Raw genomic sequence first — 57,671 nt, forward strand, 5'->3', positions numbered from 1 at the left:
AGCCCGATGCCTCGCGCCCCCGCTCGCGTGAAGTCTATGTGGTGGGCAAAGGCCTGAAAGCCAGGCGCTAAGATGGCCATTTCATGAGCGCGCCTGAAAGGCCATCGGTTGGCTACGTTAACCCGAAAGAAACCCCGTCGCCCGGCGACTCGCCTTCACCCGCAATGCCCAAAGCCCTGCTGTGCCCGCTTTGCCAGGCTGAAAATCACTGCGCCTATGCAGCAAATCCTGCCGCTCGCCACTGCTGGTGCCAAACACAGCACTTTCCCAAAGCGCTCATCGCCAGGGCCGGCCGCGGCCGATGCATTTGCGCCAAGTGCGCGCGGGCTTTCAGCGCCGGCTAAACCGGGCCACCTCCGAAACAAAAAGTGCTCAACCGAAATAGGGTTTACGTGATAGACAGGCAGCCTAGCCTCGCTGCAGGTCGCAGCAAAATTAAGTTAAATATTAACTTAAAATAAAACCCAAAGCCTTTTTGCGCCATTTCAGTGCGCCGCCAAAAAAAGCCTGATTTTGGTGCACCACTTTCTCACACCCGCTTATCGGCCTACCCGATGGTTCCGAACGCGCCTCTCTGCACACACACTTTTTTACCAAAAATGATCCATAAAAATAATTTTTATTGCGCAGAAAAATATTTTCACATTGATTTTTAAAGTTGGCACAAGGCCTGCAATACCTTTTGCGTAGTCAGGCAATACGCCGAATGCATCAGTTTATTTTGGGGACTTAACAGAGGTAATGGCCATGAGTTTTATGACACGCGTTTCATCAATCACTTCAATCACCTGTGTCACTTTGGCACTGGGTGTATTTAGCAGCGCAAGTTTCGCAAGCAACTGCGACAGCGTCACGCAACCTGCTGCGCCCAGCATTCCTGCCGCCACCGAGCGCAGCGCAGAAAGCATGCTGGCCACGCAAGAAAGCGTTAAAAGCTACGTGAGCGCCACGCGCGATTACCTGAAATGTGTTCGCTCTACGCGCACACACAATGCACTGGTAGATCAGGTGTACGCAATTGCCGACGAATACAACGCGGCACTGCAAGAATTTAAAGCGAGTACTCGCTAAGTTTTTTGCCGCAAGGCACTTGTTTCACATGCTCTAAACCGAGTTTCATTGCTCTCCTGCCGTCGATATTGACGGAACGGCGCATCAATAGCAGAGCGCTTACTGGGCTCTGCTATTGAACGCCGACTTTTCGTTTGCACCTGCCTTCTTAACACCACGCCCACTTTTAATTTGCAAACCTGCCGGTTATTTTTGGCCTCAATGAAGCCTGGAATGCTCATGCTCGTGGGTAGAATAGTCCTGCAACCAATGCAAATGCGCATCGAGTGCCGTCAAATTATTTTGGATGTCTTGCGCCAAGCCGCAGGTTGTTGGCTGCTTGAGCGCGCTCAGTAAAAAGCGCCGGCAAAACCAAAAGGCTGCTACCGCGGCCATCATTGGCTCTGCATTGTGCGCAATTTTTTTATGGCGCGGGCCAAGTGGAGACGCCACCAAATGCAGCCATTGCAAAACCACTGCAACTAACTGCGCGGGCCCAAAACCGCTTAACAACCCCTGTTCACTGTCTGCGAGCCTGAGCCTTGCAATATCAAACGCACAAGCATACGCAGCAGCCGCCCGCTCGTATTCCCCCTTAAGCCTTGATGCCTGCGCCAATTGCATAGCGCGCCGCCAATAGGCCATGGCCAACTCCGGTGAACGCGCAAGCATTGCCCGATGATGGCCACACAAGCCCCGTATATTCCAATGATTCATCATTTCCGCCGGTAAATTTTCAAGCCATACCTTAAGCGCAATTAATTATCATTTACATTTAACCGGAAGGCAAGCTTGCACATTCAGGAGGTAAAGATGCACAGGGCAAACATAGCTGCACCCGGCTGGGGCCAAGGCACCGCTGCAGAAACCCTGGTGGTGGAAATAGATGCCCGCGCGCTGCAGCAACTCATGGCCGAGGGGCGCCTGGGGGCCGCAGATTTTCGCTGCGCACACAGGGCAGATAAGGCCCGGGTAAAGCGCTGGTGCCTGGAGCACGCCCGCGCCCAACTGATGCCCCAGCCCTGCGCGCCTTGGCACAAGCCTCACGGGCCCATTTAAGCCCTTCGCGCCCAACACGCCCTGCGGCTAAAACAACGGCGCCAGCAGGCCGGGCGTGGGCTGTTGCCGCGCGCGGCAGGGGAATTTATCGGTTCTACCCTCAGCAGGCCATTTAACCCTTGGAATAAAGGGCGCTACACTGTGCCTTTCGCCACGTTTTACGTCTACTTCTGCAAAGGCAGGCCATCGGCCGCCAGAGGTAGTCCACGGGCCTAAGGCCCACCTTTATCAGGAGAGAATGATGTCCCGCAAGGTTACTGTAGCCGCCACTCAAATGGCCTGTTCTTGGGATCGCGATGCCAACATCGCCAACGGCGAGCGCCTGGTGCGCGACGCACACGCCAAAGGCGCGCAAATTATTTTATTGCAGGAATTATTTGAAACGCCCTACTTTTGCCAGAAGCCCAATGCCGACTACACCCAGTTGGCCACGCCGCTGTCTGAAAATCCCGCCATTGCGCACTTTCAAAAAATCGCCAAAGAGCTGGCCGTGGTATTGCCTATTAGCTACTTCGAGCGCGCCGGCCGCGCCCGCTACAACTCCATTGTGGTGATTGATGCCGACGGTGAAACTCTTGGTAACTACCGTAAAAGCCACATTCCCGATGGCCCGGGCTACCACGAAAAGTACTATTTCAACCCCGGCGATACTGGCTTTAAAGTGTGGGATACCCGCTATGCCCGCATTGGCATCGGCATTTGCTGGGATCAGTGGTTCCCCGAGTGCGCGCGCTCCATGGCATTGATGGGCGCCGAAGTGCTGTTTTACCCCACCGCCATCGGCAGTGAACCCCACGACCCGAACATCACCTCGCGCGATCACTGGCAGCGGGTACAGCAAGGCCATGCCGGTGCCAACCTGATGCCACTGGTTGCCTCAAACCGTATTGGCCGTGAAGACCAGGAGGATTACCACATCACCTTCTACGGCTCCTCGTTCATTGCCAACCAGTTTGGCGAAAAAGTCCAAGAGGCCGATGAAACCGGCGAAGCGGTTTTGGTGGCAAGCTTTGATCTGGATGAGCTGGAGAAAATCCGCACTGCCTGGGGCGTATTCCGCGATCGCCGCCCGAACCTCTACACCCCCATCGCCACCCTGGACGGTGAGCTGCCCTCATGAGTACACCTTCTGCAAGCGGGTTTTTCATGCCCGCCGAATGGGCGCCACAAAAGCAGGTGTGGATGATGTGGCCCGAGCGCACAGACAACTGGCGCCTGGGCGCCAAACCGGCCCAGGCCGCCTTTGCGCGCGTAATGCGCGCCATTGCGCGCTTTCAACCACTCACCGTGGGCGCCTCACAGGCCCAGTTTGAAAATGCCAGCGAGCAATTGGCCAACGAGCCCAACATTCGCGTGGTGGAGATTTCCAACGACGACGCCTGGGTGCGCGATACCGGCCCCACCTTTGTCATTAACGGCAAGGGCGATGTGCAGGGTATCGACTGGTGCTTTAACGCCTGGGGCGGGCTTGATGGCGGGCTCTATTTCCCCTGGCATAAAGACGACCAGGTGGCGCGCAAAATTTGCCAGCTGGAGCAAGTTGCGCGCTATCGCACGGAGAATTTTGTACTCGAAGGCGGCTCGATTCACGTAGACGGCGAAGGCACCCTGCTCACCACCGAGGAGTGCCTGCTGAACGCCAATCGCAACCCGCACCTTGCGCGCGAGCAAATAGAAGCCACCCTTGCCGATACCCTGGGCATCCGCAAGGTAATCTGGTTACCCGATGGGCTCTATAACGATGAAACCGACGGCCACGTAGACAACTTCTGCTGCTTCACCAAACCCGGTGAAGTGCTTTTGTGCTGGACAGACGACGAGTCAGACCCAAACTACGCCCGTGTGCGCAGAGCGCTTGCGGTACTCGAGGCCTCAACCGATGCCAAGGGCCGGCCGTTCAATATCATTAAAATGCCCATTCCCGGGCCGATCTTTGCCACCGAACAAGAGTGCCAGGGCATCGACAGCGTGGCCGGCACCCAGCCGCGCGACCCCTCCATTCGGCTGGCCGGATCTTACGTGAATTTTCTGATTATTAATGGCGCCATTATTGCCCCAAGCTTTGACGACCCGCACGATGCCACAGCCAAGGCCATTTTGGCCGAGGCTTTTCCGGGGCGCGAAGTGGTGATGGTACCGGGGCGTGAAATTTTGCTGGGCGGTGGCAACATTCACTGCATTACCCAGCAACAACCGGCCTAACGCAAAGCCCCCAAGGTGCGTGGCGCGCCTTGGGGGCTTTGTGCAATTTTCTATAAGCCTAATGCTCGCCTGCTAAGTGTGAAAGGCATCCACCTTGCCACGCAATTCCTGCACAGCGCCAGAGAGATTATTGGCAATATCTGCAAGCTCACCTATGTCGCGCTCAGACAGCGACGCCGCCGATGCCAACTGTTCCACCTCTTGCAGTACTTCATCCACCTTTACGCTTACCGAGTGAATATTTGAATGCCCCTGGGCACTGCGCTGGCCGGTAAGCTGCGCCACCTCTTGCATTACATCGCACGCACCCACTATCACATCGCTGGCCTCGCGCGAGGTAATGCTCAAAGCTTCAAGGGAGCTTTTTTGCTGATCCACTTTTTTACCGGCGTTATCAATGGCGCTGGTAATGGCGGAAATGATTTCATTAATTTCTGTCAGGCTGTTTTGGGTAGATTGGGAAAGCCCTCGCACCTCATCGGCCACCACAGAAAAGCCACGCCCGTGCTCACCCGCGCGCGCCGCCTCAATGGCGGCGTTTAAAGCCAGCAGGTTGGTTTGATCGGCAATGCCGTTAATCACAGCCAACACGTCTTTGATTTTTAATGCGTTAGCCGAGAGAGTGGCAAAGTTTTCAGTAATTTCGTTACTGGCTTTTACGTGTTCATCCACCATCTCGGCCATGGCAGCAATGTTCGAGCGCGAGGCCTGCAATTGCTCGTTGGCGCCAATCACCTAGGTGTTGGTTTGCTCTGCGCGCTGGCTGATACTTTGGGTGAGTTCGTGCATTTCGTGCATGTGGGCGCGCGCGCGCCCCACAATAGCCACCTCGTCGCGAATGCGCTGGCCCATGGTTTGGCCGGTGGCCGACAGGTGCTTGGCAGCCGCTTCATTGGCACCGGCCACGCGCTTGATGTCGCTCATGGCCAACTGTATTTGCTCGCGGAAGGTATCGATGGTTTGCACTATCTCGCCCATCTCGGCATTGAGCGAGGTGTTCACATCGCAGGTAACCGTGAGATCTTTTCTGGCGAAATGCTGAAAGTAATCCCCCACCTGCTGCAGGGCATCTACCCCCCAGCGCTTTTCATCCACATCGTGAATCACCAGCACCACCACCAACAGCCCTTGAATCACAAGGCTTGCGGTATTGTCGGTAAAAAACAGCGCATTCACAGATAACAACGCAATGCCCACCCAGTGCACCAGGCGCATGCGCAAAAATAATGACGTCATAGATTCCTCAGAATAAACACAGCGATGCTTTCAGGCTAGCACAGGCTTACAGGCCCACAAGGAAATACGCGTCAAGGCTGGATAGGTAAAAACCACACAAAAAAAGGGGATAAAGCGCGCCAACGGCGCGCTTGGAAAGGCGGGATTAGCGGCTGGCCACTTCTTCGGTGGTAATGCGCTGATTGCCGTAGAACTTGGGTGTGAGGTAACCCACCACCTTGGTGGCTTCTACTTCATGGGCGAAAGACAAGAGGTCTTTTTCATTGCACTGGTAAAAAGTATGTGCACGGGAGCGCTCGATGGGCGTCAAACCGTGATGCAGGGCGCGGCGCAACTGGCTGGGCTGATCGCGCACAATGGATTTACACACGCTGCTGGCTTCGTTGTCGGCAACAATGTACACCTTGCCGTCGCGTTCAATTTTGGTATCTGCGGTGGCGAACATGGCGCTGGCGCTTAAAGCCACACCGGCAATAAGGGCAACGCCGGTACTTACGCTAAGATGCTTGATTGTGTTCATGGTAAAGCTCCTGTGACTCTGTATTTTTTTGGGTATCTGTTTTCGCTTGCCGGTCACCAGTTGTGGCGACTTGGCAACCAGTATTGAAAAACTGATGGCAAAAAAACAGGGCGTTTCGGCAAACAGCAGCGTTTCACCGGCCAAAGCGAATCCGGCGATAAACCGATGCACAAAAGCGATTAACGGTGCGATGAATAGCGGGTTTTTACGTTAGAAAAATTGCAATTTCTAATTTGAGCCTGCGCGCTTTTTCTCAATAGGCGCGAAAATCAACCCATATATTACAAAGGTTGGTTGATAACTTTTTTAACCTCCGAAATGCACGCATATACCCGCTAAACTCACCTTGCACAGCAGCCATTCACACAGCAGCGCGTTTCAGGATTTGGGCACATTGCCCGCGGGTGATCGGCACTGAGCATTGGTTCACTGCAACAAGCCGCACGCACTTGCCATACTCCACCTCACAGGCGGCGCACAAGCTCAAGGTTCGTATAAGCTATTGGCCTATGGTCAATCAAAAGGGCACAGTTAATCACCTGCTTATTGCGCTATCTAACAAAATAACCCTCAATTTACGCCACTGCATAGGATGCCCTTATGGCCGCCCAGGAAATACAGATGCAATACCAGGTTGACTGCCCACCCGAGGCGCTGTTTGACCTGCTGACAGATCACGAGCGCTTTGGCCGCCTTATTGGCCAACGCATTGAACGAGTGGTTGAGGGGGCGCCGCACCGCAACGGGCTGGGCGCCGTGCGCAGGATATACCTGCTGCCGTTTTGGCACTTTGATGAAACCGTGACCGCCTATGAGCGCCCCACCCGCATGAGCTATCGCGTCAGCCGCGGCAGCCCTATCAAGAACCATGAAGGCCAACTGACTCTAAACGCCACAAGCACGGGTACAGCGCTTTGCTACCGCATCACCTTTGATGCACGCCTGCCCGGCACCGGCTGGCTGCTCGCGATGCTCATTAAGGCACCGCTGGCGCGGGCACTGGCAAGGCTGCAGCGCAAAGGGCTGCCCGACGCCCATTGAGCGATTAGCGGGCTTGCTCGTCTATAAAAGCATCGGCCCGCGCGGGCCAATAATAACAATGGCAACAACAAGGATTCCCCATGGCCGTATTCAACGTAAAACCCCTGCTGGCCCCGGCGCTGGCACTGGCGGCACTGGCCGCCTGCAGTGGCGACAAAGCCCCCGAACAGGCAACGGCAAGCGCCCCCGCCCCTCTTAGCGCGGGTATCGATCGCGCCAACGGCGACCCGTCCGTGCGCGCCCAAGACGATTTTTACCGCCACGTGAACGGCAACTGGCTGGCCACAACGGAAATTCCGGCAGATAAATCCAACTACGGCTCCTTCGGCATTCTCGCAGACGCCGCCGAAGCGCAATTGCGCACCATTATTGAAGACGCCGCAGCCGCCAAAGCAAAACCCGGCAGCGAAACCCAAAAGGTGGGCGACTTCTTCAAAAGCTACATGGATACAGCAACCCTTGAAGCCCGGGGCCTGACCCCTATTGAGCCCACGCTTGCAGAAATTGACGCGCTAGAGAGCAAAGACGCCCTCATGACCTGGTTCGGCCAGGCCAGCCGCGCCGGTATCAAGACCCCCATCGCGCCCTTTATTAACCAAGATAAGCGCGAGGCCACCCGCTACGCGGTGTACACCTATCAGTCTGGCCTGGGCCTGCCCGATCGCGACTACTACTTCAAAGACGATGAAAAGCACCAAAAAATTCGCGCAGCCTACCTGGCGCACATCAACAAGATGCTGGCATTGGCGGGTATTGAAGCCTCGGCTGAGGCCATCTACGCCATAGAAGCGGCACTCGCCGAAGGCCACTGGGCCCGTGTGGATAACCGCGACCCGGTGAAAACCTACAACAAAATGCCCCTGGGCGAGCTGAACACCTTGGCTTCAGCAGTGAACTGGGCCAACTGGACCAAAGCCCTGGGCATTGATGGCCAGGCCGACATCATTGTGTATCAGCCCTCCTACCTCACAACTTTCGGCGAAACCCTGGCCGCCAAACCGCTGGACGACTGGAAAGCCTACGCCAAGTGGCGCGTGCTCTCTGGTGCTGCGCCTTTATTGAGCAAAGCCTTTGACGATGCCAACTTCGCCTTTTACAGCAAAACCCTGCGCGGCGTTGAAGCCCAGCAAGAGCGCTGGAAGCGTGCCGTGCAGTTTACCGACGATGTAATCGGCGAGGCTGTGGGCAAAATCTACGTGGAAAAACACTTCCCCAAAGAAGCCAAAGCGCGCATGGAGCAGCTGGTGCAAAACCTGCTGGTTGCCTTCGGCCACGGCATCGACGGCCTGGAGTGGATGACGCCCGAAACCAAAGTGGCCGCGCACGAGAAGCTGTCTAAGTTCACCTACAAAATTGGCTACCCGGATAAGTGGCGCGACTACAGCGCACTGGAAATTCGCCCAGACGACCTCTTGGGCAACGCCAAGCGTGCAGCCCTTTACGAGTACGACCGCAACCTGGCCAAACTCGGCAGCCCCATCGATAAAACCGAATGGCACATGACACCGCAAACTGTGAACGCCTACTACAACCCCGTGGCCAACGAGATTGTATTCCCGGCCGCCATTTTGCAGCCGCCGTTTTTCAACATGGCCGCCGATGACGCAGTGAACTACGGCGGTATTGGCGCGGTGATCGGCCACGAGATCGGCCACGGCTTCGACGACTCCGGCTCCCAGTACGATGGCGACGGCAACCTGCGCAACTGGTGGACAGACACAGACCGCGCCGAGTTTGAAAAGCGCACCCATGCGCTGGTTGAACAATACAACGCCTTCGAGCCACTGCCCGGCCAGTTCATCAACGGCAAGTTCACCCTGGGTGAAAACATTGGCGACCTGGGCGGCATGACCATCGCCCACAAGGCCTACCAATTATCGCTTAAGGGCAAACCCGCCCCGGTAATAGACGGCCTGCACGGCGACCAGCGCTTTTTCATGGGCTGGGGCCAGGTGTGGGCGCGCAAGTACCGCGATGAGGAGCTTTCACAACGCCTGATCACCGACCCGCACGCGCCCAGCGAATTTCGCGTAAATGGCATTGTGCGCAACATGCCGGAGTTTTATCAGGCCTTTGATGTAAAGCCCGAAGACGGCCTGTACCTTGCGCCCGAGCAGCGTGTGAAAATCTGGTAATCACAACCATTGGGCGACTGCCGGGTCACCCGTGACCCGGCAGTGCTGCGATATTTCTTGCTGTTTTTTCAAAAAGGAAGCGCGCTTCCTTTTTTTTATGCACGCGATTTATGGTTATACTGGGTAGACGCGCAGGCGCACCCATTGCCGCCAAACCCATTTAAAAGTTATACAACATTTTTTGAGCTTCCCATGACACACAAAAAACACACCGCCTACTCGCTGGCAGAAGAGCTAGCCAACAGCATCAGCCACGGCGTGGGCGCGGCGCTCAGTGTTGTTGCCCTCACATTGATGGTGGTTGTTTCTGCCGCCTCCGGCGATGGCTGGAAGCTGGCCAGCGCCATTGTGTATGGCTCAACACTCATCTTGTTGTTTTTGGCCTCTACCCTCTACCACGCCATTGCCAATGCCCGGGCCAAACACGTGTTCAGGCTTTTGGATCACTGCGCCATTTATCTGTTGATTGCCGGCACCTATACGCCCTTTCTGCTGATTAACCTGCGCGGCGCCTGGGGCTGGACGCTGTTTGCCGTAATCTGGAGTTTGGCGCTGTTTGGCATCTTCTTTAAGGTGTATTTTCAGCACAAATACCCGAAGCTTTCGCTGTTTACCTACATCATGATGGGCTGGCTGATTATTGTGGCCATTTCTGAAATGCTCGCCAAAGTGCCCTCGGGCGCCATGTGGCTACTGCTGGCCGGCGGCCTGGTATACACCGTGGGCGCCGTGTTTTACAGTTGGGATCGCATACCCTATAACCACGCCATTTGGCATTTGTTTGTTTTAGGCGGTAGCACCTGTCACTTTCTGGCTGTGTATATCTATGTGATATAGCCCGCCGAGGTCCCATGGAACAACAACCCCCGCACACGGATGCCCACCGGCCACTGAGTGCACCCGAACAGCGCGAAATCTTGCACCTGCTCGCCCGGCAGAGCCTGCGCGTGCCCATCGCCAAAATACCCTCGGTGCTACTGATTCTGGCCATGGCCTGGAGCTACACCTCCCACAGCCTGCTTATTGGCTGGGCGCTGGTGATGATGCTCATCATGGCCGTGCGCGGTTGGCAGTTGCACACCATAGATACCCGCTTTGATGCCCACCCCCACAAGGGCATTCAACTGGGTATTTGGCTCAGCCTGGTTAACGGTGTGGGCATGGGTGTCTCTGTGCTCATATTCCCGGAGCTGCCCGAAGTCGAGCGCGCCATGCACACCCTGATTATGTTGGGGCTCACCACTGGCGCCATTGCCACCACCGCGGGCCATTTGGGGCTCTTTTTGGCCTATGCCCTGCCGGTAATGGTGCCCTTGATTGTGATGTGGAGCGTGGCCGGCGGCACCCAGGCCAGCCCCTGGATCGGCCCCACCCTGGGCGTGCTGATCGGTTTCTTCCTGCTGATGATGATTTCGCTGGCGCGCGATACCGCAAGGCTCTACCGCGAATCCTTCCGCATTCGCTCAGAGCAGGCCGATACCAACGAGCAATTGCAACAGGCGTTATCCCAGGCGGAGGCCGCAAGCCACGCCAAAACCCGTTTTCTGGCCAGTGCCAGCCACGACTTGCGCCAACCCATACACACCTTAAGCCTGTTCTCTGCGGCGCTATCGCGCCGTGAGCTGGATGCCAAAAGCCAGCAGATTGCCCACCACATGGAGGGCGCCATTGAAGCGCTGGCCGCCCAGCTGGATGCCCTGCTTGATATCTCCAAGCTCGATGCAGGCATAGTGGCCATGAAACCCAAGCCCACCCAGCTAGACACCCTGCTGGCGCGCCTGTACGAAGAACACTTGCATAACGCCCGGCAGAAAAACCTGCATCTGGGCATTTCGGCACTGCAAAAGGTCACCCTCAACCTAGACCCGGTGCTGCTCGACCGCATAATGCGCAACCTCATTGGCAACGCCATCAAATACACAGACCAAGGCGGCGTAGACATTGAGATGCGCACCACCAGCGATCAGGTAGTACTGAGCGTCACAGACAGCGGCCGCGGCATTCCTGCGGGCGAGCAAAGGCGCATTTTTGAAGAGTTCTACCAGCTCGATAACCCGGAGCGCGACCGCACCAAGGGCTTGGGCCTGGGGCTTGCCATTGTGAGCAGGCTTGCAAAACTCATGCAGATCGAGATCAGCATGCAGTCTGCGCCCGGCCAGGGCACCCGCTTCAGCCTCACCCTGCAGCGCGATGCCCAACCACAACAAAGCCCGAAGCCCACCCGCAAGCCGTAGACGTGCCCTGGCAGTCGCTCACGGTGCTGGTAGTAGACGACGACCCTTCAGTGCGGCTGGCCATGGGCGCACTGCTGCAGGAGCTGGGCTGTACTGTATTAAGTGCAGACAGCACCGACCGCGCCCTGCAAGTGACCCAAAATCAAAACCCGGATTTGCTGCTTTCCGATGTGCGCCTGCGCGGCACCGACAACGGCATAGATGTAGTAGCCGCCCTGCGCCAGCGCTTCCCAGGCCTGCCGGCGTTGCTGGTGAGCGGCGAAACAGCGCCTGAAGTGCTCTCCAAACTGGAGCGAACGTACCTGAACCTGATTCACAAACCCGTGAGCCTAAACAGCCTTAAAAACGCCATTGGCGAACTTATAACAAAAGAAAAAACAACGGCTTAGCGAATTTTTTAAGCGCCAAAGGGCACGGGTGGGCAGCGGCTGTGGCCCGCGCCTATTGTGCCCTTAGGCGCCAGATTCGTTGTGAACAGGCTGCAGCCACCTGCGCCAGACTCTGGCCTCGCTCCCAGCACCCCACTAGAATCAGTATTGGCTGCGCCCTAGAACGCGCTCGCATTACCTGAAGGATTACGCATTATGTTGAAGCACCTTTACCTTGCCCTGTTGGTGGTTGCCAGCCCCCAGCTAATGGCCAACCCGGTAGCCGAGCTGGGCGCGCGCTACGCCCCTAGCACCCTGCAGGCCAACACCAATCACCAGGCTCTGCCCAGCGGGCACTTCTTTTTGCAGGGCGAATTTGGCGCCACAACGGCAACACCCGCGGCCATTGCCGGTGCGGGCCTCGCGCGCAATGAACACCTGGCTGCAGCCCGGCAGTTTTTTAGCGAAAACCCAGAGTTCTTTGCCGCCGATGCCGAGGCAATGCAACTGCACAAGCAGCGCGAAGATCGCTTTGGCAACCACCACCTGCGGTTTCACCGGGTGATAGCAGGCATTCCCGTGGCCGACATGGAAGTGATTGTGCACTTTAATGCCAAGGGTGTGATAACCGGCGTGAACGGCCACATAGTGCGGCCCTCAGCCGCGCTGCTAGGCCATATGAGCGAGCCACCCAAAACCCTAAGTAAGCTGCAAGCCCTGCAGCAAGTGGCGACCTTGCACGGTGTGGCGCTAAGTGAACTCAGGTTGCTCAACGCAGAGCAATGGCTCGCCAATGAAGCGCCCCACCAGCGCTGGCATCTGGATCTCAACACCAGCGGCGGCATCGGCCGCTTCAGCTATTGGCTGGATGCCGAAACCGGCGCCCTGATTGAAGTGCAAAACACCTTGCGCCACCCCATTCCCATGCAGCCGTAGTTGGAGCCGCCACATGTCACACACACTGTTACGCCTTGTTGCCGCGGCAAGCTTACTGGCCGCCCCTTGCGCTAATGCCATCAGCCTTGCAAAGGGTCAAATCAGCCATTTCACCTTTCCCGTAACCGCCGGCACCAGCTATGAAATTGCCTACAACGCCACCAACAGCTGCAGCAACAACTTAAGCGTGTCTTGCTGCGTGCTGCTTGCCAACAGCGATGGCAGCCAACCCTCAAACAACACCTTTGAAAAACTGGCCGCAGCACCCAATACCGACACCGCAAGCCTGGTGATAGATGCCCAGATAACCGGCAACATCATTGCCTCTGTTTACGCCATTGAAGCCTGCGAATTTAACGCACCCAGCATTGTTGCCACCCGCAGCACCAACGCCACTTTGCACTTTGGCACCGGCACCGGCCAGCTTGGCAACAGTTACGCCCAAGTGCCCACCACCCAAATCGGCACAACCGACGGCTTTATGCTGCGCGACATCAGCCGCCGCGCCAATCAGGCGGGCACCACTGGCAACCCCAACACCGGCGCGCTACCGGCCAATAGCGAAATTGTTGCCACGCGCACCTTCGGCTATTGGGATGGCTTTAATTTATTTTTATCTGACAATGTTAAAGACAGCGACAACAACTGGGACACCCTAAACGCCGCGCAAACACAACAAGGCCAAGACCCGTTCGATCAGGCCGAGTTGTTAGATGCACTTATGAACTCCGGCAAAGTGTACGATTACTGGCAATCGGTGCTGAATTTCAACAGCTTTGATAACGCCGGCGCCCCCATGTATGCGCTCACCAACGCGCCCTACCCGGCCAAGCCCGCGCAATTTTGTGGCACCACCTACCCGGCAGGCAGCCTGTACAACGCCTTTTGGAATGGCTATGAAATTGTGTTCACCCCGCGCGATTTTGTTTCAAGCGTAAGCGGCAATTACTATGAGCACAGCCTGGCAGCCGCGCTGGATGTTACCGCCCACGAATGGGGCCACGCCATTTCAGACAGAGCCGTAAACCTTGCCTACCAGCGCGAATCGGGCGCACTCAATGAAGCCTATTCAGATTGGATGGGCGTTGCCGTTGAGTTTGCCAACGGTGAAACCAACTGGACACTGGGCGAAGGCGTTACCATTATTCGCGACCTGGCCAACCCCAAAGCCTACGGCCAACCCGACACCTACAAAGGCGACCTGTGGGAACCCACAGACAACCTGAGCTGCGCAACGCCCGACGTGTGCTTTAACGACTACTGCGGCGTTCACACCAACAGCGGTGTTGCCAACAAAATGTTTTATTTGTTGGCCGCAGGCGGCACCCACAATGGCGTAACGGTAACCGGCATAGGCATAGATGCAGCCCTGCAAATTGCCACCGATGCACTGCACAATTACTGGGTTACCAACGAAACCTTTTTAGGCGCACGCAACGGCATGGAAGCCGCCGCTGAAAACTACGGCACAGATGCCGTAGAACAAGTAAAACTGGCGTGGTCTGCGGTGGGCGTGGGCGACAGCGCGCAGGATTCGCCCATTGAGAAAATCAGTAAAAGCAGCAAAGGTGGCGGTGGTGGCTGCGCAATCGGCAACGGCCACTCACAAGACTTAAGCCTGCCGCTGCTGTTATTGTTGGCCTTTATGGGTTTACTAAGGCAGTGCTTTGTTCGCACACAATAATTTTTGGCAAGATAAACACTGGGCAACCCTCGCCCTGGCGGGTTCATTGGTGGCGGTAGTTGCAGGCCTCATTATCGCCCCAATGACAGCCACACTCAGCGCCATTGTGCTGTGGGTGGCCGTTTACCCCATTGTGGAAGAGTACGTATTTCGCGGCATGCTCCAACCGCTAATTGCTCGCCATTGGCCACAACGCTGGCGCCAGCTCAGCATTGCCAACCTCCTTACCAGCGGCGTATTCACCCTGGCCCACGTGGCCACCAAAGGTGTGCACCCCTTAAGCTTGGGCGTTTTTTTCCCGTCTCTTTTGTTCGGATATTTTCGCGAAAGGCACGAAAACTTACTTAGCCCCATGGCCTTGCACGCCCTGTTCAATGCCGTATTTTTTGCCACCGCACTTCTGGCGGGCTAACAGATTCGAAGGCTTGAGCCACACTTCCCTTTTAGAAATTTAACCGCACAACCTCCTACAACCGCACCCAACCCTAAAGCCCAATGCCGTAGGTAGTTTGCAAGCCACAGGGATGTGGCGCGAGCGACTCAGTACAGGACGTACTGATGGAGCGGCAAACTGTCTGCGGCATTGGGCGCCTGCGCGAACAAATACCCGCGCCACAGTCCCAAACCCAGACCCAAACGTATAGGTTCGCAGAAGATTAACCGCACAGAAACTCAAACCCGCACCCAACCCGAAAGCCCAATGCCGTAGGTAGTTTGCAAGCCACAGGGATGTGGCGCGAGCGACTCAGCACAGGACAGTACTGATGGAGCGGCAAACTACCTACGGCATTGGGCGCCTGCGCGAACAAATACCCGCGCCACACGCCCAAACCCAAACCCAAACGTATAGGTTCGCAGAAGATTAACCGCACAGAAACTCAAACCCGTACCCAACCCGAAAGCCCAATGCCGTAGGTAGTTTGCAAGCCACAGGGATGTGGCGCGAGCGACTCAGTACAGGACAGTACTGATGGAGCGGCAAACTACCTACGGCATTGGGCGCCTGCGCGAACAAATACCCGCGCCACACGCCCAAACCCAAACCCAAACCCAAACCCAAACGTATAGGTTCGCAGAAGATTAACCGCACAGAAACTCAAACCCGCACCCAACCCGAAAGCCCAATGCCGTAGGTAGTTTGCAAGCCACAGGGATGTGGCGCGAGCGACTCAGTACAGGACAGTACTGATGGAGCGGCAAACTGCCTGCGGCATTGGGCGCCTACACCGAAACAAAAGGGAGTGAATTTGAGCAACACCTTCACGGCCTTGCCTACCCGGCCGGCCCTGGCCTGACAGGTGTACCTACATCCTTGTAGGCCGTCGCTCCTGCGCATCGCACTGAACTATTTATCGAGTGAATTTGAGCAACACCTTCACGGCCTTGCCTACCCGGCCGGCCCTGGCCTGACAGGTGTACCTACATCCTTGTAGGCCGTCGCTCCTGCGCATCCATGCGCCCGCGACATACCTACATCCTTGTAGGCCGTCGCTCCTGCGCATCCATGCGCCCGCGACATACCTACATCCTTGTAGGCAAAAAAAGCCCGGCGGTGCCGGGCTCAAGACGAGAGTACGTATGAAACACTAAAACAAGTTCAGCAACTTCGCGGTACAAGAGACAAACGAGGACTAACACATAAAACAACCACCGTGGGCTGGCAGGCGCAATTGCCCGCCTTCAAGCTCGGCACCCTGCAAACCGTGGCCATTCATCAAAGCAAGGCCTGCCGGTACTTCTATCGCCACGGGGGCATTGGTTAAATTAAAAGCCACCCACAACTTGCCCGAATCATTAGCGCGCTCGAACAACAAACAGCCCTCAGGCGCATCGGCGAAAGTAATGTTACCGGTGGTTAACAGTGGCTGGGTTTTACGCCACCGCATGAAATTGCGGTAAAAATTCAGCATTGAATCGGGCTGCTGCTCTTGGGCGTCTACCGCTAATGCGCGGTGGGCCTCGGGCACTGGCAACCAGGGCTTGGCGCTGCTGAAACCGCCGTTATTGGCACCACTGGCCCATGGCATAGGCGTGCGGCAACCGTCGCGGCCTTTGAAGTTTGGCCAGAAAGTAATGCCGTAAGGATCTTGCAGATCTTCATAGGCAATGTCTGCCTCTGTTAAACCTAACTCCTCACCCTGGTAGTAACATACGCTGCCCCGCAGCGAGGCCACCAGAGCGTGCAAGGTTTTGCCCAGTGTAGGGTTGTGCTCACCGCCCCAGCGCGACATCACGCGCACCACATCGTGGTTAGAGAGCGACCAGCAAGGCCAACCCTCACCCAGGCTTGCCTCTAAATTTTCTACCGTGGCTCGAATGTGCTTGGCACAAAATTCTGGCACCAGCAGCTCAAAACTGTACGCCATGTGCAGGCGCTTATTGTTCGCCGTGTACTCAGCCATGGTGGCCAGGCTATCTTCCGATGAAATCTCACCCAAGGTGACAACGCCCGGGTAGCGATCAATCAATGCGCGCAAACGCTCCAAAAACGCGAGGTTCTCGGGCTGGGTATTGTTGTAGTAGTGGTACTGGAAGGCGTAGGGGTTATCTTCACTAAAACCACGGCCTTGGCGCTCTGCTGCGGGTTTTGCGGGGTTATCGCGCAATTGTTTATCGTGAAAGCAGAAGTTAATGGCATCTAAACGAAGGCCATCCACACCGCGCTGCAGCCAAAATTCCACTTCAGCCAGAATTTGCTCCTGCACCTCGGGGTTATGGAAGTTCAAATCCGGCTGGCTTTTCAGAAAATTGTGCAGGTAGTACTGGCCGCGGCGCGGCTCCCACTCCCAGCCACAGCCGCCGAAAATAGAAATCCAGTTATTGGGGGCCGTGCCGTCTGGCTTGGCATCCGCCCACACGTACCAATCAGCCTTGGGGTTATCGCGGCTGGAGCGGCTCTCTTCAAACCAGGCGTGCTGATCACTGGTGTGGCTTAATACTTGATCAATCATCACCTTAACGCCGCGCCCGTGGGCCTCGGCAATCAGCTCGTCTAGGTCGGCCAAGTTGCCAAACAGCGGGTCTACGTCGCGATAATCGCTGATATCGTAGCCAAAATCCCTCATTGGGGACTTAAAAAACGGCGACACCCAAATCGCGTCAACGCCAAGGCTGGCAATATAATCTAACTTGTTAATGATGCCGCGGATATCGCCTACGCCATCACCGTTGGCATCCATCAGGCTGCGGGGGTAGACCTGGTAAATAACCGCGCCACGCCACCAAGGGCTCTGCGCGCTGGCTAGGTCATTGGCTGTAGACATAACTGAACCTCAAATTCTTACGCTCTTGCCCAAGCGCCAGAGCGCTTGCGTCACCCGATATTGGCCCTGTGCCGTAGCGAGGGTGAGCGGGGCAATTCGTTATTGTTGTCGATGGATCAAACATACTGGAGGCTCCTTGAGCACAGCAAGCCACTACATACGTATGCATGCCGCCAGATCGGCAAAGCGAGTGCGCCTGCGCGATGAATACGTATGTAATTGCCTACTCAGCGTAGGACAGGCTGACGCTTTTGGATAACCTATTCGCGTATTGTGATTGTGACACCTCTCGTCCTTTGTGCCCGCCTTCGGGGCTACTCCCGGAGCGGGTCATTTTTTTGGGCGAACCTTCAGGTAGGGCAACAACCAAATAGCGCAACAACGCAGGTGCAGGCACTATACCTTGCCGATATAGCGCCTTGCCGATATAAAGCCTATTGATAGACGCAAAATTCGCCAGAGACACAACCCGGAGCCACAATGAGAATAAAAACATTCGCCACCTTTGCATCCCTTGGCCTGCTCTTGGCCTGCCAGGCAGACGAGGCGCCAGCGCCCGATGCTGCAACCCAAGCCGCTGGCCACACCATTGTAGGCACCACCGAGCCCTGGGCGAGTGACGCTATTTATTTTGTTCTCACAGACCGCTTCGTAGATGGCGATCCGGCCAACAATTTCGAAGATCAAGGCAAAGATATTGGCGATGGTAGCTGGCACACCTTTAACCGCCACTTTGATGGCCCCGAAGGCCGCAGCGCCAATGTGGGCTACATGGGCGGCGATTTCAAAGGCCTGCTAGAGCACGCACAATTTATAAAAGACATGGGTTTCACCGCCATCTGGATGACGCCCATCATCGACAACCCAGACGCCGCCTTTAACGGTGGCGACCCGGTAGGCTACAACCAGTGGGGCGACGGCGGCAAAACCGGCTTTCACGGCTATTGGGGCGTCAACTTTTATCAGCTAGACGAACACCTGCCCTCGGCAGACCTGGATTACCGTGCGTTAAACGATGCCTTAAAAAGCCAATACGGCCTGAAAACCGTGCTGGATATTGTGGGCAATCACGGCTCGCCGTCTTATACAGCGCCTGAACAAATCAGCAACTTTGGCAAATTATTTGATAAGCAAGGCAACCTCGTTGCCGATCATCAAAATTTGCACCCAGAACAGTTAGACGACAATAACCGGCTGCACGATTTTTTCAATCGTAAACCCGATGTCGCACAGCTTTCAGATTTTAACGAAAACAATCCCGCCGTTGTGGATTACCTGGTGGGCTCTTATTTGCAGTGGATTGATCAGGGCGCCGATGCCATACGCATAGACACCATCAAACATGTACCGCACCACTTCTGGAAAACCGTCAGCGATCGCATTCGCGCCGAGCACCCGGGCTTTTTTCTGTTTGGCGAATCCTGGAATTACGATGCCAATTTTATAGCAGAGCACACCCAGCCTGAAAACGGTGGCGTAAGCGTGCTGGACTTCCCGTTGCAGCAGGCCATGTTTGCCATGTTCGGCAAAGAGCAGGCGCCCTATACCCGCGCGCAGGACGCACTGCACCTGGATACCGGCATTTACCACAATGTGTATGAACTGGTTACCTTCTACGACAACCACGACGTACAGCGCCTGGACGCCGAAGATTCAGGCTTTATAGATGCCAACAACTTTCTGTTTACCGTGCGCGGCATTCCACAAGTGTACTACGGCTCTGAAATGGGGTTTGAGCGCGGCATGAAAGAACACCAGGGCTCGCGCAACTACTACGGCACAGAGAACATCGCCCGCGCCGAGCGCCACCCCATTCACACAGCCCTTACGCGCGTGGCAAATTTGCGTCGCACCCTGCCTGCGTTGCAGCGCGGCGTGCAAGTGAACATTGAATTTACCGAACACACCGCCGCATTTTTGCGCGTGATTCAAACCGAAGAAACCCAGCAAACTGCTCTTGTTTTACTCAACAAAGGCGGCGCGCCCGCGCAGTTTTCTATAAATACGCTACTTAATGAAGGCCAGTGGCACGAACCGCTCAGCGGCGAACAGCACAGGCTTACGCAAAGCCTTGAGGCCAGTGTTGCACCCCACGATTTGCGGGTGTTCGTTTTCGACGGGCCACTAACCAATACCGCGCTACTGGCGCAACTGAATCACTAGTTTTGTGATGCACCGCTTGGGGCCCTTTGTGGCCCTCTTTTTTCCGTGCTCACAATTAACGTATTAAACATCATAAAAACAACCAGGTAACACCTATGAGCAATACAGCCATCAAACAACCCACGCTGCCGTTCTGGCAAGTTTGGAACGTGAGCTTTGGATTTCTCGGCGTGCAGTTTGGCTTTGCCATGCAAAATGCCAACGTTAGCCGGGTGCTTTCGGACCTAGGCGCAGATTTGCACTCACTCTCGCTTTTTTGGTTGGCCGCCCCGGTAATGGGCCTGTTAATTCAGCCCATTGTTGGCGCCGCATCAGATCGCACCTGGAACCGCTTTGGCCGCCGCCGCCCGTACATTTTGGGCGGCGCCATTGCGGCGGCCATTGGCATGTTGCTCATGCCCAACGCGCCCTTGTTTGTAGCCTTTATGGCGCCCATGATTTTCGGGGGCGTTATGCTCGCCCTGATGGATGGCGCCTTTAACGTTACCATGCAACCCTTCCGCGCACTGGTGGCCGACATGGTGCCCAGTGAGCAACGCACGCTGGGTTACTCCATCCAATCGCTATTAATTAATATTGGCGCCGTGTTTGGCTCTATCTTGCCGTTCTTACTCACCAACATTATTGGCCTTGAAAACACCGCCAAAGTGGGTGAAGTAGCACCCTCGGTTACCTGGGCCTTCTACCTGGGTGCCACCGTATTGTTTGGCACCGTGCTATGGACTGTGATTCGCACCAAAGAGTACCCGCCAGAGCAATACAACGCCTACAAAGGCCTAGACGCCGCAGCCGTAGCCGCGGCAAACCAACCGCGCCCTTTGAGCCACAAGCTTGCGGAATTTTGGCAGCTCTTCATCAACATGCCAAAAACCATGCGCCAATTAGCACTGGTGCAATTTTTTAGCTGGTTTGCGCTGTTTATTATGTGGGTGTACACAACGCCTGCCATCACCCAGTACGTATGGGGTGTAGATGCCAAATGGTTTGACCCGGTGTTTTTACATACCTTAGATGAAATTCCCAAAGACATTGCCGTAGCCAAAGGTGCCGCGGGTGACTGGGTAGGTATTTTGTTTGCGGGCTACTCGCTGTTTGCGGCCATTTTTTCTGTACTACTCACCAAGCTTGCCAGAACCCTGGGCCGCAAACCTGTGTATGCGCTCTCGCTGCTGGCAGGCGGCCTTGGCTACCTGAGCTTTTTGTTATTCCAGGCCGGTGCCCCTACGCTTGTAAACTTGGGCTTTACTCAAGTCACCGTACCTTCTGGCGCCCTGGGGTTGATCATTCCCATGGTTGGCGTGGGCATGGCTTGGGCTGCGATTCTGGCAATGCCCTACGCCATTTTGTCTGACACCCTACCCGCAGACAAAATGGGCGTATACATGGGCATATTCAACTTCACCATTGCCGCACCACAGATTGTTTCAGGCCTTTTTGCCGGCTGGATTTTAACCAGCCTGTTTAACAACGAAGCCATCTACATCATCATGCTGGCCGGTGCCGCCATGGTACTGGGTGCAGTATCGGTATTTTTTGTGAAAGAAGACGCCAGCAAATAATTGCAAGGCTACACCACGCTTAAAAAGGCGCTTGGCTTTTGGCCAAGCGCCTTTTTTCTAACTGGAAGAACCTCAACGCACCGCTATTTACCAAGCGCTTTCGGGCCGCCTTGGTGTTCGGCTTTGGAAGGCCAAAGCACATGCTAATTGAGAAAACTGAAGCCCGGCGGGTAGGCATGCAGGCCGTCGAAATCACCTTTACTTAAAGGCACACCATTTTTTCTGGCTATTGCATACACCATGCTTACATGAAACATGTAATTAGGAATGATGTACTTCATAAGGTAGCCACTTTGCCCAAGGCTTATCTCCGCAAAGCCTGCGGTATCAGTGATTTTCTGGCTATCATCCAAATTTTGAACCTCTGGCAGGGCGCCCAGTTCAGCGGCTACATCTTGGATTAGCTGCAAACTTGCAGGCTTGCCCGGGCTTGAGAGCTCGTGTAACACCACCGCTCGGCCGATGAGCGGGCAGTAACCCCTTAGCAGGAAGTTGGCGGCAATCTGGACATTCATTTCCAAAGAAAACATGCCTTCATGCAGCGTATCTGAAAACAACGCGTCAGGCACTTTGCCAACAACAACAGAAAGTTGCGCCAGGTAATCCAGAAACAACTGTTTAATTGGAGTGCTCATCATCTACCCAGTTTTTAAGGTTTCAAGCAACGCTTTAAGCGCAAGGCACCAATGAATCACGGCAAAAATAACAAGCTGCCCCCCATTAGCCCCCTCACCTTATCTCACGAGATTTTATTCCATACCTCACCGCTAATCATCGTCAAAATCGTCTGGATCACGGTTCAAGTATTTGCTGTAATCCGGATCAAATTTGGTTATTGATTCCAAACACCAGGATTCTTCTTTTTCGCCATCAAAACTTACTAACCGCTTTTTGCAGACACCCTCAATATAACCTTCAGGATCTAATCCAAACTCCTCTCGCTTTTCTTTTGAAACTATAATGCCCGTAGGCCCAGGCTTTAGCCCTTTTAACTCCCAGTACGCTAACTTCCCGCCATCGAGATTGTACACACTGGTAATTACCCCCCCCAAAACTCAACTCTTTAGGTTCGACATAGGTACTTTCATCATAGTCACCAGGTAAGGCATTCAGCCTTAACTCATACCTTCCATAGTTAAAGTGACCAACCTCTTCACCAAGAATAATTTCAGTTGAGAGCACACCGGCAATGTACCTATAGACCTTTTTCTTTCCAAGGCCAGACTTCACCAACCGTTCAAAGGCAGGGCCAACGGCGGGGGTTTCATCATTTGATTTCTGGTTATCAATCACCTGGCAGAGCGTATCAAAGTCGTAACCGCACTCTTCTATATCTTCTATACTTTTCATAGCCTTTCCTTTTCTTGCAAAATTCGCTGCGACAAGGAGCGCCCATCGCACCCGACTGTTTAACAGCAGTGTATTGTGAAACAAAGTCGGCTGAAGCTAACTATGCAACGCCAAGTGACAAAAGTTTTGAAAGTAATTGGGCTTCCCCATCAATTATTGGTGATTTTTGTAGCGGCGTACTGCACTAATATGCTCTTCCAGAGCTTCTCGTATTCGCCCACAAAGTTTTTGAAGCTTGCCTTCTCTGCATCTATTCTGGCTTCATCAATGGCGTCTTGGGAATTCCAGACGGTAGTGCGCTGCTCTTCCCGCTCTGTGGCTTCGGCCACACCGTAAACAAACCCTGTACGCACATCAAGCAACACACCCGAGGTAGTAGAAGAAACAAACGCCTTTTTGTTTGGAAGAAACCCCAGTGTAATAGCCGACAATGGGCCAAGAGGAGTACCCTCCACATGAAATGCCGTGTCTACGGAATAAATGAGAATGAGATCAGCCTTTAAGCGTGCTGCTGAAACGCGCAGATCTTTGAGTGAATCCAGCTCTGGGGGCAATAAGAGCCGGCTTAACGGTGCCACCGCGGCCACCATGGCAAGGCTTGCTAGCCTCTCGAAGTCTGCTTCGTCTTCAATATCTCTCGCCGTTACTACACTGTAACGCCCAGAGCCATAACCACTGTTAGTTCTTGAGGTGTAGCCGCTGGCCTGCACTCGCGCCACAGCAATGCGCGCCGGGAAACTGCTGGCTGGCTCTACATTCATAAGCTCTGCAATATCGTCATCTGTTAGTGCTGATACATTTACACCTGCAGCCGGTGTTGTATAGGTGGCACAACCTTGGCTTAGCACCGCTCCCATGAAGATCATAACAATCAAAAATGGTTTTTTCATTTGGCTTAAACTCCATAGTCAAAAATAAGGTCGGGACTGATTTACAGGCACTGGTATCAGTTAACTACAAGATTGGATATAAGCGGATTTACTACGACCCGCACAATCTTAATTACCGCGACTAATAAACCATTTCGAGGCAAGGCCAAAAACCAAGCTTTAAAACGAACAGAGTGCTGCATGAAACGCAATGGCGCCGACTTTAACTCCCCTATGGATATGGCAACCAATTACATACGGAAAAACATCAGCGCACCAAAGGCAAGCCCTACCTTTAGTGCAGGCGTCTGCTTGGCCGCTGGGAATTAAGCAAGAGCACCAAAGCGGCTTTCTCCGAAGTGCTTTATTCAAATCCAAAACGGTAGCTACCGCAGCTCTAGAAGTTGAGCTTTGCGGGTGTTATCAATGAACGTGTTTTTTGGAATGCGCTGCCCGAGTAATGACTCGTTAATTGCAACGCTGGGGCAAATCACCCATTGAAGCAGCGATGGATGGGGCAGCATCCCTAGGGTGTATTTATCTCTATCGAATTGCATGGATACGTTGATTCCTTTCAGGGGGCGTGAAACAGCCCGGCACTGCCCATCCTCGGGCGATCATCTGTGCAAATAATGCCACAAGTTATTCGCCATGTGGCGAAAATTATTGCGAGATACCGCCTTTGCCCGATTTACATCATCAGTGAACTCCATCCACGCGAACTTATTGCGCACGCAGAGTAAGTAACCACTAGCACACACATTACTTATAAACGGTGACTTTGGCACACTGCCTGCCTGTGGGTAATAAAGGCCCTGCAATTGTGCAAGCAGCACCCATAAAAAAGCCCCGACATTACTGACCGGGGCAGAGACGAGCAAACGAACGAGAACTTGCGGGTTTAGAAGCTGTAGTTCATGCCCAGGTAGTATTGGCGGCCAAAGAAGGAGATGGTGCCGGTGGCATCTTTCGAGCCGAAGTAACCTACGTTGGGTTCGTCTGTAAGGTTGTTAACGGAGAAGATGAGATCCATGCCGAAATCAAACCCGTAGCTGGCCTGAAAATCCCACACGGTAGAGGCCGCGCGCATGGTGGGGTTTACCACCTCACCCACTACTTCATCCAGGCGGTTGCTTTGGTACACACCCGACAGGCGGGTTTCAAAGTTTTCATAGCCGTAAAACAGCATCAGGTTACCCGAGTGGGGCGAGAGGCCTCCGAAATCAGATTCTTCACCGGGCTCATCGCTGAACAGGTTGGGTGTGGTCATTTCACTTTCAACATAGGCATAGCTGGCGTTAAAGCCCAGGCCATCAAAGGGCGATGGCAGCATGTCGAAGGTATAGGTCATGGTGACTTCTGCACCGCGAATGTAACCGCCTTCGCCATTGTTGATGGCCACTTCGTAATCACCGCGTACTACGGGAATTTCCCTTGGCAAGCCGCCATTGACGGCTGGCGCTATGAAAGTATCTGGCCGGGTAATGCCAGCAGCCAGGTAATCTTCCACAAAGAAATCTGTGTAGCGAACAGTTTGTACTTGATTGATTACGTCTTTGTTATACACCGCAAAGACCACGGCACCGTTGCCATCTTCGAAGTAATGCTCATAGGAGAGATCAATCTGGTTGGCTTCAAACGGACGCAGGTAAGGGTTACGGGTTTGCGAAAGATCATACCTTGCAATACCTGAAAGTGAACCATTCCCACCCACTTCACTTAATGAGCCGCCTTTTATGTATGCCAAAGAACCAATGGGAACACGGGAGATAACTTTGGCTGCACTAAAGCGGAGGTTGTCGTGTTCGGTGAGCGCGTAATTAAGGTTCAACGACGGCAGCACCTTGCGGAAGGTTTCGCCCTCGCGCTCAACTGATAGCTCTATGCCGTAATCCAGGTTACTTTCACCCAGTTCATCGAGTACTTCATCGCTGGGTTGCAGTGGGTCGCTGGTGTGCTCAAGGGGAATGTAACCGGTGGCGTATTGGGTGGTATCTACCACGCGCACACCAAAGTTACCGGAGAGGCCACGCTCGGCAATTTCCGTTGCAAAATTCACCATCAGGTAGGCCGATTTTACATCTTCCTCTACTTCTGCGCGATCGCGCATAGACCAAGAGCGATTTTCACCCCAACGGGCCTTGGGCGAAATATCGCGCGGGTTGCCATCGTTATCGAGCACCAGGCCTGCGGCCACGGCGCGATCAAAAATCGCGCGGGAATCGATGGCGAGGTAATCAGGGAAGTGGCTGAACTCGCCGCCCCAGGTAACTTTTTCGGCATCGCCTGGCAGAATTTCGAGGGCGTAGTCCGTATCGTAATCGCCGGCGCCGTTGCCGCCGTAGTAAAACACCTGGCGGGAGTTGTTGTAGCGGCGCTCAGATACGCGAATACCCGCCTCCAGGCTGGTAAGCGGCCCCCAGTTGAGATCCAGCTTGCCATCAAGTTTGATGGCATCGGACTTATCGTCACTCAGGTGCGGGTAGATTTCGTAACTGGTGAGGCGCATGCGCGCAAGATCGGTGTAAGACTGATTCAAGCCAACGTTTGGCACAGTAAGCCCATCATTTTGCCAGGCCAGTTGCTGATCGCCATTGCGCACCCACTCGATGTTGCCGCTACCATCGTCTACAGCATCGTATAAATGCGAGCGCGAAACACCGTCGGTTTCAAAGGCTTCTGATTCTGCGTGAGCGTAATCGAATGCCACCTGCCAGCCATCACCGCGCCATTCAAGGTTAAAGCCGCCAGAGAACACCTCCGAACTTTCCGATGAGTCATCGTTAATTACTTGGAAGTTCAGGCGCTCGGGGCTATCCGGGTCTGTAGCAGCGATGCCACCGGTAACAAAGCTGTCATTCACCACTAGGTTGTTTAGCTCACCGTCACGCAAAGTGTTGATGCGAAAACCAGTGGCGTAGGTTTCTGTTTCAAACTTTGAATAAAACAAGTCACCGCGGGCAGTGAAATTTTCGGTGGGCTCGAACACCAAGGTGCCCATATAGCCATCGCGGGTATCTACACCGCCGTTTTGCTGAAATTCAAAACCTTCAGACAAGCGTACGTTACCCACTTCCGGATTTGAGTAGGGGCCGTAGCTTAGGCCAATGGATTCCATGGCGGCGTTGGTTTGCTCCATGTGCGCATAACCCACGCTCACGCCTAGGGTGTCGTCTAGGTATTTACCCATGTAAGACAAGGTCACCCGGTTGCCCATGGCCTCGGCGTTTTCTACTTTGGCCGCGCGATCGTTGTAGCTACCGCGGAGGCTGACAAAGGTTTTGTGGGTTTCTTCGTTATCCAGCGGGTTGGCGGCGCGCATGTCTACGCTGCCGGCCACGCCACCTTCAATGAGCGAGGCTTTGGGCGATTTGTACACCACCACATTGGAGAGCAATTCAGAGGGGTACTGGCTGAAATCCACTTCACGGGTGCCGCGGGTATCTGTTGTTACCTGCTCGCGGCCATTCATGGTGGAGAACACATAGCCAGACCCCATGCCGCGCAATTGAATGCGCCCGGCCTGGCCGCCAGTGCGGTCGAAGGTGATGCCGGGCAAGCGCGCGAGTGCATCGGCAATGGACATATCGGGCAGGCCGCCCATGTCGGCGGCGGAAATCGCCTCTACCACGGTATCGGCATCGCGCTTGATATCGAGCGCGTTTTCGAGCGACCGGCGAATACCCAGCACTTCAATTTCTTCAAGTGGTTCTACTGTTTCTGTTTCAGTGGCTGCAGTTTGTGACCAGGCAACCGGTGCCAAAGCCCCCATTGCCAGCGCGGCAATCAGGGCACTCATGGGCTTTTTTGCGAAAGGTTTCATTGGAGTTTCCTCACACTAATTATTGTTGTCAGTGGCGGCACGCCGCCACTGCCTGGCCCTAGGGCAGCACGATCACGGTGACACGGGGCTCTGCAAAGCGTGTGTCTACGGTGAAGCGCAGGGTTTTATCTGCATTGAGCACCAGCTGGCTGTTGTTGCCACCGCGCTGAAGTTGCGACTGTTCAAATTCTTTAAGCGTGCAGCCACAGGTGTACTCAAGGCTCCAGTCTGCGTTTGCGAATTTAAACTCGTAACCGCCGGCGGTTAATGGCAGGTCTATCTGGTGCACACCGTCGCCCAGGTGTGTCATCACGTCGTCGTTGCTCCAGCCATTCATGCCGCCTTTGATGTAAAGGTCGCCCTGGTAACCGCCATCGGCCACCACACCCAAGGTGGGCTCTGCGGTATCTTTGGCGTAGAGGTTGAACAGGTAGGTGCCATCGGCTGCCAAACTCAGCTGCAAGTTATCGTTGCTGCCGTCTACCAACATCAGGCTACCGTTGGGATTCAACACCTGGCCTGCAGATTCGCCACCCAGGTTAGGCGCACTCCAGCCGCTGTCGGCCACTTTGAAGCCGTAGTCGCCGGCGGTAAGTGGTAATACCAAGCGGTAGAGATTGTTGCCAAGGTAGGTCATGGCATCCACATCACCCCAGCCGTTCATGTCGCCTTTCAGGTAAAGCGTGTTGGCGTAGCTGGGCAGATCCTGGCTGATGGTCAGCTCAGGTGCCGCCGGGTTGGTGGCCTTGATGGTGAACCTGTAACGGCCAGTGGCGGCTGGCGTGAAACTTAAATTATTTTCACCCCCGTTAAGCGTTTTGGCTTGATCAAGTGTTACCGAGCCATCGTTGTTGCCGTAGTTCACCGTAGACCAATCGTTGCTGGCAAACTTGAAGCCATAGTTCACACCCGCGGTGAGTTCGGCAAATACCGTGAAGGTGCCGTCGCCGTTGTACAAGAATGGCATGCTGGTATTCCAGCCATTCATGTCGCCACGCAGGTAAGTACCCACGCTGTAGGGGTTATCAATGGCGCCGGTAGCCGGCACTGTGGCATCGGCACTCAAGCCCGCCCCTTGGCTTGCACCTTGGGCTTTCACAAATACTGCAGTGGTGTAGGCCGGTACAGTGAAGGTGCCGTAGGTCACATCTTCCATGCTGCCGTTAACATCTTCAGATACCACTTCCTCAGCAAAGCTTGCTGTGCGTACGCGTGCATCGGCAGAGGCCGTTTGCACGGCGTGCAATGCAAAGCCACTTGCGGTGCGAACCCGCACAGATTTCTCAGCGCCATTGCCGTTAAACACCACCATCATGGCATCTACATTGGGATCGAGATCCATAAGGCCCGTGCCGTCGTCAAGGCTCATGGCAATCACGCCATCTACCTGATCGGTGCCGGTATTGTGGAAGCCCAAACGCGCCTGTACATCGGCCAAGGTTTCCAGGCTGAACAAGGGCGAGCCTTGTGCAATGCGCAGAAACTCATTGAACACATCGCTGCTAAGTTGAATGTCTGCAGCCTCGGCAGAGGTGTTGGTGTTTGCAAATTGCGCGCGAATCCACTCCTCAGAGGTATCACCACGGTCGAGCGGCATACCCACAGCCCAGTTGTTGGTGTTTTGAGTGAAGTCTACGAAGTTGTACCAGTCGCCGGCATCGTAGGTGTTGCGATCCATGGATTTGGAGCGCAGCATCTCGGAGCCCATGTGGAAGAAGGGTACGCCCTGGCTCAACATGTTCAGCGAAAGCGTCAGGTTCTGAATACGCGCACGATCAACCGCAGGCATATCTGAGGCAACGGCACCCTCTTTTTGAATCATGTCCCACAGGGTTTCGTTATCGTGCTTGGATACGTAGTTCACACTCTCTTGTGGATCAACTGTGTAGCCACCCACTGCCGCACCATTAATGCGCTGGCTTGCCGAGCTGTAAAATTCGAAATCCATCAGGTTGCCCGCAAGGCCTGCGCGGATTTTATCAACGTTGTTACCTTTGATCAGATCCAGATAGCGCATTGGGTCACGCATGACATCGTTGAAAGTGCCCACACCTGTGCCGGTCATATTGCGCTGGGTTGAGCGGGTGAAAATCGCATCGCCGTCTGAGCTGCCGCCCATGTTCCAGCCTTCACCGTAGAAGTAGCTGTCTGGCGCAAACTCGTGCACTGCATCGCGCGCAGCCAGTACCACAGATTTGGGAATGAAGGTCATCAGGTCGAAGCGGAAATCGTTGTAGCCGTAGTGTTTGGCCCAGTGCACCACACTGTCTTGCACGAACTTGCCGAACATGGCGTGCTCTGGTGCTGTGTCGTTACAGCAAGACACGGTTTCAATGGCGCCGGTAATCGGGTCGCGGCGGTAGTAGTAGCCGGGCACCAGTTTATCGAAGGTGGATGAGGCATACACCAAGCCTGCGCCGCTGGTGTGGTTGTATACCACATCCATTACTGTGCGCAGCCCCATGGCATTGAGTGCCTGATTCATAGCGCGCAACTCTTTAATGCGGGCAATGCCATCGGCATCAGTGGCGTAGGAACCTTCGGGCACGTTAAACAACAGTGGATCGTAGCCCCAGTTAAAGCCATCCAGGCCGCGTATTGCTTCAACAAGATCGCGTGCTGCATTACTGGTTGGGTCATACCCTGCCAACACATCCAGCAATACAGTAGTGCTGGAAACTTCACCACAAACAGGCGCCGTAGGTTTAACGCTGCACAACTTGGCCACCGTGTCGGTTAACTCAACACGCGCCTCCGGCACTTCATCAATAGTGGCAATGTCGGCCGTGGGCAATGCGTGAAAATGGGTTAAGCCTGCAGCCTTAAGTTCTGCCAAGTGCTGCACGGGCACAGAGCCAGACTCGGTAAACGCCAGGTACTTACCGCGATTGGCGGCACTGGTGGAGGCATCGCGAATAGAAAAGTCACGCACGTGGCCTTCGTAGATCACGGCAGATTCCGGATTTTCCAGCGCCGGGGCCGAGGTCGCTCCCCAGCCGTCAGGCTGCGTATCGGCGTCTTCCAGATTTACAAACTGCGAGTAGTGGCTGCGCTCACCGGCGCTCACAGAATAGGGGTCTGTGGATTCCACGTTAACGAGTATGTCGTTTTCTGAATCGTACACCGTGGCCGCAAAACGGTAGAAACGGCGATCCAAACGTTCTTCCGAATCTGTGTAAGACCAAATGCCTGTGTTGGCATCCAGCACCATAGGTACTGTTTCCAGTACGCGCTTGGGTGAGGCGCCATTAAACACTTTCAGGCTTACCTGGTGTGCGGTGGGCGCCCACACGGAAACGGTAATGTTGCCATCGGCATACACTACACCCAGCGTTGCTTCATCGGCATCGTTATCACCTTGGGTATAAAGCGCATCCAGCAGGCGCGGAATTTGAACCGCTGTGCCTACAAGTTGGCCATCCGCACTGGTGCCGGTTACCCAAATTTGGCCTGTGGTGGCGCTTTTCACTTGGGCGGTATCCAGGCCTTCAACGGTAAAGGCCGCCCAGTTGGCCAGGTGTGGCACCCGTGCAGCTTGCTCGGGGCTTAAGGTGGTAGGGCTGAGGGTAGCGGAGACATTGCTATTGATGATGTTGCCATCGTCGTCCTGGTCGAGCCCGCCTTGGGTGGCGGCAAACAGTTGATCTGCACTGCCATCGAAATCCCACACCAGGGTGTTGGCGTCAATCCAGTGAGCGGCGGCGTTGCGGATGGCGCGCGCGGGTGGCTCGGCGGCTTCACACACATCATTCAGGCAAACAGGCAAGCCCTGGCTTACGCGGGCTGAGCGCAAATCATCCTGGCCAATCACAAATGCCATGCGCGCATACTTGCCGGTAGCAGCAAGGTTCAGCGTGTAATCGTTGGTTTGTACGTCACCGGCGCTGTTGTGCACAATCCAGTTGCCGCAGGTGGAATCGGCCTGAATGTTCAACACCCAGTAAGCGCCGTAAATCGGGTCTACCCCGCTGCCGTTAACAGATGGGCCTTCTGGCCAGTTGGTAGGCGCTGTGGCTTCGGCAGTAACCTGGGGAGCCCAACCGCCATCGCAGTTGGTGTTCCACAAATGCAATACCCAATCGCCGTACGCTTGATCTATGTGCTGGCGGTTGTAGTAAATCACCGCTTCATCTGCTTCGGGGAAGTACACAGGATCTGGGCCGGCAAAGGGTGCTTCTACACAAAGGGTGCCTTCATCATTGGGCACCAGGCCATCATCACAGGTGAGCGGGCGATCCACACACATGGTGCCGGCATCGTTGGGTATTTGGTTGTTCGAGCAGGTTAGCAAATCACTTTGATCGCCAGACACCTCTGTTTTACAACCGGCCAATGCCAGTATGCCAACAGCCAGTGCCGACAATCCCAGCAAGCGGCGGGATTGAGACATGGTTTTCTCCGAGTAACGTTATTTTTATAAGGCGAAGGTGAGGCAACTGCGCCCCCGGCACCGTGCGTTTACCCGCACTTGCCAGGGCCCTCACCCACACTTTTCACATGTACATCGATAGTAGGTTTGCGCACGTGCGTGCCGCAATGGCTTGCATACGTATGTATTGCAATGCATACGTATGCAACCGCTCACGCCCAACCACCAGCAGGTTTATGACTGAACAAGGCCAACATGAAACACCCGGCAGCGCGGGTGCTGGTGACATATCTGCACGGCTACTGCCTGGCGAGCAGTTTAAAAAACAAGAAAGGCAGGCCGCGCGCTGTGCGCGCAACAGAGAGGCTAGCCTATGGCTATTAGTGAGCGGGTTTTACGGGGGGCGCCTGGCTGGAGGAATTAATACACCGGGGCGTTATTTTTCAAAGGCTTATTGCGAGCCTTGATCTTACATTTGCCGCCTTTTTGCCTGAACTATTTGCGCGCACGCAGCCTTACGCGCCCTTTGGGGCTGCATGTGGGCTTGCAACCAGGCTGAAAGCACATGCATGGCAACTTAATGGGCATTAACGCATGTGGGAGGGCTGGCTTACAGCAATAAGCAGGCAGCCTGTTTGGGTAAGCGGCGGCGCATTCGCCTTGGTGGTAGCCTGAACTTGCTGGCAATCAGCTGAGTGAGGTTAATTTTGCTTAGGCTTTGGCTTTGGCTTAGGTGTTGGCGGCTACCGGCACAAAGCCTCGCCACCCACCCAATGAAGAAGATAAACCAGAACCGGCCTGTACTTAGGTGTTGTCATATGCGCCCATAAAACAGCAACCACATTTTACGCGGCTATTTTGTTAACAACGCAGCTCACCCATTGTGCCGTTAAATAAATTCAGGGTGTGCCACTAAATCCCAATAAATCACCATGGCAGCCATCATGCTTACACCTATAACCATGGCAACACCCACTACCGAAGATGCAAATAAAAACCCGCGTTCTTCAGGTAAATCAAACATGATGGGCAGGCCTGTGTAGAGCAAATACACCGCATAACCAATGGCTGCCAACACCAAAATAATATTGAGCCAAAGCTGCGGGTAAATACCGGCCATGCCCGCAATAAAAATGGGTGTGGCAATAAAACCTGCAATCACATAGCCCTTTAGCGGATCTGTTTTTACGCCATAGGTGTTAGACATCCAGTGAATAAAGTAACCAATGGCAGCCACCGCAACCAATAGCGAAAAGTAAAAGCCGCCCATAAGGGCAAGCGCACTTTGCTCTGTCATGTAGGTGGCCTCGCCCGCGCCGATGCGCCAGCCAAACTCTGTGGTGCCCACATACCAGGCAAGTGCCGGCATGAGCGCCAATACGATGGCGTAAGGTGCGTTACGTTTTAAGGTACATTCTGATAACTGGCGCAATGCTTGCCATTGCTGGCGCGGGTGAATAAGTAAACCAACGGCGTGGTTTAACATGGTGAGATCCTTGCTGTTTCACTGGCTTATTGTTATTAGCCAATTTCACGCGGCCTTTTGGGCATGGCGGGAAAGACTGCAGGCTAGTCGTGAACCCAAGCACAACCTGAGAGTGGGCAGCTCACTACCACAGAGCAAGATAGAGGTTCTAACAGCGACTTTTAAAGGTCAAGAAACTGCTATAAAAATCGGCAGGGTGATTATTTTTTGTTTCTTTTCCGGATGTTTGCTGCAGGGAATTGTTTCCTGGCTACTCAATACACCCGGGCCGCACGAACACAGGTTAATTATTGTACAGGGTGGTACCTAATGGTGAGCCTGATGCTGGGCCTCGGGCCGGGTTTCACCCTCGGGTTCGCTGGGCGCTGGGTGATGGTGTTCAGAGTGCTTGGAGTGATCGGGCAAGGGGTTGTGTGGGTGCTCGGAGTGCTCGGGCGATGGATGGTCATTCTGATGGTGTTGATGATTGTGACGCTCTGATTGATTGGCCTCTGCTGGCGCCTCACTTTGCTGGTGATGATGGCCATGACCTGCGTGCTGCAGGCTCATAAATATTGTCCAAACGCCGAAAGCAATCAGCAGCAATGCCAAGGTTTGGCGCAACGCCCGCTTGGCGAGCCACTGCTTTAATTGCACCGCAAAAGCGCCAGACACCAGCAAGGCCGGCATGGTACCCAAACCAAAGGCCGCCATGGCCGCCGCACCTGTTGCCACCGTGCCTTGGCTTGCGGCAAAGGCAAGCGCGGTATACACCAGGCCGCAGGGCAAAAAACCCCACACCATTCCCAGCGGCAATGCCTGCCAATGGCTTTGCAGTGGCAGCAGCCGCTGCCCCAGCGGCGCAAGTATTCGCCACACCTTGGCACCGGCGCGCTCCAACACCACCAGCGCCCGCCACCAATCTGCAAGGTAGCAGCCCATTAAAATTAACAGGCTGCCCGCCACAATGCGCAACCAGGGCCCGGCGATTTGTTCAAAGGCGTAACCCAGCGCGCCCACCACCGCACCCAAGAGGCTATAGCTTGAAATGCGGCCGATGTTATAAAGCGCCAGCCGCAACCAGCGTTGCTCACCACCGGCCAGCGACAATGCGCCCACAATACCGCCGCACATGCCAAGGCAGTGGCCGGCACCTAATAGGCCCGCGGCAAACATTGAAGCCAAGGCAAGGGAAAATTCCACAACTATTCCTGAGTTTTTACTTGGGTCGCGGTTTGATGTTTTTGCGAGGCTTCACCGGATGGAGAGGCTTCACCACCTGAAGCAGCTTCGGTGGCAGAGGCATTATCGGTGCGCTGCGGGCCGGGTTCATCATCAAATAAAATGCGCCGGCCCTCGGTATTCAAATCGTCGTATTGGCCGTTTTTAACGGCCCAAAATAACAGTTTTATGGCCAGCGCAATTAAAATCAGCGCCACCGGAACCAACAGGAACAACACTTCCACTTAACGGGCCTCCAAATGATGTTGTGCCACTTGCACCTTGTGTTCGGGCCGTACCTCGCGCTTTAAACGCAGCGCGTTAAACACCACCAACAGCGAGCTGGCACTCATACCGGCCGCGGCCACATAGGGCGGCACCCAGCCGAGTGCTGCAAAGGGCAAGGCCACAACATTGTACGCCAGCGCCCAACTTAAATTTTGCTTGATGGTGCGCCGCGCGCGGCGGGCAATGGCAAAGCCTTCCAACAGGGTAAGCAGTTTACCGTTGGTGAGCAGGCTGTCTGCACGGGCTTGGGCGAGATCGGTGGCGCCCGCCATTGCCACCGACACATCGGCCGCGGCAAGTACCGGCACATCGTTAATGCCATCGCCCACCATCAGCACGCAATGACCTTGCGCTTGCAGTTGTTGCACACGCTTAAGCTTTTCATCGGGCAGTAAACCGGCCTCGGCGCACTCGGGCGGGAGCTGCAGGCGCGCAGCAATGTGCGCCACCACCGAGGTTTGATCTCCGGACAACACCCGTACTTGCTTACCTGCGCGCAAAAATGCGGCCACAGCAGCCGGTGCGTCTGCGCGCAGCGGATCTTCCAGCGCGAACCACGCAAGCGGGGAATGGGCATCGCCAAGCAACAACCACCGGCGTTCAACATCGGGCGCGGCTGGCTGATACCAATCGTCAAATAACGCCAGGCGCCCGAAGCGCAACTCGCGCCCCTGCCAGCTTGCGCTCACACCCAAGTTGGGGTGTTGTACGCCATCAGAAATTTCAACGGTTTCTTGGGCCGCCGCGGCCCAACGGGCAGGCAAATGTTTAAAGGCGCGGGCGATGGGGTGCGGGCTGTTGGCTTCTAGCGCTTGCACAAGTGCCACACAATGATCTTCCGATAAATCCTCACGCAACAGCTGCACATCTATCAAACGGCTTTCACCCTCGGTGAGGGTACCGGTTTTATCAAATACCAAGGTATCTACCCGGCTGATGGCATCTACCCAGTGGCCACGGGTAACTAATAACCCCGCTTCGCGCAGTAGCAGGTGGGCGCGCGTAAGCGCTACAGGAGTGGCGAGCGACAAGGCGCAAGGGCAAGTGACTACAAGTACCGAAAGCGTAACCCAAAAAGCTTGCTCTGGCTGGTACCAACACCAAAAGCCCCCCACCAATGCCGCCACAACCAAAAGGCGCGCCACAAAAAAGCGGGCCAGTTTATCGGCCGCGCTCACCTGTTGGGGTTTTTCTGCATCGGCGCGCGCTACCAATTGCTCAATGGCAGACAGCTGGGTTTGTGCACCGGTGGCCCGCGCCTGCACCCAGAGTTCGCTATCAAAATTTACGCTGCCGGCAATTACCGTATCACCCGGCTGCTTTAACACGGGTTCGGATTCACCCGTTAGCAGGGCTTCATCTACGCGCGAGTGGCCAGAGAGAATCACACCGTCACAGGGGCAGGTATCACCGGGCCTGATGTGCAAGGTATCGCCCGCTGACAATTGTTTTACCGCCACCACTTCCACCTTGCCGGCAGGCGTTTTGCGGCGCGCCGTAAGCGGCATGCGCAGTGCTACATGGGCCAGGCTGTTGGCATTTTTTTGGCGCAGGCGTTGCTCTATATAACGCCCCAGCAGCAGGAAGAAGGTAAACATGGAAACAGATTCAAAATACACTTCACCGCTGTTGCTGAGTGTTGCCCACACACTGGCAAGGTAGGCACCACCAATGGCAATGGCCACCGGCACATCCATGACCAATTGCTTCATTTTCAGGCTGCGCCAGGCGCCCACAAAAAACGGTTGGGCCGAATAAAGCACCACGGGCGTTGCCACAATCAAACTCACCCAGCGAAAAAAGTTTTGCCAGACGCCCTCAAAATCTTGCAAGGCACCGGCATAGAGGGCAATGGCAACCATCATCACTTGCATCATGCCAAAACCTGCAACCCCCAAACGCATAAGCATGGTATTGCGGGCCTGCGCCCAAAGCGCTCGCTGGTTGTCGTCGCTGGCGGGCAATGGGTTATAACCAATGTGCCGAGCCGCACCCATAATGGCAGAAAGCGCAATGGTTTCGCTGTTAAAGGTGATAGTAGCGCGATGGGTAGATGCGTTTACCGAGACTTTTTGCACACCGGCCATACGCTGTAAATGCTGCTCTATAAGCCACACGCACGCCGCGCAGGTGATGCCATCTAACAATAAATGCGCGCGCCGCTCGTGGCTTTCCCCGGTTACAAAGTCGGCCTGGATTTCCGGTAAATCGAAGGCCGCAAAATCAAGCCCCGTTTGTTCCGGTGTATGACTTGGGGCTTCACGGTAGTTATAAAAACTCTGCAGGCCTGCGCCCACAATGGCTTGTGCAACGGCTGCACATCCAGGGCAACACATGGGTTGCGCTTTGCCCTGTATCTCTACCGTGATGGGCTTGCCCGGCACCGGCAGCTGGCAGTGATAACAGTGCGTCATAAATTATTTAAGCGCGGGCGCAGGCTGCATCAGCACGCGCTGGGCGTGGCTAAAGTTCAGCTGCGCCTTCAAACGCCACGGCGCATTGGGGCGATCCGCCCCGGAGCTGCCCGGGAATAATTGAAGGTAGTGGGCGTGTTGCAGTGCGTGGGTGAGGTCTGCACGATAGTTGCCAAGGCCCGTGGCAGAAAAGATCAGCACCTGGTCTAAATCAGCCTCTGTAGGATGCTGCACCAAAAGCACAAGCGCGCTGGCCTCGGTATCGCCAGTGAGTGTTAAAAACGCTTCACCGGTTTCCATATCGAAGGTGATGTCTGCACTGATGTTACGTGTGCGGGCAAGCTCATCTTGCTCTAAACGCTCGTTGTACATGCGCCCTTCACGGTAGTAGTTATCAATCACCACATCGTCTGAAAAGCGCACGGCAATGGTGATTAACACAGCCATTACCAACACAATCACAATGAGTGGGGTGAGTAAAAACCACGCCCAGCCTTGGCGGTACCAGGGGGTGTTATCTTGATCGGCGTGATTCATGGGGCTACCTGAGGCGCTGGGCCAATAAATGATGCTTTCGTTGAAGTGTGCAGCTCGGGGTTGCTTTCGCTTTCCACATGAAAAGTAAAACTTGCCTTGCTGGTGGTTAACACACCCTGGGGAATAGATACCCGCACAGGAAAGCTCACTATCTCGCCCTGCTCTACCAGCATGGGCCTATAGCCACCCAGAGTGAAGGGTAAATCGCTTTCCACGCGCAAATTATAAACCTGGGCTTCGGCATCCAGGTTAAGCACCTTTACGGTGTACACGTTTTGAATTTCATCGCCTACAACACGGTACATATTGGCGCCGCGATCGCGCAGCACATCAATTTTTACCGGCGCGCGGTTAGACACCGCATAGGCAAAGGCTCCCACCATAACAACTACAGCCGCGGCATAGCCCAGAAGGCGCGGACGGAAAATCTGGGTTTTGCCTGTTTCGATTGCGTCTTCGGTGGTGAAGCGGATCAGGCCACGATCGTAACCCATTTTATCCATTACACTGTTACAGGCATCCACACACAGGCCGCAGTCGATACATTCAAGCTGCACGCCGTCGCGAATGTCGATATCTACCGGGCACACCTGCACACACCAGGAGCAATCAATACAGTCACCCAAGCCCTTGGCCTGATAATCTTCGCCGGGTTTACGGGGGCCGCGATTTTCACCGCGCTTGTAATCGTAAAACACGGTGAGCGTGTCTTCGTCGTACATCACCGATTGAAAGCGCGCATAGGGGCACATGTATTTGCACACTTGCTCGCGCATGTAGCCTGCATTCATGTAGGTGGCTACCGAAAAAAAGATCACCCAAAATGCCGCCACAGGCTCTGCATTTAAAGTAGCTAGGCCTGTGATGAGTTCACGTATGGGCGTGAAGTAGCCGATAAACGTAAGCCCGGTAATAAGCGAAATAGTCACCCACATGGCGTGCTTGCCAAATTTGCGAGCGAATTTTTGCAGGCTCATGGGCGCCTGATCAAGCTTCATGCGCTTGTTGCGATCACCTTCAAAGAAGTGCTCGGCCCAGATGAACATCATGGTCCACACCGTTTGCGGGCAGGTAAAACCGCACCACACCCGCCCCACAAGCACCGTTACGGTGAACAAACTGAACGCTGCAATGATCAACAGCCAGGAAAGCAGCATGGCATCTTGCGGGCCAAAGGTGAGCCATAAAATGTGAAATTGCCGTGTGCCTAAATCAAACAGCATGGCCGGCCGCCCATCAATCACAAACCAGGGCATTAACAAAAACGCGGCCATTAATGGCAGGCCGGTATAGCGCCGCAACTTTTGAAAGAAGCCCGTAATTTTACGGGTGTAGATGCGCCCGGAGGATTCGTAGACGTCGACGTAGCGGATTTTTTCTTGTTGTTCTTGGCCTTCGGATCGATCTTTCAACTCTTGATCAGACATGGGAACAAACTCATTAACAGCAAGGCGTGCAGTGAATAGAAAAAAGGGCAGCCTGTGGCTGCCCTTGGGCCTGTAAATCCTATGTGCTAACGGCTTTGGCAGCAAAGCCCAGAATCGCGTGAACAGGCAGGCCCTTAGGTGTTACTCGGCATCTTCGGTTAACGACAAACTGTAAACATAGGCTGCCAGCAGGTGAATCTTGTCTGCACGCAGCTTGTCTTTTTGCGCTGGCATGACGTTGGCACGGCCTTCACGCACAGAGTGGCGAATACCTTTGCGGCTGCCATCGTAGAGCCAGATGTCGTCGGTAAGGTTTGGCGCACCAAAATCGTAGCTACCTGTGCCATCGGCCTGGTGGCAGCTTGCGCAGTTAGCGGTGTACACCGACTTACCGGCTTCGGCCATGGCTGCATCATGCTCTTGGCCCGAGAGGCTCAGCACGTATTCAGCCACGTTCTGTACGCTGGTTTCACCAATGATGGGGCCCCAGGCAGGCATATTGCCGTTGCGCCCGTGCACTAACGTTTCTTTGATTTTTTCCGGGCTGCCGCCGTAGAGCCAATCGTTATCGATCAGGCTCGGGAAGCCGTAGCTACCACCGCCATCGGCGCCGTGGCACACAGCACAGTTGTTGGAGAACAGGCGGCCACCCATTTTCATGGCACGCGGCTCGTTCACCAGCTCTTCAATAGACATCTTCTCGTATTTACCAAAGGTGTCTACATAGCGGGCCTGGGCTTTTTGTTGCTCGCCTTCTAATTGCTTGTGCGAGGTCCAGCCACCCGGATACCAAGGATGGATGCCTTTCCAGGCCCCTAAGCCAGGGAACATAATCAGGTAGCCGGCGGCAAAAATCAGCGTGGCCACAAACAACTGGAACCACCACTTGGGCAGCGGGTTGTCGTATTCCTCGATGCCATCGTACACGTGGCCGGTGGTGCGGTTTTCGGGATCGTCTTCATCGCTCACCGCTACTTTGCGGTTGGCAAACAAAACCCAGGTTACCAACACCAGACACGCCAGCGTCAGCAAAGTAATCCAAAGGCTCCAAAAAGTACTCATAATCAGTCCTGCCTCTCTTCATCATCTTTGGGATGAAGTTGTTGGGTTGGCTTGCTCTGCGGCTCATCGGCAAAAGGCAGATTGGCCGCTTCGTCGAAACGCTGCTTACGCTTGGGCGAAAAGGCCCACCAGCAGACGCCGATGAATGCCAGCGCCACCAATACCGTTCCGAGCGATCGCAAATCGTTGATATCCATAATTTAGCGCTTCTGCTGCACAAGTGTGCCCAGCTGCTGCAAGTAGGCCACCAGGGCATCAATCTCTGGCACACCTTTTACCGCTTCTTCAGCACCGGCGATGTCTGCATCGGTATAGGGCACGCCTACAGAGCGCAGTGCGCGCATTTTGGCGGCGGTGTCTTCACCGGTTAAGGTGTTGTCAAACAACCAAGGGAAAGCCGGCATGTTGGACTGGGGCACCACGTTGCGCGGGTTGTAAAGGTGCGCTTTTTGCCATTCGTCTGAGTAGCGGCCACCTACGCGCGCCAAATCTGGCCCGGTGCGCTTGGAGCCCCACAAGAAGGGGTGCTCGTACACAGATTCGCCAGCCAGCGAGTAGTGGCCGTAGCGCTCAACTTCTGCGCGCAGCGGGCGCACCATCTGGGTGTGGCACACGTGGCAGCCTTCGCGGATGTAGATGTCGCGGCCTTCCAGTTCCAACGCGGGCAAGGGCTTCAGGCCCGCTACCGGCTCGGTGGTTTCTTTCAGGAAAAACTGCGGCACAATTTCTACCAGCGTACCGAAACTGATGGCCACAATGGTAAGTACCGCCATCAGGCCGATGTTCTTTTCGACTATGTCATGATTCTTCATTGTCTATTCCTCAAGCCGCCTGAATCTTGGTGGTTGCAGCCTGTTCTTCTTCTGCATCGTCGGTGGCTGTGCGGTAGGTGTTGTAGGCCATGAGCAACATACCGAACAGGAAGAAGGCGCCGCCCATAAAGCGTACAAAGTAGCCCGGGTAGCTCGCAGTTACCGATTCAACAAAGCTGTAGGTAAGGGTGCCGTCGGCGTTGAATGCGCGCCACATCAGGCCCTGCATAATGCCATTCACCCACATGGCGGCGATGTACAGCACGGTGCCGATAGTGGCCAACCAGAAGTGGGTGTTGATCAGCTTCACGCTGTACATTTCTTTCTTGTTAAACAGCACCGGCAGCAGGTGATAGATAGCACCGATAGAGATCATGGCCACCCAGCCGAGCGCGCCGGAATGCACGTGGCCGATGGTCCAATCGGTATTGTGCGACAGCGCGTTCACGGTTTTGATAGACATCATCGGGCCTTCAAAGGTAGACATACCGTAGAAAGACAGGGAAACCACCAAGAAGCGCAGGGTTGGATCGGTGCGCAATTTATGCCATGCGCCAGACAACGTCATGATCCCGTTGATCATGCCGCCCCAGCTTGGTGCCAGCAGAATCAAAGACATCACCATACCCAGGCTTTGCGCCCAATCGGGCAGTGCCGAGTAGTGCAGGTGGTGCGCACCGGCCCAGATGTAGAGTGAAATCAGCGCCCAGAAGTGCACGATAGACAACTGGTAAGAATACACAGGCCGACCCGCCTGCTTGGGCACAAAGTAGTACATCATGCCCAGGAAACCCGCTGTGAGGAAAAAGCCCACCGCGTTGTGGCCGTACCACCACTGCACCATGGCATCCATGGCACCGGCGTAGGCCGAGTAGGATTTGAACATGGAAACCGGCACTGCCGCCGAGTTCACCAGGTGCAATACCGCAACCGTAAGAATGAAACCGCCGTAGAACCAGTTGGCTACATAAATGTGCTCAACCTTGCGCTTGACGATGGTGCCGAAGAATACGATGGCGTAAGAGATCCACACCAGCGCAATCAGGATATCGATGGGCCACTCAAGTTCGGCGTATTCCTTACTGGAGGTTAAGCCCATGGGCAGGGTGATGGCCGCCGCCACAATAACCGCTTGCCAGCCCCAGAAGGTAAAGGGAATTAACCACCCACCCCATAGCTTGGCCTGACAGGTACGCTGAACCACATAGTAGGAGGTACCAAACAGGGCGCAGCCACCAAAGGCGAAAATCACCGCATTGGTATGCAATGGGCGCAAACGGCCGAAGTGTGTGTAAGGTTGGAAGAGGTCATTCAGTTCTGGCCATACCAGCTGCGCTGCAATCAGCACGCCGACGCCCATACCAACAATACCCCAGACGACGGTCATGATGGCAAATTGCCGCACAACCTTATAGTTATAGGCTGGATGTTCTCCAGCGGCTGAGTGACTACTCATAGTGAAGTTCCCAAAGTCTCAGAGCTAAATAAAAACTGTTCGCAAGCCTTCAATCAACACACGCTGCCGCGCAGGGGTTATTGATGCACTGCCCGCAAGAGACACAGCGCCGGCGAGTGCCGGCGCAGGTCGTATATTTTGATGACACCGTAAAAAACCAAAGTTTAGGACAACTTAGGGATTATGGCTGCTGTTTAGCGCAACTTACGGCCTTTACCTGCCGCAATACGCATGCGCAGGGCGTTCAATTTGATGAAGCCTTCGGCATCTTGCTGGTTGTAAGCACCGGCATCGTCTTCGAAAGTGGCGATCTTACCATCAAACAAGCTGTCGTCTGAACGGCGCCCGGCAATGCTGACGTTGCCTTTGTACAACTTCACCCGCACTTCGCCGTTGACTACCTGCTGGGATTCATCGATGGCCGTTTGCAGCATCTGGCGCTCCGGGCTCCACCAGTAACCGTTGTAAATCATCTCGGCGTAGCGCGGCATCATGGCATCTTTCAAGTGGGCCACTTCGCGATCCAGTGTCAGCGATTCAATGGCGCGGTGCGCCTTCAGCAAGATGGTGCCGCCGGGGGTTTCGTAGCAGCCACGGGATTTCATGCCCACGTAGCGGTTTTCCACGATATCCAGCCGGCCAATGCCGTTGGCACCGCCCACTTTGTTCAGGTATTCCAGCACTGTGGCCGGGCTCATATCCTGGCCGTTGATGGCCACCACATCGCCGTGCTTGTAGGTCAGGGTCACGTAGGTGGCTTCATCGGGCGCCGCCTCCGGCGACACAGACCAACGCCACATGGCTTCTTCGGCCTCTTCCCATGGGTCTTCAAGCATGCCGCCCTCATAGGAGATGTGCAGCAGGTTGGCGTCCATGGAGTAAGGAGACTTGGTTTTTTGCTTGGCGTAATCCACGGGGATATTGTGCTGCTCGCAATAGGCCATCAGCTTCTCGCGGGAGTTCAGATCCCATTCACGCCAGGGCGCAATCACTTTGATGCCGGGCTTTAATGCATAGGCGCCAAGTTCGAAGCGCACCTGGTCGTTACCCTTGCCCGTGGCACCGTGCGAAATGGCATCGGCGCCGGTTTCGTTGGCAATTTCCACCAAACGCTTGGCAATCAACGGCCGCGCAATTGACGTACCCAACAGGTACTCGCCTTCGTAAATGGTGTTGGCGCGGAACATGGGGAAGACGTAATCGCGCACGAATTCTTCGCGCAAATCTTCAATATAGATTTCTTTGATACCCATGGCTTTCGCCTTGGCGCGCGCAGGTTCTACTTCTTCGCCCTGGCCGATGTCGGCGGTGAAGGTCACCACTTCACAGTCGTAAGTTTCCTGCAACCATTTGGCAATTACAGATGTATCAAGGCCGCCCGAGTATGCGAGCACTACCTTTTTTAACGACGCCATAGTTTTCTCCATTCACCTGCTGCGCGGACGCCACACGCAATAAAAGCGCGCGTGACGTGAAAAGTCGGGCGCGAATTGTATAGGGTTTGCCAGTTAAATCACAGAGCTTGCGCGGGCCTATCACAGGTTTTTAAGGGTTTGCAGCCAAATCGGGGGCCGCATCGCGATCCACACGCACGGTAACGCGGCGGTTTTGTGCGCGCCCTTTGCGCGTTTGATTGCTGGTAATGGGGTAGCGCTCGCCGTGCCAGCGCACGGTGAGTTTTGCCTCAGGCACACCCTGGGCCATTAAAAACTGGTGCACCGATTCTGCCCGCCGCTTTGATAACTCCAGGTTATCTTCGCGCAGGCCTTTACTGTCGGTATGGCCATCAATGTAGAGGTGGGTAATTTTCGGATCGGCCAGCACATACACCGCTATGTTGCGCAGCTTGCGCTTTTCGGCATTGGGAAAGTCATCACCAGAGGAGGGAAAGTACACGGCCGTGCGCGCTATCTGGTCGTAGTTTACCGGCAGCAAGTCCACCAGGCATTTCAGATACTGCTGGTAGGCCTCCTGGAAATTCACTGGCGAGAGCGCAATGCGCGACGATTCAGTAGCGCCGTACCAGGGGTAGCGAGTAACCACCAACTCACGCCCGGCGTGCAGCTCTGTAAGGGCGCGATTGGATAAACCACTGCCCAAACTCACGGGCTGGTGGCCTTGTGTCACGGGCACCAGGCCCAAATCGATGTCTGCCATTTTCGGGCGCCACACGGGTGCGCGGGCCGTTAATCGGGCCTTGCCGGTTTTGAGCCTGGGGGTATCCGAGTGCAGCTGCATGGCCAGCCGCTCACCGGCGCGGTGATAAAACCCCGCCTCCCCGTAGAAAGGGATCTCTTGGTGCAGGGAGCAGGCAAAAATCGAGCTTTCAACCGTCCAGACGCTTTTATCCATGGGCGGCGTGTATTCGGTGGCCCAGGCACCCGGGAGCTGCAGCGCGCACGCGCCGAGCGCCGCCATCAACCACCGCCATCTTCTGCCCACCGCCATGTAAACCCTCCAAGCGCGCTATTATTGCAATTCAACACTTGGGTTATCGGCCTTAAGCTTTGGCCCTTGAGTCGAAATTAACGGCTATTTTAGGTAGGATGCGCGCCATCTGCCGCCCGGCATACCGCTCAACACAGGAAGCCCCATGACCCAGCAGCTCACCCTCACCCGCCCAGACGACTGGCACATCCACCTGCGCGACGGCGATCAGCTTGCCACCACCGTGCCCGATGCCGCCCGTTATTTCGGCCGCGCCATCATCATGCCGAACCTGGTGCCACCGGTGATGAATGCCGAGCAGGCCTTAAGCTACCGCGCGCGCATCCTGCAACACCGCCCCGCCGGGCGCCAGTTTGAGCCGCTGATGGTGCTCTACCTCACCGATAACACCACCGCTGCCGATATTGTAGAAGCCCGTGCAGCCGGCGTTGTGGCCGCCAAGCTCTACCCGGCCGGCGCCACCACCAACTCCGACTCCGGCGTGACCGCCATCGACAAGATTTACCCCGTGCTTGAAGCCATGGAAAAGAGCGGCATGTTGCTGCTGGTGCACGGCGAGGTAACCGATAACCACATCGATATTTTCGACCGTGAAAAAGCCTTCATAGATCGCACCCTGACGCCCCTGCGCGCGCGCCTGCCGGGCCTGAAAATTGTGATGGAGCACATCACCACCGGCGATGCCGCGCAATTTGTGGCCGAGGCCTCAGACCTCACCGCTGCAACCATTACCGCGCATCACCTGCTGTATAACCGCAACCATATGCTCGCCGGTGGCATTCGCCCGCACTACTACTGCCTGCCCATTCTCAAGCGCAACGAGCACCAGCAAGCGCTGATTAACGCCGCCACCAGTGGCAATGGCCGGTTTTTTCTGGGCACAGATTCCGCCCCCCACGCCCGTGAAAAGAAAGAGGCCGCCTGCGGCTGTGCCGGCGCCTACACGGCCTACGCCGCCCTAGAAATGTACGCCGAAGCCTTCGAGGCCGCCGGCGCGCTGGATAAGTTAGAAGGCTTTGCCAGCCACTTCGGGCCTGACTTTTATGGCCTGACGCGCAATACTGATACCATCACGCTCGTGAAAACGCCCTGGCAGGCACCTGAGAGCCTGCCCATGGCCGGCAGCCAGCTGATCCCGCTGCGCGCAGGCGAAACCCTGCAATGGCGTGTAGCCCCCTCTGAATAAGGCGACCTATTTGTGAACCCGGCTGAACCCTCCAGCTCACCCAAATCCCTGCTGGCTCAACGCTTTCGCGGCTTCCTACCCGTAGTGGTAGACGTAGAAACCGGCGGCTTTAACGCCGCCACCGATGCCCTGCTAGAAATTGCCGCGGTTACCCTGCGCATGGATGACAACGGCATTTTGCACCGCGACCAAACTTTCGATTTCCATGTAGACCCCTTTGAAGGGGCCAATGTGGAGCAATCGGCCCTGGACTTCACCGGCATCGACATCGACAACCGCGACGCCCTGCCAGAAGAAATCGCCATTCCGGATTTGTTTAAATCCATTCGCCGGGCCGTAAAAGATAACGGCTGCACCCGCGCGGTGGTGGTGGGCCACAACGCCCATTTCGACCTGGGCTTTGTGAATGCCGCCGCCAATCGCTGCGACGCCAAGCGCAACCCCTTCCACCCCTTCTCCTGCTTTGATACCGCCACCCTTTCAGGCCTGGCCTTTGGGCACACGGTGCTGGCGAAAACCTGCCAGATTGCCGGCATCGAATTTTCCAATTCAGCCGCCCACTCCGCCGCTTACGACGCCGAGAAAACCGCCGACCTGTTTTGTATGATCGTCAATCGCTGGAAGGAGCTGGGTGGCTGGCAGGGTTTGCCTGTGGATCTGCAGGCACCCGTCGAACCCTAACTGTATGCCGCAACGTCTGGTCGCTTACAGCTCACGGGCTGTAAGCGTTTGCGTGCGCAGGGCGTTAAGGGGGAATTGCGGCCGATTGAGGATGCCTTGGCCCACCTATCAATGGGCGCGGCGCAGGTTACTAATGGGCGGGGCGCAAGTTACTAAAGGGTGAGGTGCAAGCTACGCCTGTTTACACGTGCTTTGGCGCAAGCCAAGGGTGTGTTGGCGCGAGCAATATTGGGTGCTTACACACCCACGAGGGCTTTATTCGTCAGCTTCCAAGCGCAGGCACAGCCAGTAAAAACAGTGAGTGTCGTAACCGGCATCCACGGGTTGATCGGGTGCTATTTCACGGGGGTCGAGCATGCCGTCGCCATTGGCGTCGATGCTTGAGAACTGGCCCAAAAAGGTGCTGTATTCGGCCTCGGTGACTTCGCCGTTTTTATCTTGATCGAGCTTGTTAAAGCGGGCTTTCAGCAACAAGGTGCGGCGCGCGGCATCTATCTGCTCGTACTCATCAAAGCTCACACCGCCCGAGGTATTGAGATCCATCAGGCGGAAGATATCGAGCTTTTTCGCGCTGATCTCCTCTTGCGAGATACGGGTATCACCGTTGAGATCGTACTTGGCCAATAGCCAACTGGAGTTTTCAGTATTGCCAGACTGTGCCTGCACGCCGGCAACACACCCAAGGCACATCAAACATAAGAGAAACTGCTTCATAACAACCGCCGTATTAATGTTTATTGTCGGGCGATCCGTCGCTGTTGGCGTTGAGCCAATCCGAAGCTCAATTTAATCAATAAGCCAGTCACATTAACGAATAACCGGTCACATAACAGCCCTTGGTATAGATAAATTCGAAATATGAACTAAAGTACCAATAACAAATGGTTCAGTTTCTTGCACTTTCCCTCACCGGTTGGAGTACCAGCGTACCTCCTGGGCGTGCTTGTCTACCAGCTCCACCACATCCAGCACCAGGGCAAACAGCGCCATGCGCACCAGCACACCGTTGTCTGTTTGGCGGAAAATCGCAAGATTCGGGTTGCTGTTGAGGTCGTTATCCAGCTCGTTGGCCTCTGCGCGGGAATCCCTGGGCAGCGGGTGCATGATGACGGTATTGGGCTCGCAGAACTGGGTGTAGATCTGCTGATTCAGGCGAAAGCGGCCACGGTAGAGGTCGGCCTCTTGCTTGGAGGCAAAGCGCTCCTCCTGAATACGGGTGGAATAGGCAATATCCACCTTGCTGATACTGGCTGTGAGCTCATCGGTAACCACCACCTGGTGGCCGGCCTTGCGCATCAGCTCTACCAGATACTCGGGCATGGCAAGCTCCGCAGGCGACACCAGGGTGACATGCAATTGATCATAAAGTGCCAGCAGCCGGCACAGCGAGTGCACCGTGCGGCCATGCTTCAAATCGCCGATCATGGCGATGCGCAGGCCGTTTAAGCCCTTGCCCTTGGCCGCCATCTCCTTGCGAATGGTGTACAAATCCAGCAGCGCCTGGCTCGGGTGCTCGTTAGAGCCATCGCCACCGTTGATTACCGGCACCCGGCTGGCCTCGGCAAACTCTGCCACCGAGCCATTTTGCGGGTGGCGCATGCAAATTACATCGCTGTAGCCCGAGAGCACGCGCGCGGTATCGTAAAGCGACTCGCCCTTGGCAATGGCCGAGCTTTCAAAGCCCGTGGTTTCGCGCACCTCACCGCCCAGCAGGTTAAAGGCGCAGCCGAAGCTCACCCGCGTGCGGGTACTGGGCTCGAAAAACATATTGCCCAAAATCGCGCCTTCCAGCACCCGGGTTACCCGCCGGCGGCTGGCGTAGGGCTCCATGGCATCGGCCACGCGGAAGATCCGCTCGATGTCGGGGCGTTCAAACTGGTCAATAGAGAGAATATGGGAGCCGGTAAAATCCACGCGAACCTCAAGACAGGGAAACAGACGCCGATATTTTAGCGGTCAGGCCCTGTAAGCGCTACGCTTATAGTGCGCCGGGCGCAGCGAACCAAAGAAACAATACTCCAGCCGAAGAGGAACTTGCGTGGTAAACCACAGCCCCGAAACCCTGGTTAAATATTGCTCAGTAGCCACCGCCACAAAAATATTGGAGAGCCAGAGCTTGCGCTGGAGCGCGCCCAATTTATACGGCGACCCCTTCGAGCTGAATCATTTAACGGCCCTGAATTTCGACCCGCAATCCATTTTAAATGCCGCCATCCAGGCGGCAACTGCAATGATCTTTGCCAAAGACGAACCCCGCGGGAGCGCGCCGCTGGCGGTTGTGATTCGCCGCTGGCGCGATGAAGAGCGCTTTCAGTCCCCCGATGAAGCGCTGGATGTGCTGCGTGAGCTGCTCTCGCAAATGGTGGATAACCGCCTGCAAGCGCTCGACACCCTCATGGCCGACTGGCGGAAATTCTGCCGCACCCTGCGCGTGTGCAGCTTTACCGCAAAGCCCGACAACCTGGCCGCCTGGACCCACTACGGCGATCACCACCGCGGCGTTGCCATTCGCATGCAGTGCGGCGAGTTCACCTCGCTCACCAAGCCCCGGCAGGTTACCTACCGCCCCCAGCGCCCGGAAATCACCACCATGCAAGAGCAACTGGCGGTGGTACTCACCAACCAGGATTTTAAAGCGCAAGATCACTTTTTCGAAAAGTTCACCAACAAAGCCGTAAACTTTGCCCATGAAAACGAGTGGCGCTGTTTCCGCCAGGTGAAAGATGAAATAGGCCCGGAGGCCAAGCCCGAGCAAAGCTGGTTTGACGATGTGAAATTTGAGCGCAGCGATATCACCGCCGTTTACTTTGGCGCCCTCACCGATCCGAAAGTAATGCGCGACATCTACGCCCTGGTGCAAGAAAAATACAGCCAGGCAAAAGTATTCCAGGCCAAGTCTACACCTGGCAAATACGACATAGAATTCAATCGCATCACCAGGTAGCGCAAACGGGCCGGCTGTTTACACCGGCCCGTCACCATTTACATCAGCCCGGCACCATAGGCTTCCAGACTATCCACAATGGCTTGGTCGCGCTCGCTGAGTTCAGGCCTTGCGCGCAGGCGCTCAAGCGTTTCAATAAAATCATCCAGCACCACAGAGGCACCCGCCTCCGGATTGGTTAGCCGCTCGTACACCTGCTCTTGCCACCACAGCTGCTCATCGGGGGTTAAGGTCTCGGGAAAGTGGCGCGCGCGGTAGCGCCGCAAAATGGCATTTAAGCGCGCATCTTTAAATTCGATGGCCGCCAGCTGCTCTGGCGCCGCTTCACGCACGCGCGTCATGAGCGCGCGATCTTCATTGGGAATGAAGCCGCCGTAGAGTTGCTGCTCGGGATCTGCACTCGGCGGAAATTCCCGCCCGGAAAACACCTGGCGTAGCTTTTCATTCAGCTCTGCACTTTTTAACTGCGCCCAATGGCGCTCGCAATCGCCGCGGTTTATGTGCAGCCGCTCAGCCACGGGCGCAGTTAACATCGAAAGCGGCGCGAGCATGGGGCTTTTATTGGCGTGTACAAGTTTCAACGGAATGCGGCTCGCACCGGCCGGCAGATCGGCCTCGCTCACAAACACCCGCGCGGCGATTTCTTCGGCAGACAGCGATAACAAGGGTGCAGGGTCTACCGCAAGGTTGTACACAATCACCGCATTTTTATTCACCGGGTGGGGTGCCAGGGGCATGATCAAGGCCGTGCAGCCCTGCGCTGCGGGAAAGCGTGATGAGGTATGCAGCAACGGCTTTTTGTTAATCCAGTCAAACTGCGCCTGCACCGCCTGCTTGTGCCGCAGGCTGTAGGCGTAATCATAAAGTTTGGGCTGCAGCTCGCGAATGCGCTTTGCCAGCGCGATGGTGGCGTATACGTCAGACAGGGCATCGTGCGCGCTTTCATGATTCAACCCGTTCGCAGCCGATAAATCTTCCAGCTTGAAACTGGGCGAACCATCTGGGTGTTTTGGCCACACCATGCCCTCGGGGCGCAGCGCGTACATCATGCGCACCACGTCGATTAAATCCCAGCGGGAATTACCGTTTTTCCACTCCCGCTCGTAGGGATCGTAAAAATTGCGAAACAAGGTATAGCGCGTTACCTCGTCATCAAAACGCAAGCTGTTATAGCCCACGCCACAGGTGCCGGGCACGCTGAATTCCTGGTGGATGCGGGCAATAAATTCGGGCTCGCTTACGCCCTCTTGCGCCGCGTGCTGGGGCGTAATGCCGGTAATTAAACAGGCCTCGGGGCTTGGCAGCAGATCTTCGGTGGGGCGCGCGTAAATCATGAGCGGCTCACCCATAATATTTAACGCCTCATCGGTGCGCACGCCGGCAAATTGTGCCGGGCGATCGGCGGCGGGGTTTGCGCCCCAGGTTTCATAGTCGTGCCAATACAGGCTGTTCATGCGCAAATTCCTTATGTTTTACCGAGCGGGCACTGTGCCAAGGAAGGCTATGATAGCGCAATTAAGTTGATATATACTTCGCCAAATTTCGCCAAACCAACTTAAAAAAATGACTAAATTAGACGCTTTATTCGAAAAAAATAACCGTTGGGCCGAAGCGATAAAGGCCGAAGACCCGGATTTTTTTGCCAAGCTTTCCAACCAGCAAGACCCGGATTACTTGTGGATTGGCTGCTCGGACAGCCGCGTGCCCGCCAACCAGATTGTGGGCATGATGCCCGGTGAATTGTTTGTACACCGCAATGTGGCCAACGTGGTGCTGCACACCGATCTCAACTGCCTGTCTGTCATTCAATACGCCGTAGAAGTGCTGAAGGTAGACCATATCATGGTGGTAGGACACTACGGCTGTGGCGGCGTGGCGGCGTCCTTGCAAAATCAGCAGCTGGGAGTGATAGACCTGTGGATTCGCAACATCCGCGACATCTACTACGCCAACCGCGAGGAAATTGATACGCTGCCCACCCAGCAAGCGCGGGTCGATCGCCTGTGCGAATTAAACGTCATGCAGCAAGTTCAGCAGGTAAGCCGCACCAACGTTGTACAAAACGCCTGGGCCCGCGGCCAGGCGCTTTCGGTGCACGGCTGGATTTACGGCGTGGGCGATGGCCTGCTGAAAAACCTGATAGACCCGATTACCGGTATTGAGCAAATTCCCGAGCAGTACCGCGTGTTTAAAATCGGCCAACCTGTTAAGTAGTTTGGGCTAATCTTCTACCCACACCCGGTCGGCGCCAGTAAACTCTGGCGCCTGCACCGAAAGCACCTTCAGTGGCTCTGCAGATAACACCTTCACGCCATGCACCGCAGCCACCGGCACCTGCACAAAATCACCAGCTGAAATTACAAAGCGCTGATCACCCACCCGCATTTCACCGCGCCCGGCCAATACGTAAATGGTTTCAGTGTGGGTTAAGTGCTTGTGCGGGCGCACCTCATTGGCAATAAAAATCAGAAATTGGCTGGCATTGGCATCTGAGGCCAAAGGCACCACCTCCAGGGGATTCCGGGTGGAAGGAGTGATTGCATGCAGGTTTATGGGTGTGGGCCTTGTAACGGGCGCGGCCTGCTCATCTGCGTAAACAAGCTGTGAAAAACCTGCCCCACTCGCCAGCAGTGCGGCCAAAAGTCGGCCAGCCCAAAACCCTTGCACAGATTTACCGAGCGCCAGTATGTTCATCAACCCTTCCTCACGGTCTAGTAAGCACCACACAGGCTTTGCAATTTACCATGCCCAAGCCCCTAGCGGGCAATTCGCACGGCCGTAATTTCTGCGTAGCCATTGAGCTCGCACCGGCCAGAGGTGTGCACTTGCACCGGCAACTCCTGCGCCATGGCCATGAGTAGGGTGTCGAATATAAAACCTGCGCCGTTGGCGGAGTAATCCTGAAAATAGCTGTGGCCAGATTTACAGCTGTGCGCTTCATCCAAATGCACGCGCAGCACATAGCGACGCTGAGCGGTGGGCTCTAGCGAATGTACAAGTGCCGCCTGCGACCAACCGGCTCTTCCTGCAAGGGCAGGCTCAGCCAACACACAAAGCCCAAAAAACAGCCCGCCAATGAGGCCACTTACGGGCTTATCTATGAATAAATTTCTTGTTGCTGCCCCCATACGGCCTCCCGTTTAGACACTGAGTTATTTTCACAGGCCTGGCAATAGCGTTGCACTCGAACGCACGACCTGCGTCACAATCTCAAACAGCCTAGCAGGGCGAAGCTTACTGGCAGCTGAACAAACGCCTGAAATAAAAACGGCCCACGCCAGGGCGTGGGCCGTTCGGTTTCACACTGAAAACTTAACGCATTGCGCGGGTATAAATACTCAGGGTTTCACAATTTCGTTGTATGAAGGTTCACCCCAACCAACCAGCACGCCGTTTTTAAACACCAGAGGTGTGCACTCGTCTTTGGTGGTAATGCCGTCTTCTTGTTGGCGCTGCGTGCGATAAAACAACACGCGATACTGGCCATCAGCACGGCTATAGCCTTCGCTGAAATCCGGCTTACCCAATTGTTCGCGCACCAGCGCCTCTTGGGTATCAACCACCAGGCTTGAAATAATATCGCGATTTTTAACTTCGCGCTTACCCCAATCGCTGTGGTATTCACCGTCTTTACCCACGTTAATGACACAGGCGCTCAAACCCAGCACCATCACCATGGCCAACATCCGCGTTACGTAGCGCTTAAATTTCATGTAGTTGTGCATTTTATGTAGTTCCCCAATTCACACTGTAAGTTGGCAGCCATAGTACTGCGGCAAATACCTTTACCACAGCCGGCTCAACGCGAATCTCCATCCGTTTAACGCAGCACTTTCGGCTTAACTTAAATCGCAGCTATTCCATCGCATGCTACTTTTCTAACCTAATCACTGAGCTGCAACCATGCCAATGAGGGTGTTGGATGAGTTTACAAGGCGCCGCGCAATTTCTACGCCGGAAATGCCGCGGCACAAACGTACCACCTGACAAAAAAAGACTGATTTACAAGGGTATATGATTGATTCAAGCCCCGCACAAGCAATTAATGCTGCATTCTGCCCACACCTGCGTGCTATTGCGAAACCTTGGCCGCAGGCATCAAGCAAAGCGCGCCAATTGCACGCGCCCCTGTGTCGGCATTTCTGACAACTAACAAAAACTCAACGCAAAGCACGGGCAAAATTCGCCTAATCCTCAGCCTGTGGCGCCGCATTGGAAACTGGTGCGCTTCTTGCTTTAACGCGAGTGCTTGTTAATTTTCTACTAAAGGATGACGAACATGTTTAAAAAAGGAACCCTGGGCCTGTTAATGGCTGCAGCAGTTGGCTTAAGCACACAGGCTAACGCCACCCCCATCGCTATGGGCCAAATTATTGATGGCACCACCTTCGGCAGCAACGATGCATTCCAGTTTTTCAATGCCTCGGATGCCGGTGAGAAAATTGTGTCGCTCACGTGGGATCTAACCCCCATCGCCGCGTTTTTTGACTCAACCAATAGTTCACCAGGTGTAAGCTCAAGCCCGCTTACCTTGGGCTCTGGCGACGCAGTGGGTCACCACTTCCCCACCAACGCGGCACTCGATGGCACCAGCACGCTCACCGTGACCTTTGATCACTTTGATGCCGGCGAAATGTTCAGCTTTGGCGTAGATACCGATTTCTTCAGCAACCCAGATGGCTTTGGCCTGACCGGTGCGCAATTTATCGGTGCAACTGCCACCGCCATTTTCTCGAACGGCATGGCGCGCACGGGCACTTATGTAGCGTCTGATAAGAGCGGTTACGGTTCAATGGTATTCATTGACATTCCCACCAGCGTGCCAGAACCCGGCTCACTGGCCATTCTGGGCCTGGGCTTGATCGGTTTGGGCTTTGCCCGCCGCCAGGCAAAAAAGGCGTAATGCAGCACCCATAAAAAAAGCCCGGCATTGCCGGGCTTTTTTTATGGGTGAGAGATTATTTGACTTCCACCACACCTTCTTCAATTTTTGCCTGCCAGATTTTCGGGCCGGTGAGGTGCACCGATTCGCCGTTGGTATCTACCGCGACGGTAACTGGCATGTCTTCTACTTCAAACTCGTAAATGGCCTCCATGCCAAGTTCCGGGAAGCCCAGCACTTTGGACGACTTAATGGCTTTCGATACGAGGTAGGCAGAACCACCTACAGCCATTAGGTAGACGGCTTTGTTATCGCGTATGGCCTCAATGGCCGCAGGCCCCCGCTCGGCTTTACCAATCATGCCCAGCAAACCTGTTTGCTCGAGCATGGTGCGGGTGAATTTATCCATGCGGGTGGCAGTGGTGGGGCCTGCCGGGCCAACCACTTCATCGCCCACCGGGTCTACCGGGCCCACGTAGTAGATGAAGCGGCCTTTCAGGTCTACCGGGAGCGGCTCGCCTTTGGCAATTAAATCTACCATTTTTTTGTGGGCGGCATCGCGGCCGGTAAGCATTTTGCCAGATAACAAAATGGTTTCACCCGGCGCCCACTGGAGCACATCTTCTTTGGTGACGGTATCCAGGTTTACCCGGCGTACGCTGTCGCCCACTTCCCAGGCAATTTCAGGGTAGTTGTCGAGCGACGGCGGCGTTTGGTGCACGGGGCCTGAGCCATCCAACACAAACTTGGTTAAACGGGTGGCGGCGCAGTTGGGAATAATGGCCACGGGTTTGTTGGCGGCGTGGGTGGGCATGTCTTTCACTTTAATATCGAGCACAGTGGTTAAACCGCCCAGGCCCTGGGCGCCAATGCCCAGCTTGTTCACCTTTTCAAACAGCTCCAAACGCAGCTCTTCAGCGCGATTAGTAGCTCCACGTGCTTGCAGCTCTTGAATGTCGATAGGCTCCAGCAGTGATTCTTTGGCCAGTGCCATGGCTTTATCGGCGGTGCCGCCAATGCCGATGCCCAAAATGCCCGGCGGGCACCAGCCAGCGCCCATTTGCGGTACCACCGAGAGCACCCAGTCCACAATGGAATCCGAGGGGTTCAGCATGGCGAACTTGGTTTTGGCTTCACTACCGCCGCCTTTGGCCACCACGTGCACTTCTACTTTATCGCCCGGCACCACTTTGTAGGTGATCATGGCCGGGGTGTTGTCGCCGGTATTTTTACGGGCGCCGTCTGGGTCTGCCAATACCGAGGCGCGCAGCACGTTATCTGGGTGCTTATAGGCACGGCGCACACCTTCGTTAACCATGTCTTCCACCGACATATCGCCTTGCCACTGCACGTTCATGCCAATTTTCAAAAACACCGAGACAATGCCTGTGTCTTGGCAAATCGGGCGGTGGCCGGTGGCGCACATGCGCGAATTGATCAGTATCTGCGCCATGGCATCTTTCGCGGCCTTGCTCTGCTCGCGCTCGTAGGCTTGATGCACCGCCTGAATGAAATCTTTGGGGTGGTAGTAAGAAATAAATTGCAATGCGTCGGCAACGCTTTCGATCAGGTCATCCTGGCGAATCACGGTCATGTGTCTGCTCTCGTCATGGGCTGGGGTATAGAGGCGAATTCTACACCATGGCAGGCAGCTGAAAAACGCCGGGGGCAAGCAGTGGGCTGCCATACCCCACATCTAGCGAGTGATCTGCAATCACACACAAGTATCAGCACATTTTGGGTTAGAGGCTTATTGCAATCACAAAATATGGGGCTAGACTGGTTAAAGCGACCCAAGAGACGGAGCCCTTATGGCAAGCTCGCCGCCGGTGGTAATGGGTACAACCCGATTACCGGCACCGGCCAATCGCACATCACTCAGGCGTTTCGCTGCAGGTTTGCCCCACTCACCTGCACGCCGCCCCTCCCCCAACCACTTAGCCCGGCAGCCGGCATCAACCACCAACTGCCCCCCACGCCACAAACACAACACAATAAAAACGCCAACCATTGGAGAGCACCATGGCAACGTCTTTGTCACCTTGCCCTTATTGTCACAGCCAGCAATTGCACTTTGTGCACCATTTGCTCACTCACGCCGTGTGCTGCGAACACTGCGGCGCCTGCGGGCCCAGCCAGCGGGAAATTGATGAAGCAGTGCATCTTTGGAATCTGGTGGCCCAGCTGCAGCAGAGCCAGAACCCGGCCCTTGAACGGGCCGGTTAAAGGGCGTTTTAGCGGGCCTGCAGGGCGTTAACCTGCTCTTTGAGGGTAACCAGGTCGCGATTGACCGTTAAGCGGTAGATATCAATCGCTTTAATGGCTTCTTCGTTGGTTTTCAAACGGCCCGAGAGATCATTGCGCAGCTTGTTGAGCTGCTGCTCCATGCCGGAGAGCTTCTCAATCTGGCGGTGCAGGCGATCGAGCTGATCGTCCACAGTGGCTTGGGTTGCGAGCAATTTGCTGTCTACACCCGAGAGCTGCTTTTTCACATCGGCCAGCAGTTTGGCATTGCCGCTGGCGAGCTTTTTCTCCAGGTCACTAATGGCATCTGTATTGGCGGCGATGGCTTTGCGATTGGTATCGTAGGCCACCCCCCACAGCTTTCTGATTTCAGAATCTGCCCACACAAGCTTGGCCTTGAAGGCCTCGGCAGACTCCATCACCTCGCCCTCGGTCATGCTGAGCTGACCCTCAAGCTCGGCAATGCGGCTTTCCAGCTGGCCGCGCATCTCGGCACTTTGCACCTGGGTTTGCTGTAACTGCCATGCGAGGTAACCACTGCCAGCCACGCCGGCAAAGGCCACCAACAGCGCAATGGTGGCCAGGGTTTGGCTGGCCTTGGGTGCCACGGGGCGGCTGCTCGGCTGCGGGCGGGTCGGGCGCGGGTCGGGCGCGCGCGCCGCACCACTGGGCTGAGCCGGGCGGGGCGTAGGCTTGCGTGCCGGCGGCTCGTCTGAATGAGGCGCGCCTAAGGTAGGTTCTTT

At 55.3% G+C, this 57,671-nt stretch carries 53 protein-coding genes (2 of these 53 only partly in view); 22 read left to right on the plus strand and 31 right to left on the minus strand.

All coding sequences use genetic code 11. The features are described from left to right. From rlmE to L1F30_RS13660, 3 genes are all read left to right on the plus strand, one after another. A protein-coding gene (rlmE, locus tag L1F30_RS13655; protein ID WP_253356803.1) for a 23S rRNA (uridine(2552)-2'-O)-methyltransferase RlmE crosses the window boundary here: on the plus strand, positions 1-71 show its 3' end. Its footprint begins 556 nt before the window's first position; only the last 71 of its 627 coding nucleotides appear in the window; its start codon lies off the left edge, out of view; its stop codon occupies positions 69-71. A 93-nt stretch (positions 72-164) separates the two neighbouring features. Next, positions 165-344, plus strand: coding sequence for a cysteine-rich CWC family protein (locus L1F30_RS17615; RefSeq protein WP_371922663.1), 180 nt, complete (start codon positions 165-167; stop codon positions 342-344). Between the two features lie 403 nt (positions 345-747). Continuing rightward, a complete protein-coding gene (locus tag L1F30_RS13660) occupies positions 748-1,071 on the plus strand; it encodes a hypothetical protein (RefSeq protein ID WP_253356805.1) in 324 nt (107 codons plus the stop codon). A gap of 198 nt (positions 1,072-1,269) precedes the next feature. On the opposite strand, the gene L1F30_RS13665 is transcribed toward L1F30_RS13660, so the two are convergent. Continuing rightward, positions 1,270-1,695 carry a hypothetical protein gene (locus tag L1F30_RS13665; protein ID WP_253356807.1) on the minus strand — a complete coding sequence of 142 codons (426 nt, stop codon included), beginning with the start codon at positions 1,693-1,695 and terminating at the stop codon, positions 1,270-1,272. Positions 1,696-1,863: 168 nt separating this feature from the next. Here L1F30_RS13665 and L1F30_RS13670 point away from each other — a divergent pair, with 168 nt between their 5' ends. The 3 genes from L1F30_RS13670 (at position 1,864) to aguA (ending at position 4,311) form a co-directional block, all read left to right on the plus strand. Continuing rightward, entirely contained in the window at positions 1,864-2,109 is a 246-nt protein-coding gene (locus tag L1F30_RS13670; RefSeq protein ID WP_253356809.1) for a hypothetical protein, read from the plus strand. Positions 2,110-2,350: 241 nt separating this feature from the next. Then, entirely contained in the window at positions 2,351-3,229 is an 879-nt protein-coding gene (gene aguB / locus L1F30_RS13675) for an N-carbamoylputrescine amidase (protein WP_253356811.1), read from the plus strand. Beyond that, positions 3,226-4,311 (plus strand): agmatine deiminase, encoded by a 1,086-nt coding sequence (gene aguA / locus L1F30_RS13680; RefSeq protein WP_253356813.1) that lies wholly within the window; start codon positions 3,226-3,228, stop codon positions 4,309-4,311. The genes aguB and aguA overlap by 4 nt, the downstream gene beginning before the upstream one ends. Before the next feature lie 72 nt (positions 4,312-4,383). Here the strand turns inward: aguA and L1F30_RS13685 are convergent, their stop codons facing one another. From L1F30_RS13685 to L1F30_RS13695, 3 genes are all read right to left on the minus strand, one after another. Next, complete coding sequence (locus L1F30_RS13685; RefSeq protein WP_371922664.1) at positions 4,384-4,995, minus strand: methyl-accepting chemotaxis protein; 612 nt, start codon at positions 4,993-4,995, stop codon at positions 4,384-4,386. Between the two features lie 51 nt (positions 4,996-5,046). Beyond that, positions 5,047-5,547, minus strand: a complete 501-nt coding sequence (locus tag L1F30_RS13690) for a methyl-accepting chemotaxis protein (protein ID WP_253356815.1) — start codon at positions 5,545-5,547, stop codon at positions 5,047-5,049. A 145-nt stretch (positions 5,548-5,692) separates the two neighbouring features. Continuing rightward, positions 5,693-6,067 (minus strand): DUF3718 domain-containing protein, encoded by a 375-nt coding sequence (locus L1F30_RS13695; protein ID WP_253356817.1) that lies wholly within the window; start codon positions 6,065-6,067, stop codon positions 5,693-5,695. A gap of 621 nt (positions 6,068-6,688) precedes the next feature. On the opposite strand from L1F30_RS13695, the gene L1F30_RS13700 reads away from it, so the two are divergent. The 8 genes from L1F30_RS13700 (at position 6,689) to mrtJ (ending at position 14,877) form a co-directional block, all read left to right on the plus strand. Continuing rightward, the gene (locus tag L1F30_RS13700; RefSeq protein WP_253356819.1) at positions 6,689-7,108 is read left to right on the plus strand and encodes an SRPBCC family protein; all 420 of its coding nucleotides are present in this window, start codon (positions 6,689-6,691) and stop codon (positions 7,106-7,108) included. A gap of 80 nt (positions 7,109-7,188) precedes the next feature. Further along, positions 7,189-9,243: a M13 family metallopeptidase gene (locus L1F30_RS13705; RefSeq protein ID WP_253356821.1), complete on the plus strand. Its 2,055-nt coding sequence runs from the start codon at positions 7,189-7,191 to the stop codon at positions 9,241-9,243. 192 nt (positions 9,244-9,435) lie between these two features. Further along, positions 9,436-10,080, plus strand: a complete 645-nt coding sequence (locus L1F30_RS13710) for a hemolysin III family protein (protein WP_253356823.1) — start codon at positions 9,436-9,438, stop codon at positions 10,078-10,080. Positions 10,081-10,094: 14 nt separating this feature from the next. Continuing rightward, a complete protein-coding gene (locus L1F30_RS13715) occupies positions 10,095-11,477 on the plus strand; it encodes a sensor histidine kinase KdpD (RefSeq protein ID WP_253356825.1) in 1,383 nt (460 codons plus the stop codon). Positions 11,478-11,479: 2 nt separating this feature from the next. Beyond that, positions 11,480-11,866 (plus strand): response regulator, encoded by a 387-nt coding sequence (locus L1F30_RS13720; protein WP_253356827.1) that lies wholly within the window; start codon positions 11,480-11,482, stop codon positions 11,864-11,866. 195 nt (positions 11,867-12,061) lie between these two features. Further along, positions 12,062-12,781 carry a hypothetical protein gene (locus L1F30_RS13725; protein ID WP_253356829.1) on the plus strand — a complete coding sequence of 240 codons (720 nt, stop codon included), beginning with the start codon at positions 12,062-12,064 and terminating at the stop codon, positions 12,779-12,781. 13 nt (positions 12,782-12,794) lie between these two features. Beyond that, positions 12,795-14,465 (plus strand): M4 family metallopeptidase, encoded by a 1,671-nt coding sequence (locus L1F30_RS13730; protein WP_253356831.1) that lies wholly within the window; start codon positions 12,795-12,797, stop codon positions 14,463-14,465. After that, entirely contained in the window at positions 14,449-14,877 is a 429-nt protein-coding gene (gene mrtJ / locus L1F30_RS13735) for a JDVT-CTERM system glutamic-type intramembrane protease (protein ID WP_253356833.1), read from the plus strand. Before L1F30_RS13730 ends, mrtJ begins: the two co-directional genes overlap by 17 nt. A 1,219-nt stretch (positions 14,878-16,096) precedes the next feature. On the opposite strand, the gene L1F30_RS13740 is transcribed toward mrtJ, so the two are convergent. Then, complete coding sequence (locus L1F30_RS13740; protein ID WP_253356835.1) at positions 16,097-17,728, minus strand: alpha-amylase family glycosyl hydrolase; 1,632 nt, start codon at positions 17,726-17,728, stop codon at positions 16,097-16,099. Between the two features lie 480 nt (positions 17,729-18,208). Between L1F30_RS13740 and L1F30_RS13745 the strand changes: the two genes are divergently transcribed. Together L1F30_RS13745 and L1F30_RS13750 are read left to right on the plus strand one after the other, a co-directional pair. After that, on the plus strand, positions 18,209-19,891 hold the full coding sequence (locus L1F30_RS13745) for an alpha-amylase family glycosyl hydrolase (protein ID WP_253356837.1): 1,683 nt from the start codon (positions 18,209-18,211) through the stop codon (positions 19,889-19,891). A gap of 95 nt (positions 19,892-19,986) precedes the next feature. Next, entirely contained in the window at positions 19,987-21,450 is a 1,464-nt protein-coding gene (locus L1F30_RS13750) for an MFS transporter (RefSeq protein ID WP_253356839.1), read from the plus strand. A 143-nt stretch (positions 21,451-21,593) separates the two neighbouring features. On the opposite strand, the gene L1F30_RS13755 is transcribed toward L1F30_RS13750, so the two are convergent. From L1F30_RS13755 to L1F30_RS13835, 17 genes are all read right to left on the minus strand, one after another. Then, a complete protein-coding gene (locus L1F30_RS13755; RefSeq protein ID WP_253356841.1) occupies positions 21,594-22,085 on the minus strand; it encodes a DUF1993 family protein in 492 nt (163 codons plus the stop codon). Positions 22,086-22,365: 280 nt separating this feature from the next. Further along, a complete protein-coding gene (locus L1F30_RS13760) occupies positions 22,366-22,800 on the minus strand; it encodes a hypothetical protein (RefSeq protein WP_253356843.1) in 435 nt (144 codons plus the stop codon). Between the two features lie 149 nt (positions 22,801-22,949). Continuing rightward, a complete protein-coding gene (locus L1F30_RS13765) occupies positions 22,950-23,690 on the minus strand; it encodes a hypothetical protein (protein ID WP_253356845.1) in 741 nt (246 codons plus the stop codon). Positions 23,691-24,570: 880 nt separating this feature from the next. Beyond that, the gene (locus L1F30_RS13770) at positions 24,571-27,492 is read right to left on the minus strand and encodes a TonB-dependent receptor (RefSeq protein WP_253356847.1); all 2,922 of its coding nucleotides are present in this window, start codon (positions 27,490-27,492) and stop codon (positions 24,571-24,573) included. A 58-nt stretch (positions 27,493-27,550) separates the two neighbouring features. After that, positions 27,551-31,882, minus strand: coding sequence for an alpha-1,6-glucosidase domain-containing protein (locus L1F30_RS13775; protein WP_253356849.1), 4,332 nt, complete (start codon positions 31,880-31,882; stop codon positions 27,551-27,553). Positions 31,883-32,750: 868 nt separating this feature from the next. Then, on the minus strand, positions 32,751-33,347 hold the full coding sequence (locus tag L1F30_RS13780) for a Yip1 family protein (protein ID WP_253356851.1): 597 nt from the start codon (positions 33,345-33,347) through the stop codon (positions 32,751-32,753). A 306-nt stretch (positions 33,348-33,653) separates the two neighbouring features. Then, positions 33,654-34,529 carry a sulfite exporter TauE/SafE family protein gene (locus L1F30_RS13785; RefSeq protein WP_253356859.1) on the minus strand — a complete coding sequence of 292 codons (876 nt, stop codon included), beginning with the start codon at positions 34,527-34,529 and terminating at the stop codon, positions 33,654-33,656. A 2-nt stretch (positions 34,530-34,531) separates the two neighbouring features. Beyond that, positions 34,532-34,792: a cbb3-type cytochrome oxidase assembly protein CcoS gene (gene ccoS / locus L1F30_RS13790; RefSeq protein WP_253356861.1), complete on the minus strand. Its 261-nt coding sequence runs from the start codon at positions 34,790-34,792 to the stop codon at positions 34,532-34,534. Beyond that, positions 34,793-37,249, minus strand: a complete 2,457-nt coding sequence (locus tag L1F30_RS13795) for a heavy metal translocating P-type ATPase (protein ID WP_253356863.1) — start codon at positions 37,247-37,249, stop codon at positions 34,793-34,795. A 3-nt stretch (positions 37,250-37,252) separates the two neighbouring features. Continuing rightward, positions 37,253-37,786: a FixH family protein gene (locus tag L1F30_RS13800; protein WP_253356865.1), complete on the minus strand. Its 534-nt coding sequence runs from the start codon at positions 37,784-37,786 to the stop codon at positions 37,253-37,255. Further along, positions 37,783-39,213 (minus strand): cytochrome c oxidase accessory protein CcoG, encoded by a 1,431-nt coding sequence (gene ccoG / locus L1F30_RS13805; RefSeq protein WP_253356867.1) that lies wholly within the window; start codon positions 39,211-39,213, stop codon positions 37,783-37,785. The genes L1F30_RS13800 and ccoG overlap by 4 nt, the downstream gene beginning before the upstream one ends. Before the next feature lie 141 nt (positions 39,214-39,354). Further along, positions 39,355-40,275, minus strand: a complete 921-nt coding sequence (gene ccoP / locus L1F30_RS13810; RefSeq protein WP_253356869.1) for a cytochrome-c oxidase, cbb3-type subunit III — start codon at positions 40,273-40,275, stop codon at positions 39,355-39,357. Positions 40,276-40,277: 2 nt separating this feature from the next. Beyond that, a complete protein-coding gene (locus L1F30_RS13815; protein WP_253356871.1) occupies positions 40,278-40,472 on the minus strand; it encodes a cbb3-type cytochrome c oxidase subunit 3 in 195 nt (64 codons plus the stop codon). Between the two features lie 3 nt (positions 40,473-40,475). Beyond that, on the minus strand, positions 40,476-41,087 hold the full coding sequence (gene ccoO, locus L1F30_RS13820) for a cytochrome-c oxidase, cbb3-type subunit II (protein ID WP_253356873.1): 612 nt from the start codon (positions 41,085-41,087) through the stop codon (positions 40,476-40,478). Between the two features lie 10 nt (positions 41,088-41,097). Then, the gene (gene ccoN / locus L1F30_RS13825) at positions 41,098-42,543 is read right to left on the minus strand and encodes a cytochrome-c oxidase, cbb3-type subunit I (RefSeq protein ID WP_253356875.1); all 1,446 of its coding nucleotides are present in this window, start codon (positions 42,541-42,543) and stop codon (positions 41,098-41,100) included. A gap of 194 nt (positions 42,544-42,737) precedes the next feature. After that, a complete protein-coding gene (locus L1F30_RS13830) occupies positions 42,738-43,958 on the minus strand; it encodes an argininosuccinate synthase (protein ID WP_253356877.1) in 1,221 nt (406 codons plus the stop codon). 130 nt (positions 43,959-44,088) lie between these two features. Further along, positions 44,089-44,961, minus strand: coding sequence for an OmpA family protein (locus tag L1F30_RS13835; RefSeq protein WP_253356879.1), 873 nt, complete (start codon positions 44,959-44,961; stop codon positions 44,089-44,091). A gap of 175 nt (positions 44,962-45,136) precedes the next feature. On the opposite strand from L1F30_RS13835, the gene pyrC reads away from it, so the two are divergent. Beyond that, positions 45,137-46,177 (plus strand): dihydroorotase, encoded by a 1,041-nt coding sequence (gene pyrC / locus L1F30_RS13840; protein WP_253356881.1) that lies wholly within the window; start codon positions 45,137-45,139, stop codon positions 46,175-46,177. A 12-nt stretch (positions 46,178-46,189) separates the two neighbouring features. Then, complete coding sequence (rnt, locus tag L1F30_RS13845) at positions 46,190-46,858, plus strand: ribonuclease T (RefSeq protein ID WP_253356883.1); 669 nt, start codon at positions 46,190-46,192, stop codon at positions 46,856-46,858. Between the two features lie 255 nt (positions 46,859-47,113). Here the strand turns inward: rnt and L1F30_RS13850 are convergent, their stop codons facing one another. Together L1F30_RS13850 and L1F30_RS13855 are read right to left on the minus strand one after the other, a co-directional pair. Further along, positions 47,114-47,572: an EF-hand domain-containing protein gene (locus L1F30_RS13850; RefSeq protein WP_253356885.1), complete on the minus strand. Its 459-nt coding sequence runs from the start codon at positions 47,570-47,572 to the stop codon at positions 47,114-47,116. A 192-nt stretch (positions 47,573-47,764) separates the two neighbouring features. Further along, positions 47,765-48,772, minus strand: a complete 1,008-nt coding sequence (locus tag L1F30_RS13855) for an aspartate carbamoyltransferase (RefSeq protein WP_253356893.1) — start codon at positions 48,770-48,772, stop codon at positions 47,765-47,767. A 124-nt stretch (positions 48,773-48,896) separates the two neighbouring features. Between L1F30_RS13855 and L1F30_RS13860 the strand changes: the two genes are divergently transcribed. Further along, positions 48,897-49,802 (plus strand): DUF2971 domain-containing protein, encoded by a 906-nt coding sequence (locus L1F30_RS13860; protein ID WP_253356895.1) that lies wholly within the window; start codon positions 48,897-48,899, stop codon positions 49,800-49,802. Positions 49,803-49,840: 38 nt separating this feature from the next. Here L1F30_RS13860 and sbcB read toward each other — a convergent pair whose 3' ends face one another. Then, on the minus strand, positions 49,841-51,256 hold the full coding sequence (gene sbcB, locus L1F30_RS13865; protein WP_253356897.1) for an exodeoxyribonuclease I: 1,416 nt from the start codon (positions 51,254-51,256) through the stop codon (positions 49,841-49,843). 109 nt (positions 51,257-51,365) lie between these two features. Between sbcB and can the strand changes: the two genes are divergently transcribed. Beyond that, on the plus strand, positions 51,366-52,016 hold the full coding sequence (can, locus tag L1F30_RS13870; RefSeq protein ID WP_253356899.1) for a carbonate dehydratase: 651 nt from the start codon (positions 51,366-51,368) through the stop codon (positions 52,014-52,016). A gap of 6 nt (positions 52,017-52,022) precedes the next feature. Here can and L1F30_RS13875 read toward each other — a convergent pair whose 3' ends face one another. The 3 genes from L1F30_RS13875 to L1F30_RS13885 form a co-directional block, all read right to left on the minus strand. Then, a complete protein-coding gene (locus L1F30_RS13875) occupies positions 52,023-52,496 on the minus strand; it encodes a cupin domain-containing protein (protein WP_253356907.1) in 474 nt (157 codons plus the stop codon). A 62-nt stretch (positions 52,497-52,558) separates the two neighbouring features. Beyond that, positions 52,559-52,930, minus strand: coding sequence for a hypothetical protein (locus L1F30_RS13880; protein WP_253356909.1), 372 nt, complete (start codon positions 52,928-52,930; stop codon positions 52,559-52,561). A 210-nt stretch (positions 52,931-53,140) separates the two neighbouring features. Further along, entirely contained in the window at positions 53,141-53,515 is a 375-nt protein-coding gene (locus L1F30_RS13885; protein WP_253356911.1) for a DUF3192 domain-containing protein, read from the minus strand. A 566-nt stretch (positions 53,516-54,081) separates the two neighbouring features. Between L1F30_RS13885 and L1F30_RS13890 the strand changes: the two genes are divergently transcribed. Beyond that, positions 54,082-54,705 carry a PEP-CTERM sorting domain-containing protein gene (locus L1F30_RS13890; RefSeq protein WP_253356913.1) on the plus strand — a complete coding sequence of 208 codons (624 nt, stop codon included), beginning with the start codon at positions 54,082-54,084 and terminating at the stop codon, positions 54,703-54,705. 55 nt (positions 54,706-54,760) lie between these two features. Here L1F30_RS13890 and L1F30_RS13895 read toward each other — a convergent pair whose 3' ends face one another. Beyond that, positions 54,761-56,278 (minus strand): fumarate hydratase, encoded by a 1,518-nt coding sequence (locus L1F30_RS13895; protein ID WP_253356915.1) that lies wholly within the window; start codon positions 56,276-56,278, stop codon positions 54,761-54,763. A 189-nt stretch (positions 56,279-56,467) separates the two neighbouring features. Beyond that, entirely contained in the window at positions 56,468-56,695 is a 228-nt protein-coding gene (locus L1F30_RS13900) for a hypothetical protein (protein WP_253356917.1), read from the minus strand. 11 nt (positions 56,696-56,706) lie between these two features. On the opposite strand from L1F30_RS13900, the gene L1F30_RS13905 reads away from it, so the two are divergent. Further along, positions 56,707-56,910: a Lar family restriction alleviation protein gene (locus L1F30_RS13905; protein ID WP_253356919.1), complete on the plus strand. Its 204-nt coding sequence runs from the start codon at positions 56,707-56,709 to the stop codon at positions 56,908-56,910. An 8-nt stretch (positions 56,911-56,918) separates the two neighbouring features. Here L1F30_RS13905 and L1F30_RS13910 read toward each other — a convergent pair whose 3' ends face one another. Then, positions 56,919-57,671: the 3' portion of a hypothetical protein gene (locus tag L1F30_RS13910; RefSeq protein WP_253356921.1), read on the minus strand. It continues 12 nt past the right edge of the window; 753 of the gene's 765 nt are visible here — the last part of the coding sequence; its start codon lies off the right edge, out of view; its stop codon occupies positions 56,919-56,921.

The organism is Simiduia sp. 21SJ11W-1 (assembly GCF_024138675.1).
In the GTDB taxonomy this organism is placed as follows: domain Bacteria; phylum Pseudomonadota; class Gammaproteobacteria; order Pseudomonadales; family Cellvibrionaceae; genus Simiduia.

Excerpts from the sequence above, each read along its gene's own strand:
- L1F30_RS17615 (WP_371922663.1), top strand. The coding sequence starts at position 165 with ATGCCCAAAGCCCTGCTGTGCCCGCTTTGCCAGGCTGAAAATCACTGC.
- L1F30_RS13660 (WP_253356805.1), top strand. The coding sequence starts at position 748 with ATGAGTTTTATGACACGCGTTTCATCAATCACTTCAATCACCTGTGTC.
- L1F30_RS13665 (WP_253356807.1), bottom strand. The coding sequence starts at position 1,695 with ATGGCCTATTGGCGGCGCGCTATGCAATTGGCGCAGGCATCAAGGCTT.
- L1F30_RS13670 (WP_253356809.1), top strand. The coding sequence starts at position 1,864 with ATGCACAGGGCAAACATAGCTGCACCCGGCTGGGGCCAAGGCACCGCT.
- aguB (WP_253356811.1), top strand. The coding sequence starts at position 2,351 with ATGTCCCGCAAGGTTACTGTAGCCGCCACTCAAATGGCCTGTTCTTGG.
- aguA (WP_253356813.1), top strand. The coding sequence starts at position 3,226 with ATGAGTACACCTTCTGCAAGCGGGTTTTTCATGCCCGCCGAATGGGCG.
- L1F30_RS13685 (WP_371922664.1), bottom strand. The coding sequence starts at position 4,995 with ATGGCCGAGATGGTGGATGAACACGTAAAAGCCAGTAACGAAATTACT.
- L1F30_RS13690 (WP_253356815.1), bottom strand. The coding sequence starts at position 5,547 with ATGACGTCATTATTTTTGCGCATGCGCCTGGTGCACTGGGTGGGCATT.
- L1F30_RS13695 (WP_253356817.1), bottom strand. The coding sequence starts at position 6,067 with ATGAACACAATCAAGCATCTTAGCGTAAGTACCGGCGTTGCCCTTATT.
- L1F30_RS13700 (WP_253356819.1), top strand. The coding sequence starts at position 6,689 with ATGCAATACCAGGTTGACTGCCCACCCGAGGCGCTGTTTGACCTGCTG.
- L1F30_RS13705 (WP_253356821.1), top strand. The coding sequence starts at position 7,189 with ATGGCCGTATTCAACGTAAAACCCCTGCTGGCCCCGGCGCTGGCACTG.
- L1F30_RS13710 (WP_253356823.1), top strand. The coding sequence starts at position 9,436 with ATGACACACAAAAAACACACCGCCTACTCGCTGGCAGAAGAGCTAGCC.
- L1F30_RS13715 (WP_253356825.1), top strand. The coding sequence starts at position 10,095 with ATGGAACAACAACCCCCGCACACGGATGCCCACCGGCCACTGAGTGCA.
- L1F30_RS13725 (WP_253356829.1), top strand. The coding sequence starts at position 12,062 with ATGTTGAAGCACCTTTACCTTGCCCTGTTGGTGGTTGCCAGCCCCCAG.
- L1F30_RS13730 (WP_253356831.1), top strand. The coding sequence starts at position 12,795 with ATGTCACACACACTGTTACGCCTTGTTGCCGCGGCAAGCTTACTGGCC.
- L1F30_RS13740 (WP_253356835.1), bottom strand. The coding sequence starts at position 17,728 with ATGTCTACAGCCAATGACCTAGCCAGCGCGCAGAGCCCTTGGTGGCGT.
- L1F30_RS13745 (WP_253356837.1), top strand. The coding sequence starts at position 18,209 with ATGAGAATAAAAACATTCGCCACCTTTGCATCCCTTGGCCTGCTCTTG.
- L1F30_RS13750 (WP_253356839.1), top strand. The coding sequence starts at position 19,987 with ATGAGCAATACAGCCATCAAACAACCCACGCTGCCGTTCTGGCAAGTT.
- L1F30_RS13755 (WP_253356841.1), bottom strand. The coding sequence starts at position 22,085 with ATGAGCACTCCAATTAAACAGTTGTTTCTGGATTACCTGGCGCAACTT.
- L1F30_RS13760 (WP_253356843.1), bottom strand. The coding sequence starts at position 22,800 with ATGAAAAGTATAGAAGATATAGAAGAGTGCGGTTACGACTTTGATACG.
- L1F30_RS13765 (WP_253356845.1), bottom strand. The coding sequence starts at position 23,690 with ATGAAAAAACCATTTTTGATTGTTATGATCTTCATGGGAGCGGTGCTA.
- L1F30_RS13770 (WP_253356847.1), bottom strand. The coding sequence starts at position 27,492 with ATGAAACCTTTCGCAAAAAAGCCCATGAGTGCCCTGATTGCCGCGCTG.
- L1F30_RS13775 (WP_253356849.1), bottom strand. The coding sequence starts at position 31,882 with ATGTCTCAATCCCGCCGCTTGCTGGGATTGTCGGCACTGGCTGTTGGC.
- L1F30_RS13780 (WP_253356851.1), bottom strand. The coding sequence starts at position 33,347 with ATGTTAAACCACGCCGTTGGTTTACTTATTCACCCGCGCCAGCAATGG.
- L1F30_RS13795 (WP_253356863.1), bottom strand. The coding sequence starts at position 37,249 with ATGACGCACTGTTATCACTGCCAGCTGCCGGTGCCGGGCAAGCCCATC.
- L1F30_RS13800 (WP_253356865.1), bottom strand. The coding sequence starts at position 37,786 with ATGAATCACGCCGATCAAGATAACACCCCCTGGTACCGCCAAGGCTGG.
- ccoG (WP_253356867.1), bottom strand. The coding sequence starts at position 39,213 with ATGTCTGATCAAGAGTTGAAAGATCGATCCGAAGGCCAAGAACAACAA.
- ccoP (WP_253356869.1), bottom strand. The coding sequence starts at position 40,275 with ATGAGTACTTTTTGGAGCCTTTGGATTACTTTGCTGACGCTGGCGTGT.
- L1F30_RS13815 (WP_253356871.1), bottom strand. The coding sequence starts at position 40,472 with ATGGATATCAACGATTTGCGATCGCTCGGAACGGTATTGGTGGCGCTG.
- ccoO (WP_253356873.1), bottom strand. The coding sequence starts at position 41,087 with ATGAAGAATCATGACATAGTCGAAAAGAACATCGGCCTGATGGCGGTA.
- ccoN (WP_253356875.1), bottom strand. The coding sequence starts at position 42,543 with ATGAGTAGTCACTCAGCCGCTGGAGAACATCCAGCCTATAACTATAAG.
- L1F30_RS13830 (WP_253356877.1), bottom strand. The coding sequence starts at position 43,958 with ATGGCGTCGTTAAAAAAGGTAGTGCTCGCATACTCGGGCGGCCTTGAT.
- L1F30_RS13835 (WP_253356879.1), bottom strand. The coding sequence starts at position 44,961 with ATGGCGGCGCTCGGCGCGTGCGCGCTGCAGCTCCCGGGTGCCTGGGCC.
- pyrC (WP_253356881.1), top strand. The coding sequence starts at position 45,137 with ATGACCCAGCAGCTCACCCTCACCCGCCCAGACGACTGGCACATCCAC.
- L1F30_RS13850 (WP_253356885.1), bottom strand. The coding sequence starts at position 47,572 with ATGAAGCAGTTTCTCTTATGTTTGATGTGCCTTGGGTGTGTTGCCGGC.
- sbcB (WP_253356897.1), bottom strand. The coding sequence starts at position 51,256 with ATGAACAGCCTGTATTGGCACGACTATGAAACCTGGGGCGCAAACCCC.
- can (WP_253356899.1), top strand. The coding sequence starts at position 51,366 with ATGACTAAATTAGACGCTTTATTCGAAAAAAATAACCGTTGGGCCGAA.
- L1F30_RS13875 (WP_253356907.1), bottom strand. The coding sequence starts at position 52,496 with ATGAACATACTGGCGCTCGGTAAATCTGTGCAAGGGTTTTGGGCTGGC.
- L1F30_RS13880 (WP_253356909.1), bottom strand. The coding sequence starts at position 52,930 with ATGGGGGCAGCAACAAGAAATTTATTCATAGATAAGCCCGTAAGTGGC.
- L1F30_RS13885 (WP_253356911.1), bottom strand. The coding sequence starts at position 53,515 with ATGAAATTTAAGCGCTACGTAACGCGGATGTTGGCCATGGTGATGGTG.
- L1F30_RS13890 (WP_253356913.1), top strand. The coding sequence starts at position 54,082 with ATGTTTAAAAAAGGAACCCTGGGCCTGTTAATGGCTGCAGCAGTTGGC.
- L1F30_RS13895 (WP_253356915.1), bottom strand. The coding sequence starts at position 56,278 with ATGACCGTGATTCGCCAGGATGACCTGATCGAAAGCGTTGCCGACGCA.
- L1F30_RS13900 (WP_253356917.1), bottom strand. The coding sequence starts at position 56,695 with ATGGTTGGCGTTTTTATTGTGTTGTGTTTGTGGCGTGGGGGGCAGTTG.
- L1F30_RS13905 (WP_253356919.1), top strand. The coding sequence starts at position 56,707 with ATGGCAACGTCTTTGTCACCTTGCCCTTATTGTCACAGCCAGCAATTG.